Annotated in this window: 34 protein-coding genes (1 of these 34 running past the window's edge); 7 read left to right on the top strand and 27 right to left on the bottom strand. The window is 59.9% G+C overall.

Annotated elements, in window-relative coordinates:
- Positions 1-600 carry the 3' portion of an aldo/keto reductase gene (locus tag DM374_RS15090; protein WP_110970576.1) on the top strand. 408 nt of this gene lie to the left of the window's left edge, so only the last 600 of its 1,008 coding nucleotides appear in the window; its start codon lies off the left edge, out of view; its stop codon occupies positions 598-600.
- On the opposite strand, the gene nahK is transcribed toward DM374_RS15090, so the two are convergent.
- The 3 genes from nahK to DM374_RS15075 form a co-directional block, all read right to left on the bottom strand.
- Positions 578-3,223 (bottom strand): hybrid sensor histidine kinase/response regulator NahK/ErcS', encoded by a 2,646-nt coding sequence (gene nahK / locus DM374_RS15085; RefSeq protein WP_110970575.1) that lies wholly within the window; start codon positions 3,221-3,223, stop codon positions 578-580. The two genes, DM374_RS15090 and nahK, sit on opposite strands and share 23 nt — an antisense overlap.
- A complete protein-coding gene (nosP, locus tag DM374_RS15080) occupies positions 3,153-4,316 on the bottom strand; it encodes a nitric oxide-sensing protein NosP (protein ID WP_110970660.1) in 1,164 nt (387 codons plus the stop codon). Before nosP ends, nahK begins: the two co-directional genes overlap by 71 nt.
- A gap of 262 nt (positions 4,317-4,578) precedes the next feature.
- Complete coding sequence (locus DM374_RS15075; protein WP_110970574.1) at positions 4,579-5,760, bottom strand: porin; 1,182 nt, start codon at positions 5,758-5,760, stop codon at positions 4,579-4,581.
- Positions 5,761-6,100: 340 nt separating this feature from the next.
- Here DM374_RS15075 and DM374_RS15070 point away from each other — a divergent pair, with 340 nt between their 5' ends.
- Positions 6,101-7,186: an enoyl-CoA hydratase/isomerase family protein gene (locus DM374_RS15070; protein WP_110970573.1), complete on the top strand. Its 1,086-nt coding sequence runs from the start codon at positions 6,101-6,103 to the stop codon at positions 7,184-7,186.
- A gap of 16 nt (positions 7,187-7,202) precedes the next feature.
- Positions 7,203-8,354: an acyl-CoA dehydrogenase family protein gene (locus tag DM374_RS15065; protein WP_110970572.1), complete on the top strand. Its 1,152-nt coding sequence runs from the start codon at positions 7,203-7,205 to the stop codon at positions 8,352-8,354.
- Positions 8,355-8,591: 237 nt separating this feature from the next.
- On the opposite strand, the gene DM374_RS15060 is transcribed toward DM374_RS15065, so the two are convergent.
- The 15 genes from DM374_RS15060 to DM374_RS14990 all read right to left on the bottom strand — a co-directional run bounded on the left by DM374_RS15060 (position 8,592) and on the right by DM374_RS14990 (position 37,539).
- Entirely contained in the window at positions 8,592-9,470 is an 879-nt protein-coding gene (locus DM374_RS15060; RefSeq protein ID WP_110970571.1) for an SDR family oxidoreductase, read from the bottom strand.
- 16 nt (positions 9,471-9,486) lie between these two features.
- On the bottom strand, positions 9,487-10,638 hold the full coding sequence (locus DM374_RS15055) for an acetyl-CoA C-acetyltransferase (protein ID WP_110970570.1): 1,152 nt from the start codon (positions 10,636-10,638) through the stop codon (positions 9,487-9,489).
- Between the two features lie 3 nt (positions 10,639-10,641).
- Entirely contained in the window at positions 10,642-11,700 is a 1,059-nt protein-coding gene (locus DM374_RS15050; RefSeq protein WP_110970569.1) for an acyl-CoA dehydrogenase family protein, read from the bottom strand.
- Positions 11,701-11,709: 9 nt separating this feature from the next.
- Positions 11,710-12,873: an acyl-CoA dehydrogenase family protein gene (locus DM374_RS15045; RefSeq protein ID WP_110970568.1), complete on the bottom strand. Its 1,164-nt coding sequence runs from the start codon at positions 12,871-12,873 to the stop codon at positions 11,710-11,712.
- Positions 12,874-13,132: 259 nt separating this feature from the next.
- Positions 13,133-13,885 (bottom strand): enoyl-CoA hydratase family protein, encoded by a 753-nt coding sequence (locus tag DM374_RS15040; RefSeq protein WP_110970567.1) that lies wholly within the window; start codon positions 13,883-13,885, stop codon positions 13,133-13,135.
- Positions 13,882-14,997 (bottom strand): NAD(P)H-dependent flavin oxidoreductase, encoded by a 1,116-nt coding sequence (locus DM374_RS15035; RefSeq protein WP_110970566.1) that lies wholly within the window; start codon positions 14,995-14,997, stop codon positions 13,882-13,884. The genes DM374_RS15040 and DM374_RS15035 overlap by 4 nt, the downstream gene beginning before the upstream one ends.
- Complete coding sequence (locus DM374_RS15030) at positions 14,994-15,911, bottom strand: enoyl-CoA hydratase (protein WP_110970565.1); 918 nt, start codon at positions 15,909-15,911, stop codon at positions 14,994-14,996. The genes DM374_RS15035 and DM374_RS15030 overlap by 4 nt, the downstream gene beginning before the upstream one ends.
- Before the next feature lie 15 nt (positions 15,912-15,926).
- Positions 15,927-16,724, bottom strand: a complete 798-nt coding sequence (locus DM374_RS15025; RefSeq protein ID WP_110970564.1) for a CoA-transferase subunit beta — start codon at positions 16,722-16,724, stop codon at positions 15,927-15,929.
- Between the two features lie 12 nt (positions 16,725-16,736).
- Positions 16,737-17,612, bottom strand: coding sequence for a CoA transferase subunit A (locus DM374_RS15020; RefSeq protein ID WP_110970563.1), 876 nt, complete (start codon positions 17,610-17,612; stop codon positions 16,737-16,739).
- 1 nt (position 17,613) lies between these two features.
- Complete coding sequence (locus DM374_RS15015; protein WP_110970562.1) at positions 17,614-18,510, bottom strand: VOC family protein; 897 nt, start codon at positions 18,508-18,510, stop codon at positions 17,614-17,616.
- Positions 18,511-18,722: 212 nt separating this feature from the next.
- A complete protein-coding gene (locus tag DM374_RS15010) occupies positions 18,723-23,141 on the bottom strand; it encodes an RHS repeat domain-containing protein (protein WP_110970561.1) in 4,419 nt (1,472 codons plus the stop codon).
- Complete coding sequence (locus DM374_RS15005) at positions 23,138-27,295, bottom strand: hypothetical protein (RefSeq protein ID WP_110970560.1); 4,158 nt, start codon at positions 27,293-27,295, stop codon at positions 23,138-23,140. The genes DM374_RS15010 and DM374_RS15005 overlap by 4 nt, the downstream gene beginning before the upstream one ends.
- 242 nt (positions 27,296-27,537) lie before the next feature.
- Entirely contained in the window at positions 27,538-29,391 is a 1,854-nt protein-coding gene (locus tag DM374_RS15000) for a TubC N-terminal docking domain-related protein (protein ID WP_110970559.1), read from the bottom strand.
- A 4-nt stretch (positions 29,392-29,395) separates the two neighbouring features.
- Positions 29,396-31,441 (bottom strand): AMP-binding protein, encoded by a 2,046-nt coding sequence (locus DM374_RS14995; RefSeq protein ID WP_110970558.1) that lies wholly within the window; start codon positions 31,439-31,441, stop codon positions 29,396-29,398.
- A 176-nt stretch (positions 31,442-31,617) separates the two neighbouring features.
- A complete protein-coding gene (locus tag DM374_RS14990; protein WP_110970557.1) occupies positions 31,618-37,539 on the bottom strand; it encodes an RHS repeat domain-containing protein in 5,922 nt (1,973 codons plus the stop codon).
- A gap of 393 nt (positions 37,540-37,932) precedes the next feature.
- On the opposite strand from DM374_RS14990, the gene DM374_RS14985 reads away from it, so the two are divergent.
- On the top strand, positions 37,933-39,099 hold the full coding sequence (locus tag DM374_RS14985; RefSeq protein ID WP_110970556.1) for an acyl-CoA dehydrogenase family protein: 1,167 nt from the start codon (positions 37,933-37,935) through the stop codon (positions 39,097-39,099).
- Positions 39,096-40,283, top strand: coding sequence for an acyl-CoA dehydrogenase family protein (locus tag DM374_RS14980; RefSeq protein WP_110970555.1), 1,188 nt, complete (start codon positions 39,096-39,098; stop codon positions 40,281-40,283). The genes DM374_RS14985 and DM374_RS14980 overlap by 4 nt, the downstream gene beginning before the upstream one ends.
- Positions 40,284-40,645: 362 nt before the next feature.
- Here DM374_RS14980 and DM374_RS14975 read toward each other — a convergent pair whose 3' ends face one another.
- Genes DM374_RS14975 through DM374_RS14965 form a run of 3 tightly spaced genes read right to left on the bottom strand, consistent with a single transcriptional unit; the run spans position 40,646 to position 42,792 of the window.
- Positions 40,646-41,281: a nuclear transport factor 2 family protein gene (locus DM374_RS14975; RefSeq protein WP_110970554.1), complete on the bottom strand. Its 636-nt coding sequence runs from the start codon at positions 41,279-41,281 to the stop codon at positions 40,646-40,648.
- Positions 41,278-42,048: an SDR family NAD(P)-dependent oxidoreductase gene (locus DM374_RS14970; RefSeq protein ID WP_110970553.1), complete on the bottom strand. Its 771-nt coding sequence runs from the start codon at positions 42,046-42,048 to the stop codon at positions 41,278-41,280. Before DM374_RS14970 ends, DM374_RS14975 begins: the two co-directional genes overlap by 4 nt.
- 9 nt (positions 42,049-42,057) lie before the next feature.
- On the bottom strand, positions 42,058-42,792 hold the full coding sequence (locus DM374_RS14965; RefSeq protein WP_110970552.1) for an SDR family NAD(P)-dependent oxidoreductase: 735 nt from the start codon (positions 42,790-42,792) through the stop codon (positions 42,058-42,060).
- Between the two features lie 255 nt (positions 42,793-43,047).
- Between DM374_RS14965 and DM374_RS14960 the strand changes: the two genes are divergently transcribed.
- Together DM374_RS14960 and DM374_RS14955 are read left to right on the top strand one after the other, a co-directional pair.
- Positions 43,048-43,881: an alpha/beta fold hydrolase gene (locus DM374_RS14960; protein WP_110970551.1), complete on the top strand. Its 834-nt coding sequence runs from the start codon at positions 43,048-43,050 to the stop codon at positions 43,879-43,881.
- 141 nt (positions 43,882-44,022) lie between these two features.
- Positions 44,023-45,009, top strand: a complete 987-nt coding sequence (locus DM374_RS14955; RefSeq protein ID WP_110970550.1) for a ribonuclease T2 family protein — start codon at positions 44,023-44,025, stop codon at positions 45,007-45,009.
- Between the two features lie 170 nt (positions 45,010-45,179).
- Here the strand turns inward: DM374_RS14955 and DM374_RS14950 are convergent, their stop codons facing one another.
- The 6 genes from DM374_RS14950 to DM374_RS14925 all read right to left on the bottom strand — a co-directional run bounded on the left by DM374_RS14950 (position 45,180) and on the right by DM374_RS14925 (position 57,402).
- Positions 45,180-50,249 carry an RHS repeat domain-containing protein gene (locus DM374_RS14950; protein WP_110970549.1) on the bottom strand — a complete coding sequence of 1,690 codons (5,070 nt, stop codon included), beginning with the start codon at positions 50,247-50,249 and terminating at the stop codon, positions 45,180-45,182.
- A gap of 208 nt (positions 50,250-50,457) precedes the next feature.
- Entirely contained in the window at positions 50,458-51,687 is a 1,230-nt protein-coding gene (locus DM374_RS14945) for an NADH:flavin oxidoreductase (protein ID WP_110970548.1), read from the bottom strand.
- Between the two features lie 61 nt (positions 51,688-51,748).
- A complete protein-coding gene (locus tag DM374_RS14940) occupies positions 51,749-53,401 on the bottom strand; it encodes a DUF1302 domain-containing protein (protein WP_110970547.1) in 1,653 nt (550 codons plus the stop codon).
- A gap of 99 nt (positions 53,402-53,500) precedes the next feature.
- Positions 53,501-55,108 carry a FadD3 family acyl-CoA ligase gene (locus DM374_RS14935; RefSeq protein ID WP_110970659.1) on the bottom strand — a complete coding sequence of 536 codons (1,608 nt, stop codon included), beginning with the start codon at positions 55,106-55,108 and terminating at the stop codon, positions 53,501-53,503.
- Between the two features lie 17 nt (positions 55,109-55,125).
- On the bottom strand, positions 55,126-56,148 hold the full coding sequence (locus DM374_RS14930; protein WP_110970546.1) for a ferredoxin--NADP reductase: 1,023 nt from the start codon (positions 56,146-56,148) through the stop codon (positions 55,126-55,128).
- Positions 56,149-56,214: 66 nt separating this feature from the next.
- Positions 56,215-57,402 (bottom strand): acyl-CoA dehydrogenase family protein, encoded by a 1,188-nt coding sequence (locus tag DM374_RS14925; protein ID WP_110970545.1) that lies wholly within the window; start codon positions 57,400-57,402, stop codon positions 56,215-56,217.
- Positions 57,403-57,671 lie beyond the last annotated feature (269 nt).

The raw sequence follows: 57,671 nt of genomic DNA, 5'->3' as shown, positions 1-57,671 counted from the left end.
GATCTACTGCGCCAGGGCAAGATCCGTCATTGGGGCGTGTCCAATTTCCGTGGCTGGCGTATCGCTGAAATCTGCAACCTGGCCGAGCGTCTCGGCATACCGAAGCCGGTGGTCAGCCAGCCGCTGTACAACATCGTCAACCGTCAGGTCGAGACCGAGCAGCTTTCTGCGGCGGCGTTTCATGGCCTCGGTGTGGTGCCGTTCAGCCCGCTGGCCCGCGGCGTGCTCAGCGGCAAGTACGCGCCGAATGCCGAACCCGAGGCCGGCAGCCGCGCGGCGCGCCAGGACAAACGCATCCTGGAAGTGGAATGGCGCACCGAATCCCTGGCTATCGCCCAGAAAATCCAGGCCTACACCCAGGCCAAAGGCGTCGGCATCGTCGAGTTTGCCATCGCCTGGGTGCTGAACAACCAGTCGGTCAGTTCCGCGATCGTCGGCCCGCGCACCGAGGCCCAGTGGGACACCTACGGCGGCGCGCTGGAGGTGAAGATCAGCGCCGAAGACGAAGCCTTCATCGATTCGCTGGTCACCCCGGGCCACCCTTCGACCCACGGGTTCAACGACGTCGCCCACTTCGTCAGTGGGCGCCTGCCACGCTGAGCTCGTTGCCCAGCAGGTGACTGATCGCGGCCTTGAGCTTCATCGGCCGCACCGGTTTGTGCATCAGGGTGTGGCCCAGTTCACGCACCTGCTGTTTGAGTTCGTTGCTGTAGTTGGCGGTGATCATCAATGCCGGCAAGGGTGAAACCCGCCGCGCATTGATCGCCGCCACCGCTTCCAGACCGTTGCGGTCGTGGTCCAGGTGGTAATCCACGATCAGTAGCCCGGCTTCGGCCTCGTCCGCCGGCAATTGCCCGGCCAGATCCTCTTCGTTCAACGCCGTGCTGACCCGGCAACCCCACTGTTCCAACAGGGTGCGCATGCCGGCGCAGATAGCCGCGTCGTTATCCAGCACCCATATACGCGCACCTTCCAGACGCTCCAGCAGCGGCATCACCTCCGGCACCGGCTCCCGAGCCCGTGGCACCTGGCGGCTGAGCGGCACCTCGATGGAAAACACCGAGCCCTTGCCCGGCGTCGAACGTACCTGGATGCGGTGGCCGAGAATCCCGGCGATCTTCTCGACGATGGCCAGGCCCAGGCCGAGGCCACGGTCCTGATCCGGGCGCTGGGAATCGCCGCGCTTGAACTCCTGGAAAATCTCTTCGCGCTTGTCCAGCGGAATGCCGATGCCGGTGTCCCAGACCTCGATCAACAAACGCCGCCCGCGCCGCCGACAGCCCAGCAGCAGGCGACCTTGCGGGGTGTAGCGGATGGCGTTGCTGAGCAGGTTGCGCAGGATCCGTGCCAGTAACTGGATATCGCTGCGTACCCGCAGGCGAGTCGGCACATAGTGCAGGCGCAGGCCCTCGCTGGCGGCCGCGGCGGCGTATTCGGCGGCGAGGTTGTCGAGCAGGTCGCCGACGGCGAACGTAGCGACATCAGCCTTGATCACCCCGGCATCCAGCTTGGAAATATCCACCAGGGTGCCGAGCAGCGATTCCACGTCATCCAGTGCGTTGCTGACGTTACGCACCAGCGCCGGGCTGTGGCTCTGCTCCTGCAGCGCGCTGGTGAACAGGCGGGCTGCGTTGAGCGGTTGCAGCAGGTCGTGGCTGACTGCGGCGAGGAATTTGGTCTTCGACAGGTTGGCCTGATCGGCTTCCTGCTTGGCATCCCGCAGCCGCGCCTCGGCGCGCCGGCGCTCCTCGATTTCCCGCAGCAGTTGCTGGTTGAGCTGGGTCAGTTCAGTGGTGCGCTCGCGCACCCGCACTTCCAGGTGCTGGTACGCCTGGTGCAGCGCTTCAGCGGTACGGCGACGCTCGGTGATATCGCGGATCAGCACGAAAATCCCGACCACTTCGCCATTGGGCAGGCTGTTGGGCACGTAGGAACGCAGCATGTAGCGCTCTTGGCCGTGGGCGTTGGTCTCGGCGAACTCGAAGGTCACGCTCTCCCCGGCCAGGGCCTGGCCGATGTAGGTTTCCAGGCGCTGGTAGTGCTCGGCGCTGTGCACGTCGCGCAGGCGCTGGCCGAGCATTGCCGCGTGCGGCCAGCAGTACCACTGCTCGTAGACCTTGTTGGTGAATTCGTAGACCAGATCGGCGTTGAGGTAGGCGATCAGCGCCGGCACCTGGTCGGTGATCAGGCGGATCCAGCGCTCGCTTTCGCTCAGGGCCTCGGCGTGCTGGTAGCGCTCGGTGATGTCGGTGAAGGTGTTGACGAAGCCACCGGTGGGCAGCGGATGGGTGCGGATTTCCAGCATGCGCCCGTCATACAGGCGCTGTTCCAGTTCCCGGGTTGGCCGGCCGTTGACGTCGCGGGTGGCCGGGGTCAGCAAGGCCAGCTCGCTGTCGCCGATCACATCGGCGAACTGTCGGTGCGCGGCGATCGGCGCCAGCCCGCTGAGCTCCAGGAAACGCCGGTTCCACAGCTCCAGCACGCCGTCGGCATTGACCATCGCCACGCCCTGGGACAGGTTGTCCACGGCACGCTGCAACAGGTGGGATTTCTGCGCCACCGCCTGTTCGCGGCGCTGGGTTTCGCTGTGCTTGACCTCAGTGATATCAGTCAGCAGCACCACACGCCCGCCGCCCTGGGTCGGACGCTCGCTGACCTGCAGCCAGCGCCCGTCCTTGAGCCGGTACAGCAGGTTTTCGTCGTTGATATTGCGCGATTCTTCGGTGAACAGTCCGGTGCGCAGCATCAGCCGGCGCACCTCCGACAGGTGCATGCCGCTGATGATGCGGATCCGGCTATTGGCCCAGAGCGCCTTGAAGCGCTGGTTGAACAGGACGATGCGCAGATCCGTGTCGAACAGCACGAAGGCATCGGAAATACTCTCGATGGCGTCCACCAGGTACTGGTGCGCCGTCTCGGCGCGCATCCGCGCATCGCTGAGCAGGTGGTTGCTGGCCTTGAGTTCGGCCATCGCCTGGTTGAGGGCGTCGGTACGCTCGCGCACCTGCTCGGCCAGGGTCACCGAGTGCTGGAACGCCGCATAAGAGTCGTCCGGACGCGCCGCCCCCGACTCGAGGCGCTCGATCAGCGCTGCGTTGATGCGGCTGAGCTTGTGGTTTTCGTGGCGCAGTTGCTCGATCAGCAACCGCGCTTCAGTCAAATCGCCGGGCACGGGACCGTCCGATGGCAACGCCGGTGAAGGTCTGGTTGATGTGCATGCCATTGAACTGTTCTCCGTAGGAGTTGAAACCCACCACCGCGTGCTTGCGCAGGATCGCCTCGACGTTGTCGGTCTGCGGCGTGCCGTCCAGTTCCAGGCGGCGCAGGAAGCAATCGCAGCCGATGGTCAGCAACAGGTCGCCGAGCCGCTCGCAGAGGCCGTCGAACAAGTTATTCAGGTTCGGCACCAGCGGTCCTGGGCTCATGGCGGTGAGGACGATGCCGTTCTCCACGGCGCAGTAGAAGCTCAGGCTCAGGTCGTCATGCACGCGCTGGATGGCGCGTACGTAGTAGCGCTCGTTGATCCGCACCGCCAGCGGGTGGGCGGCGAAGGTGCGCAAATCGAGCTGGTCCACCGGCACGCCGATCAGTTGCGCGTACTCCAGGGCGGCGGGCTCGGCATTCAGTTCGTAGACCCGGCGCAAGGTGCGGTCGGCGCGGGTCACCACCAGTTTTTCGCCACGCGGCTGGATGTGGTGGGTGGTGAACACCTCGAAATCCAGCCAGGTGTTGACCAGCAGCACTACCGCAGCGCTGTTGTGGAAGACGCCGTCGTAGTAGACGTGGGTGCGGTTGAGGTAATTGTCATCGCCGGCCGATCCGCCAAAGTGCGGGATATCGCCAAGGGCGGCGTTGAGCGCGGCGAGGAGCATTTCCTCGCGGCTGGACAGGCCGTCGAGCAAGGTCAGGGCGAAGCTGTGGCCCTTGATCGGTGCCAGGGTGTTGCCGCGGCACTCGTTGACCAGGCGTTCAACGCAGCGCTGGGCGTCGATCAGGCTGAAATCGTGCATCGGCGCGATCAGCTCGGCGGCGATCGAGAACTGCCGGTGGTCGAAGCCGAGCGCGGTAATGCAGCCGCGACCATAGCCCTCCGGGGTGATTTCACCGGCGCTGGTGCAACCGGCCAGGCGGATCCCACCAAAACTCTCTTGCAGCGCCTGGGCCAGGGCCGGCAGGTCGTATTCGGCGGAACAGAAAAACAGCACGAAGCCCAGGTGCGGGTGCATCAATTGCCGGGCGAGGTCCTGGGCAGCCTCTTCGGCGTCAATGGCACGGGATACAGCACTGAGGACGCCTTCGGCGTTGGACTGCGACATAAGCAGCCTCCAGCGTATTGGGGATGGATGGCGGCAGTGTACGAAGCGCGGGGATGGGGCCGAATGCTACTTGGGTAGGGGGTGGTGGTGGCATTGGTTGTAGAGGGGTGGTGTCTTTCATGGCCTCATCGCCGGCAAGCCCGCTCCCACAGTGTGGGAGCCGGCTTGCCGGCGATGAGGCCCGAAAAGACACCACAGAGCAGAACTCCAGTCAGCAGGATGCGCCTTGCCGACCTGAAGCCCTGCCCCGCGGTGGTGGGGTTTACCAGGTCAGAACAGCACCGACCGCAAAGGTATCGGTGTCTTCGTTTTGCGCGTCGCCTTGATGGCCGTTGATTTCGAACTGGTTGTATTCGGCCACCAGCTTGAGGTTGTCGTTGATGGTGTGGAACAGCGCGATACCGCGGGTTTCGTAGTCGGCGCCGGTGTTCACCGCGCCGTTGCCGTCATCCTTGGTCTTGCCGTAGGACAGCGCCAGGCGGTTCTTGCCCAAGGTGTACGAGCCCTGCAGCAGGTAGCCCTTGCTGTCTACTTCGCGCAGCGTGGCTTCGCCGGCGTTGTTGGTGAAGAACGGGTTGATCCCCTTGGCAGTGAAGCCGGAGCCGGTCAGCGAGAAGTCACCCATCTTGGCCTGTACGCCATAACCGACGCCCTTGGAGGTCACGCTGTCGACGTTGTGGTCGGTGTTTTCCGAGGTCTGGTAGCTGCCGTTGAGCCAGCTGTAGATCTTCGCGCCGCCCAGGTCGAACTGGTAGGTGATTTCGCTCTCGGTGCGTGGGTTCTTCTGGTAGGCCTTGCCGACCGCGCTGTCGTCGTTGGTATCGACCGGGTCCATGATGCCCACGGCGATGCGGAACCCTTCCATCACGGGCGTGCGGTAGGTGATCTGCGAGGTCGGGAACGGGTACGGGTAGCCGCTGCCGATGTTGCCGAAGGACACACCGCCACCGTCCACCAAGCCGAGGGTGTCGCTGACCTGGCCATAACCGGCCAGCAATTCGTCGAGCAGGATGTTCGAGCGGGCGAACAGGCCGAAGTCTTTACCGATCAGCACTTCACCCCACTCAGGGTTGGCCACGGTGCCGTAGAACTGACGAACGTCGATGGCGGTGTCGGTGCCGTTCTGTTCACTGTCGTTGATGGTGACCCAGAACGAGGCGCGGCCACCGAGCTTCAGGTCGCCCATCTGCTTGGTCATGTTGAAGCCCAGATAGTTGGGCAGGAAGCCCATCTTTACCCGCGACTGGCGACGGTCGTACTGCTCGCCGGCGCGGTCGACGTCACTGTTGACGTAGAAGGCGTTGACGTAGCCGTCGGTGGAAAAGGTCGTCTCATCCTTGTCGTACAGCATGATTTCAGCCTGGACCAACGGGGTCAGGCCAAGGGTGGCGAGGCCAGCCAAAAGGGGCAGGAAACGGGCATTGGCATTCTTATTGTTGTGCATGACGCTCTCCGCGAACGTTGGGGACGGTTGTCGGGAGGGATTATCGAAAGCCGACAGCCGGTGCCCTACGCTGCATTGGAAGCAAGCGGGAGCTGCTTTGGCCGGTGCCGGGAGCGCGCCGGCCGAGGGAACTAATCCCCTGTGCTAGCGGGTCACAAGGCTAAAGTGTCGAGACCGCTGGCGAAGGTCGCGGTTGCACATGCAAAAATGCAGATTGCCCTTGCAGTTTTGCGGATTGAACTCGGCAAATTTGCACTGTTACGATCCGGGCGATCCTTGACCGCTCGTCCACATCGTGGCAAATCACGTGGAAAATCAATAACAAAGCAGGGAGACAGCGATGACCGCGCCAGCTTGTTCACCGGCCATTTCAGACACCGACAACGCTCAGGTACTGGCCGAAGTCCGTAACCATATCGGCCACCTGACCCTCAACCGCCCTAGCGGCCTCAACGCCCTGACGTTGCAGATGGTCCGCAGCCTGCGCCTGCAGCTGGAGGCCTGGGTCACCGACCCGCAGATTCACGCCGTGGTGCTGCGCGGTGCAGGCCCCAAGGGTTTCTGCGCCGGTGGCGACATCCGCTCGCTGTACGACAGCTACAAAAGCGGCGACACGCTGCACCGCGACTTCTTCATCGAGGAATACGACCTGGACCTGTTCATCCACCACTGTCGCAAGCCGATCGTGGCGTTGATGGATGGTTTCACCCTCGGCGGAGGCATGGGCCTGGCCCAGGGCGCCGAGCTGCGCGTGGTCACCGAACGCAGCCGCCTGGCGATGCCGGAAGTCGGTATCGGTTACTTCCCGGATGTCGGCGGCAGCTATTTCCTGTCGCGCATTCCCGGTGAACTCGGCACGTACCTGGGCGTCACCGGCGTGCAGGTCCAGGCTGCCGATGCGCTGTATTGCGGCCTGGCCGACTGGTACATCGACAGCGACCGGTTGGGCGCCCTCGACCAGGGTTTCGATGGCATCAAGTGGAGCGAATACCCGCTCAAAGACCTGCAAGGCGTGCTGGCTAGCCTTGGCACCCAGACCCTGGTCGATCCGCCGCTGGCCGAATTGCGCCCGGCCATCGACCATTTCTTCGCCCTGCCCGATGTCGCCAGCATGATCGAGCAACTGCGCAGCGTGACCGTCGGCGACAGCCATGAATGGGCGTTGAAGGCCGCCGACCTGATGGAGTCGCGCTCGCCGCTGGGTATGGCGGTGACCCTGGAGTTGCTTCGTCGGGGCCGGCACTTGAGCCTCGAAGACTGTTTCAGAATGGAGTTGCACCTGGACCAGCAATGGTTCGATCACGGCGACCTGATCGAAGGCGTGCGCGCCCTGCTTATCGACAAGGACAAACAGCCACGCTGGAACCCCGCCACTGTCGCCGGCCTGGAGCGGCAGCGGGTCGACCAATTCTTCGAAGGCCTGTGAGGGCTGGAGTACGCACATGCAAGACCTGGAACTGACTGAAGAACAGATCATGATCCGCGATATGGCCCGTGACTTCGCCCGTGGCGAGATCGCGCCCCATGCCCAGGCCTGGGAAAAGGCCGGCTGGATCGACGATGGCGTGGTCGCCAAGATGGGCGAACTGGGCTTGCTCGGCATGGTGGTGCCGGAAGACTGGGGCGGCAGCTACACCGACTACGTCGCCTACGCCCTGGCGGTGGAAGAAATCGCTGCGGGTGACGGCGCCACCGGCGCGCTGATGAGCATTCACAACTCGGTGGGCTGCGGCCCGCTGCTGGCCTATGGCAACGATGAACAGCAGCAGACCTGGCTGCCACGCCTGGCCAGCGGCGAAGTGATCGGCTGCTTCTGCCTGACCGAACCCCAGGCCGGTTCCGAAGCCCACAACCTGCGCACCCGTGCCGAACTGCAGGATGGCCATTGGGTCATCAATGGCGCCAAGCAATTCGTCAGCAATGCCCGCCGGGCCAAGCTGGCGATCGTCTTTGCGGTGACCGACCCGGACCTGGGCAAGAAAGGCATTTCGGCCTTCCTGGTGCCTACCGACAATGCCGGTTTCGTGGTGGATCGCAGTGAACACAAGATGGGCATCCGTGCCTCCGATACCTGCGCGGTGACGCTGAACAATTGCCGTATTCCCGAGGCCAACATGCTGGGTCAACGCGGCAAGGGTCTGGCGATTGCCTTGTCCAACCTCGAAGGCGGCCGCATCGGCATTGCTGCTCAGGCGCTGGGTATCGCCCGCGCGGCGTTCGAGGCGGCACTGGTGTATTCCCGCGAGCGCATCCAGTTCGGCAAGCCGATCAACGAACACCAGAGCATCGCCAACCTGCTGGCCGACATGCAGGTGCAGATCAACGCCACCCGCCTGTTGATCCTGCATGCCGCGCGCCTGCGCAGCGCCGGCAAGCCCTGCCTGAGCGAAGCCTCCCAGGCCAAGCTGTTCGCCTCGGAAATGGCCGAGCGGGTCTGCTCGAAGGCGATCCAGGTGCATGGTGGTTATGGGTATCTGGAGGATTACCCGGTGGAGCGCTACTACCGGGATGCGCGGATTACCCAGATCTATGAAGGGTCGAGCGAGATTCAGCGGATGTTGATTGCGCGGGAGTTAAAAAACTATCCGCTGTGATCTCGCTGGCAAGACGCAGAAAGTGTAGGAGCGGCCGTTAGCCGCGATGGGCCGCAAAGCGGCCCCAAAACCATCCAGCACGAGATGGCTGTCTAAGTCCGGCATGTCTTTCGACCTTGAGGATGCCTGAATGTGAGATCCCAACCCGCCAGGGACCAGGTGCTGGATGGATTCAGGGCCGCTCTGCGGCCCTTCGCGGCTGACACCGCTCCCACAGGTTCTACGGCGATCAGGGCTTCAGCTACCCCACACCTTCTGCGCCTTTGGCGCCTCAGCCAAAATGGCATCCACCGCCACTCCAACCTCCTCCACCCGCCACAACGCCCCCTTGTCCCGGGTCACACCGGTCCGCCAGCCATCCCCCAGCGAAATACGCCCACCCTGGCTTTCGAACACCTGGCCACTGACATGCGCCGACTGTTCACTGCCCAGCCATACCACCAGCGGCGCGACGTTTTCCGGGGCCCAGGCGTCGAAGCTGCCGTCATCGGGCTTGCGCACCACATCAGGCATCGCACTTTCAGTCATCGCCGTGCGCGCCGCCGGGGCCAGGGCGTTGGCGGTGACGCCGTAACGCGCCAGTTCCGCCGCCTGCACCAAGGTCAATGCGGCAATCCCGCCCTTGGCCGCCGAGTAGTTGGACTGGCCAATGGAACCCTGCAACCCCGCCCCAGAGCTGGTGTTGATGATCCGCGCCGCCACCGGCGCGCCCGCCTTGGCCTGGTCGCGCCAGCGCCGACCAAGGATGTTCGCCAGGCAGTAATGCCCTTTCAAATGCACGCGCATCACCAGGTCCCAGTCTTCTTCCGACAGGCTGACGAACATGCGATCGCGCAGCACGCCGGCGTTGTTGACCAGCACATGCACTTCGCCAAACGCCGCCAGCGCCGCATCGACGATGCGCTGGGCGCTGTCGAGGGTAGTGATGTCGTCGCTGTTGGCGATGGCACGACCACCGTTGCCGACGATTTCGCCGGCCACATCCTGCGCCGCTTCGGCACGAATATCGTTGATCACTACATTGGCACCCTCGGCCGCGAAGGCCAGAGCGTAGGCGCGGCCGAGGCCGCCGCCGGCACCGGTGATGATCACCGTCCGGCCGTTACAGATAGCCATGGTCTGACTCCTTGATTCAAAGACGTTCGATGATCGTGACGTTGGCCTGGCCACCGCCCTCGCACATGGTTTGCAGGCCGTATCGACCGCCACTGCATTCCAGTTCGTTGAGCAGCGTGGTCATCAGCCGCGCACCCGTGGCGCCCAGCGGATGACCGAGGGCGATGGCGCCGCCGTTGACGTTGGTCCGCGCCGGGTCGTAATCCAGCTCTTTGGCCCAGGCCATGACCACCGAGGCAAAGGCTTCATTGATCTCCACCCGGTCGATGTCGCTCATGCGCAGTCCGGTCTTTTCCAGGGCGCGGCGCGTGGCGGCGATCGGTGCGGTGAGGTGCCAGATCGGGTCGTCGCCCAGCACCGTCAGGTGATGGATGCGCGCACGCGGGGTCAGGTCGTAGCGTTTGAGCGCTGCTTCCGACACCACCAGCAGCGCCGCCGCGGCGTCGCAGGTCTGGCTCGATACCGCCGCGGTGATCGACGGGAAGCGCGGGTCAACCGGCTGCAGTTCAGCCATTTTCGTCAGGCTGGTCTGCCGCGGTGTTTCATCTTCGTTCAGCCCTTCATAGCTGACGATTTCCCGGGCAAAGCGCCCACTTTCCCGTGCAGCCAAGGCGCGCTGGTGGCTTTCCAGCGCGAAGGCTTCCATCTGCTCGCGGCTGATCCCCCAGTGATCGGCAATCCGCTGCGCGGCGTAGAACTGGTCCACCGGTTGGGTGCCGAAACGGGCGCGCCAGCCGTGGCTGCCGGAAAACGGATCAGGGAAACCCAACGGCTGGCCAGCCAGCATCGCCGAGGAAATCGGGATACGGGTCATGGTCTGCACGCCGCCGACGGCGACCACATCCTGGGTGCCGCTCATCACCGCCTGCGTGGCGAAATGCACGGCCTGCTGCGACGATCCGCACTGGCGATCCACGGTAGTGCCCGGCACCGAAAGCGGCAGGCCGGCGGCCAGCCAGCTGGTGCGGGCGATGTCGCCGGCCTGGGCACCGATGGTGTCGACGCAGCCGAAGATCACGTCGTCGTAGTCTTCTGCGGGGATCGCATTGCGCTGTACCAGTGCTTTCAGCACATGGGCGCCGAGGTCGATGGCATGCACCTCGGACAGTGCGCCCTTGCGCTTGCCGGTGGGGCTGCGCAACGCATCGACGATATAGGCTTCTGGCATCGCTCAGTCCTCGAAGGTATGGCCCGGACCCAGCCGGGCGGCATCGGCGAACAAGTAAGCGCCGACACGGGATTTATGGAACCCACGATCGCCCCAGGACGCATCCAGGGCCCAGGCGCGCTTCATGAACATCTGCAGGTCGACTTCCCAGGTGTACCCCATGGCGCCATGCACCTGAATGCCCTTGCGTGCGGCTACCCAACTGGCTTCGCAGCAGGCCAGGCGCGCCTGCGACACCCACAGCGAAGCCGAGACATCGCCGCGGGCGAGTCCGTGGGCGGCGCGGTAGAGCACCGGTTTGGCCTGTTCGATCTGCCGCGCGACGTCGGCCAGGTGGTGCTTGACCGCCTGGAAGCTGCCGATCGGCTTGCCGAACTGTTTGCGCTGGGCCACGTAATCCACCGACAGGTCGAGCATGCGCTGGGCCAGGCCGAGCAGTTGCCCGGCCACCGACAACGCGCCGCGGTCGAGCAGTTGTACCTGCACCGCCCTGCCTCGTTCGCCGCCGACCAGCAAGGTCGCCGGCGTCGGGTGCCAGGTGACCCGGCCGAGCCGCCGCGAGGCGTCGATGCTCGGGTTGGCTTCGACGTCCACCGCCGCTCGCGGCAGCAGGTGAATTTCGTCGCCGTGGGGCAGGATCAGCACCTCGGCCAACTGCGCGTCGCTGACCAGCGGGTTGACCGGATGCCCGATGGCCAGGCGCAGGCTGCCTTCGCCGATACGCGGCAACAGGCTGGTACGGGCCGGATGCGCCGGGTCGAGGGCGGCCAGCAGGCCGACGGCGACATAGGCGGTATCGGCCAGGGAATCGGGGATCGCGTAGTAGCCCAGTTCCTGGGTCATCAGGGCCCAGGCCACATCGTCCATGCCAAGGCCGCCATCCTCTTCGGGGATCGACAAGGCGGTCAGACCTTGAGCGGCGATCTTGTTGCGCAGGTCGGGCGAGCGCCCGGCGTCGGTTTCCCAGATCTCGCGAAGCATTTCCGGCGCGGCTTCGGTCATCAGAAAACGGCTGATGGCCTCGCGGAAGGCGAGCTGGTCATCGTTGAAAGTGAAGTCCATGGCCGCTCCTTACTTCGGCAGGCCGAGCATGCGCTCGGCGATGATGTTGCGCTGGATCTCGTTGGTGCCGGCGTAGATCGGCCCGGCCTGGGCGAACAGGAAGCCCTCCAGCCAGTGCGCCGCGTCGCCTGCGGCCGGTGCACCGGCAATCAGTTCGGCGCGGGCGCCAAGCAGGCGCATGGCGGTCTCGTGCATCTTCAAATCGAGTTCCGACCAGATGATTTTGTTGATGCTTGATTCGGCGCCGATCTGCTCGCCCCGGCCCAGCCGGCCCACGGTGTGGTAAGCCGACAGCGCGTAGGCTTCGGCGCCCATCCAGCATTCCAGTACCGCATCGCGCAGCCCCGGATCACGCTCGGCGGCGGCGGGTTCGGCCTTGAGCAACTCGACCAGCTTGCGCGCGGTGTACTGGAAGCGGGCGGGCGAGCGCAGCAGCAGGCCGCGCTCGAAACCGGCGGTGGCCATCGCCACATGCCAGCCCTGCCCTTCGGCGCCGATCAGATTGCTCACCGGCACCCGCACATCGTCGAAGAACACTTCGGCGAAGGCGTCCTTGCCGTTCAGCGCCTTGATCGGACGAATGCTCACGCCCTCGGCATTCAGCGGCACCATCAGGAATGACAGGCCGTGGTGACGGCTGGAGCCCGGCTCGCTGCGGAACAGACCGAACAGCCAGTCGGCGAAGGTGGCGCGGGTGGACCAGGTTTTCTGGCCGTTGATCACGTAGTGATCGCCGTCACGCACCGCCTTGCTGGTGATCGCCGCCATGTCCGAGCCGGCGTTGGGCTCGGACCAGCCCTGGGCCCACATGTCGACGCTGGCAGCCATGCGCGGCAGGAAGTGCTTTTTCTGCGCCTCGGTGCCGAACTCCATCAGGGTTGGGCCCAGCAGCAACTGGCCATTCTGGTTGACCCGCATCGGCGCGCCGGCGCCGTAATACTCTTCCTCGAAGATCAGCCACTCGATCAGGTCGCAGCCACGCCCACCGAGGTCGGCCGGCCACATCACCATCGACCAGCGGCTGTCGAACAGCTTGGCTTCCCAGGCCCGGTGCTGCTCGAAGCCTTCGCGGGTGTCGTAGCTGGCCAGCGGCTCGCGGGGCAGGTTTTGCGCCAGCCAGGCGCGCACTTCGGCGCGGAAGGCTTGCTGTTTGGGGGTATAGGTCAGTTCCATGGTGCCCTCATAGGCCAAAACATAACTAACTGGTTGTTGCGACGCTGCCCTGTGGGAGCTGGCTTGCCTGCGAAGGACCGCGTAGCGGTCCCAAAACCATCCAGCACGCGTTGCTGTCCTGCACGGTCCTGGATTCAGGGCCTGTTTAATCATCTTCATGCAGGAATTCGGCGTGGCAGGTCTGGGGACCGCTACGCGGTCCTTCGCAGTGGTTCGTCACACGACAAGCCAGCTCCCACAGGGATTGCGTTCTGCTCTATCAGAACTTCGCTTCACGTTTTTCGACGAAGGCGCGACGGGTTTCCGCCGAGTCCGGGCTGGTGTACGCCTGCAGGGTGAAGCCCTGCTCCCAGCGGTACTTGTCTTCCAGGTTGCCGTCCTCGATACCGTTTAGGGCCTCCTTGGCGATGCGGATCATGCCCGGGCTTTTCGCGGCGATGCGCGCGGCGATTTCCAGGGCGGTTTCGCGCAGTTGCTCCTTGCTGACCAGGCGCTCGATAAAGCCGTATTGCATGGCTTCGCGGGCGCCGATGGTGTCGCCGGTGAAGAACAGATAACGAACCTTTTGCAGCGGGAACAACCGCTGTAAATGGGCGCCGCCGCCCATGGCGCCGCGGTCAACCTCCGGCAAGGCGAAGGTGGCGCATTCGGCGGCGACGACGATATCCGCCGCGCCCGTGATGCCAATACCGCCACCGAGGACGAAGCCGTGCACCGCGACAATCACCGGCACCGGGCAACGGTGCACGGCCTTGAAGGTGGCGTAGTTGCCGGCGTTGACCTCGACGATGCGCTCGGGATGGGCATCCAGTTCCTTGATATCAACGCCGGCGCAGAAGCCGCGGCCTTCGGCACGGATGACGATGACCCGCACTTCGGGGTTGGCCCCGAGGCGGTCGATTTCACGGGCCAGGGCGTTCCATTCCTGGCTGTCGAGGGCGTTGACCGGGGGTTTGGCGATCACGAGTTCCGCGATCCCCTGTTGAAGCTGAGTGCTGAATGCCTGGTTCACAGGGGTTCTCCAATACTGATGGGCTGATTCGCTGGACGTTGGCTGCCTTGCCGGGCGAGCAAGCTGTCGAGGCACTGTTCGGCCTCGCGGGCGATGCCTTCGATCACCGCCTGGCAACTGAGCAGTTCCCCGATGGCCGCGGCCACCTGGCCGCTGGGCAGGATGCCGTCGTCGGGCTGGCCGTCGACCATCGAGCGCTGCAACAGCACCGGCTGGTTGGCGGCCATGACCACCTGCGACAGCGCCGACGGGTCTTCCCGCAGCGCGCGGAAAAACACTCCGGCCATATGGCCGAGGCTCATGCCGGTGTGCTGTTTCCACTGCCAGGCACTGCCCAGGGCAATGCGCAAGCGGCCAAACGGCCCGGCCTGTTCGAGGTGGTTGATAAAGCGATTTTCGATCATGCGGTGGCGCATGCCGTCTACCGCCGTGGTGACCCGCACCCGTTGCGGATCGTTGACCTTCAGGTAGCGTTCCAGCGTCGCTTTGGGCGTGGGTGATTCACGGGTCATCAGAAAGCGCGTGCCCATGGCGATCCCCGCCGCCCCGGCCGCCAGCGCCGACGCCAGGCCGCGGCCCGTGGCGAAGCCGCCGGCGGCGATCACCGGCACATTTACCGCGTCCAGCACCTGGGGCAACAGGATCGAGCTGGGCACGCCGCCGGTGTGGCCGCCGCCCTCACCGCCCTGGATGGTGATCAGGTCGGCGCCCAGTTCCTGTGCCTTGATCCCATGCTTGAGCGCGCCGACCGTGGGGATGCACAGCACATTGGCGGCCTTGAAGCGGGCGATGGTCTGCTTGTCCGGGCCGCGACCGTAGCTGACCGCGCGCAGGCGATAGGCAATGGCGAGGTCGACGCACTGCGCGGCGTTGTCCTGGAACATATGGAAATTCAGACCGAAATTGCTGCCGCCGGTGGCGTCGATCACTTTGCGGATTTCACCTTCCAGTTCATGGGCGGCAATGGTCGCCCCGGCGAGAAAGCCGAAGCCGCCCGCGCGGGTGGTGGCGATCACCAGATTGGCGTCAGCGACCCAGCCCATGGCGGTCTGCACGATGGGATAACGGCAGCCCAGCGCTTCGGTCAACGGAGTCTGCAACCAGCCGCTCATGCGCCGTCTCTCCCGGCGGCGGCCGCCTGCTTGTTGGCCTGGGCCATGCCCTTGGCATCGAAGCCGCCAAGCTTGTCGCCGGACAGCAATTCGTTATGGGCGTGCGCGAAGTGGTGCCAGGCGAATGCCGCGTCCATGGCCGAGCGCTTGCCTTGCAGGTCTTCGACGTGGTTGATCGCCTGCTTGGTCAGGGCCAGGCCCATGCGCGGCTGGCGGGCGATGGTCGCCGCCATGGCGTAGGTGGTGTTTTCCAGCTCTTCGCGGGGCACCACGCGGTTGAGCATGCCCATCTGGTAGGCGCGCTCGGCGCTCATGCGGTCGCCGCAGAAGAGGAATTCCTTGGCGATACGCGGGTTCAACTCGTAGGGATGGGCGAAATACTCCACCCCCGGAATGCCCATGCGCACCACCGGGTCCTGGAAGAACGCATCGTCGCTGGCGACGATCAGGTCGCAGACCCAGGCCAGCATCAGCCCGCCTGCGACGCAGGCGCCCTGGACCATGGCGATGGTCGGCTTGGGCAACTCGCGCCAGCGCCGGCACATACCCAGGTAGACCTCCTGCTCTCGGGCATACAACTGCTCGCCGCCGGGTTTGTTGGTGTGGTCCCACCAGAGGTGGGCGCGCTCGAACGGTTTGTCGATGTCGCGCCCTGGCGTGCCGATATCGTGGCCGGCGGAAAAATGCCGGCCAGCGCCGCGCAGCACAATCACCTTGACCCCGTCGTCGTCCACCGCCCGGCGCAGGGCGGCGTCAAGGGCGTAGGTCATCTGCGAGTTCTGCGCGTTGTTGAAGTTGGGCCGGTTCAGGGTGACGCTGGCGATGCCATCGGTCACCCCGTACAGCACCGGCTCGTCGGTCTCGTAGGCCGAACGGTCCTGGCGCACGACGAATTCGCTGTCGTTGCTGTGCATGTTCGCGCTCCTGTCTCAGGCGGTACGGATGCCGGGCGGATTGCCCTTGAGCGCACTGGCGCGCAGGTCGTGGGGATCGAGCCGGCGAATCAGCGCCAGTTGTTCGGCGCTCGGGTGCACGGTCTGTTTCAACTGCGGCGACTTGAGCAGCGGGAAGCCGGTGTTGTCCTGCACCTGTTCGAAGCTCACGCCCGGGTGCAGGCTGCGCACCTGCACGGCGCGCTCGGGGCCGTCGAAGTCGAGCACGCAGAGGTCGCTGACCACCACGCGGATGTCCATCAGGTCGCGGCGCGCACCTTCAGGCCAGCGCTCGGCCTTGAAGCCGACACCGGAGACCATGTCTACCTCGCCGCTGACGAATACGCGGGTGTTGTGGTTGGGCACGAAGAACGAGTTGAGGTGGTTGATGCTGTTACCCGGCAGGCCCCGCACGCCGAGGATCGCGGTCTTTGGCTTGTGGTAGTCGCCAACGCAGGACAGATTGGTCTGGCCCCAGCGGTCTATCTGGGTCGGGCCGATCATGGCGTGACGGCGACCGCCCCAGACGCATTCGAAGACCCGCTCGAAGGACATGTAGCCCGAGTAGCGCGGTTGATAATCGCCGCGCGGGCCCAGCGGTACCGGCTCTTCCACCAGGAAGGCTTCGCTGTCGGTCATCAGCAGCTCCGGGCTGTGACTGAGCTTGGCCAGGCTGGCCCCCAGGCGCGGGATCACGCCGAGGCCCGAGGCGATCAGTTCGCCGTTGCCGCGCCAGGCTTCGGCGGCAGCGACGATCAACAGTTCGGCGAGGGTGAAATCACAGTTGGCAGACATACTTGGCTCTCCTCAGAACACGGGAAGGGGCAACGCGCCCATGCGCTCGGCACCGCCGTTTTGCGCTTGATAGGCCTGCTCGCCGCCGGCCACATAGGTCTGCAGGTACCGGGCCCAGCCACCCTCCTCGCTGGCACTGGCGACGTACTGCTTGAGGTGCTGCAAATCCCAGCCGTAGTCGGATGGGCAAGAGGTCGGGTGCGCGCCCAGTGGCGCGTGGACCACGCCGGTCACCAGGTAGCGCTCGAAGGTGTTGAAACGGGCGCTGTCGGCGCTCAGTTGCAGGCGCTCTTCGAGTTTTTCGCAAGACACGAAGCACTGCTGCGCGGCGCGGGCGAACAGGTGGTCGAAGTACGGATCGGCACCGGTCACCAGGCAGTTGCCCAGGCGGTCGGCGACGTTGACGTGAAGGAAGGCAACGTCCAGGTTCAGCGCCGGCATCGCCAGCAACACCTCGCCATCGGCGTACGGTGAACGGATTTCCTTGATCTCGGGGTTGAGCCGCGTCACGTCGGTGGCCAGGCCGCAACGGGTCGGCAGAAACGGCAGGCGCATGCCGGCGGCGCGCAGGCCCCACTGGAACATGCCTTCGTCCAGTTCCATCAGCTCCAGTTCGCCGGCTTCGCGGGCCTTGCGGTAATAGGGCTCCAGCGGAATCGCGTCGAGGGTGGCGAAGCCGAACACCAGCTTGCGCACCTTGCCGGCGGCGCAGAGCATGCCGACTTCCGGGCCGCCGTAGGCGACCACGGTCAGGTCTTTCACCGGCGAACGGAGGATCTCGCGGACGATCGCCATCGGCTTGCGCCGCGGGCCCCAGCCACCGAAACCGATGGTCATGCCGTCGCGCAGTTGGGCGACCGCATCGGCCGCCGTCAGTTGTTTGTTCATGTCAGGCTCCTTGCTGGCCGACCGAGAAGTCGTGGCCCCAGATGCTCACGCGGGTGAACTCGAACGCCGAGTGCTGCGCCCAGTCCACTTGCAGGCCGCCGAAACCGTATTCGAGGTCAAAGCCGGACGGGGTCTTCATGTAGAAGCTGGTCATGCGGTCGTTGAGGTGCTGGCCGAGGGTGGCCGAGAGCTTCACGCCCTGGGCCAGATGGCGGTCATGGGCGCGGCCGACTTCGGTCATCGAATCGACCTCGACCATCACGTGCACGCAGCCGGACGGCACCGGGTACTCGGCCAGGGCCAGGCTGTGATGGCGGGCGTTGCCGCAGTGCAGGAAGTGGATACGGATCGGTGGTGCCGACGGGTCGGGGCGGAAATTGAAGATGTCCGACAGACTGAAACCGAGCACGTCCTTGGCGAACGCCAGGGTCGCGTCGAAATTCGGCGCCGGCAGCACGGTGTGCCCCAGGCCCATGTCGCCGGTGATGAAACGCGTCACACCCTGAGGCGAGACGAACGGCAGGCAGTCGGAACGATGGCCCCAGCTCAGCTCGTGGCGGTTACCCGATGGATCGACCACCGACACCAGCGCCTGCACGCCACGCTGCTCGAGCGCTTCGGCGCTGCCGGCCTGCCATTCCACGCCCTGCCCGTCCAGATGGCGCAAAGCGGCGTTGAACGCCTGCTCCGAGGCCAACTCCCAGCCCGAAGCGACATAGCGCGCCTCGCTGCCTTCGACGATCAGCATGCGAAACGGCCGCTCGTCCATCTTCACGTACAGCCCGCCCGCTGGGGCCGGCCGGACCTGCATGCCGAGCACATCCTCAGCGTAGCGCTGCCAATGGCTAAGGTTTTCGACCTGTGCGACGAAATAGCCCAAACCGCGAATCTCGATCATGCCCCTGTTCCTCGATGGCTGAATCCGGTATCGAGGTCATTGTGCGCAGCGGCCGGGGGAGCATCATCGTCCGTTGAGACTAAGCGGATTGGGGGTGTTTTTGCGGGCTGGGTGAAGGTGGCGGTTGTAGGGAGGCTCACTTGCCCAGAGGGTTTTCAGTCCGTCGCGAACCAAGCGATGTTGGTTCGCGACGGGTTAAGGCAACTAAAGGCTCAAGGTATCATCCGAATACCCTTAAATCGGTCAAAGCTTTTGAACACCTCATGCAAACCTGCCTTCGCAAAGCCTGGCATATCAAGTCGGCTAAAACTACCGCGACAGAACAATCCATCCACGACATCGTAGTGGTAACCATCACTCGCCAGCTTCGTCATGATTTGCTCCAGAGTCACGTGCTGCAACGGCTTTAGGAAATCCACACCCGCTGAGTTTGCAGCAAGTCCAAACGTTTTCCCGGCATCGAAATTCGGTATTTTCCCAAATTTATCCAGCTCCTTAATATGTTCCGCAGTCGTAAACTCTGAAAGCAAGTAATTTGGAACTTTTCCGCCTGGATAGTTGTTTTTTGGAGTAAATACCCCACGCATTACATCGTCGTAGTTGTGCCCTTGCATATCAATTTTGAACCCTTGATCTGCATAAAATCCAAATTTTTTCACGTTTGATGCAGAAAAATGCTCAGGGACGGCGCTTCCTTTGAAAGAAAGACCTTTCACGGGAAGCCCATGCGCATCAATAACAAGGCGATTGGCTCCCGGCGTTGCATACAGTTCAAACGCCGGGCCGTGGCCCAGGTCATACTGGGTCCACGCATTCCCTGTCAAGTTAGGATTCGCTCGTTCCATGACTCGGGTGACTTTCGTACTCATAGGGCGCGATGCGGAGAGCCCATTGCGAAGATTCACCGAAGGGCTCAAATAACGCTCCCCCCGCGACGCTTTAAACAGCCCACCAACTCCGTGCAATTTCACCACATTGCGCAAGTTGCTCAACCCTTGAAGACCAGCACGCAAACTCTTCGCCAGTATCCCCACGCCGACTTTCACCAGGCCACCTACGGCCTCACCGATACCTAGGCCGAACGCTGCCCATCCCAACTTATCAGACAGCAAAGGATTACTCTGCTTGAGTGCCAGCGCGGTTGCTCCCAATCCGAAGGCCGCCATTCCGACTGCCAGCATCAAGGCGCCCCCTACGCCGCCTGTCATTATGGCGAAGGCAATCGAAGCAGCAAAACCAACCACGAGCAACCACCATTCCCACCATGCCGCCGGCTCATGCTGAGGCGGCGCCGTGTCCCGGATCATGTCGTCCAGCGAGGCCAGGCTTTGGTACTCCTCCCGACGACTCAGCATGATGTGCCCGCTCGGGTCATGCCAGTTCACCGGGTTCCTGCCGGCGCAGTAGGCCCGGTCATTCAGTCCGCCTTCGCCGAACGGGCTCAGGCTGTCGCCCTGATAGAACGCCTGGTGCTGCGGGTCATACACCCGATAACCGTGCCCGGGATGGTAGCTTCCAGTCACCGGATCCACGCGCTGACCGTTATAACCCAGCCCGCTGTTCATGGCGTTCAGGCCTTCCAGGCAAGCTTCACCCCACGGGGTGAAGCCGATGGACCGGTTTGCCCATTCGCCCTTGTCGTCCAGCCAGAACTCCTCCCCTCCGCCGTTCTGTGGGTCGGGCAGGATGAAAAGGGTCTGCGCAGTTTCACTTGTCCCCTGACCTTTGCGCACCTGCACCACCAAGCCTGCCTCTTCATCCAGCACGCGCCGCTTCACGGCATTTCCCTTTTCATCCAGCCAGACTTCGCCGCACAACTGATGGTCGCTGTATTGCAACACGCGACGCTGCTTGTTCGCCTCATCCCACTGGGCCGCCAGGCGACCCTGCTCGTCATATTCATAGGTCGTGAGGGCGGCGGCGCTGCCAGTTGCCTTCACCGACTGCAACTGGCCCGTGTGGGTATAGGTCAGTGTCTGCTGGTGTTCGCTGGTCTTGAGGTTGCCGTTATCGTCATAGCTCAGCTGCAATTTGGTTGGCGTGCCGGCAGTGCCCCCTTTCGCAGTCCGCGTCACGCTGACACTGGTCCGCCGGGTCGGGTGTGCGGCGTCCTCGTAGCCGTAAGACCGCTTTTCCGTCTCTTCATTTGAGAACGTCGTAGTGCAGGTCAGGACATTCCCCAGTGCGTCGTAGGTATAGGTCTGCTTGTTGAGGGCATCACCTCTCGCATTGCGGATTTCATAGTCCTTGTCTGCCTTGACGGTCCAACCTATCAGCTCATCGCGCTTGCGGTAATACGTAAAATTTTCGGTTCTGGACGGATCGCTTGCGCCGTTTCGGTACCAGACCTTGCTGGAGAGCTGGCCGATAGCGGTCCAGGTCTGGACATAGCGGCTTTTGATGAGCCCATCCAGGTGGTAAGTACGTTCTACTTCCCGGCCGGATTCGTCGTAACGGTATGCAACCGTTTGCTTGTGCCCGGTGCGCATGTCCTCTACGGCGATGGACTCGCACTCGCCTTGCGCGCCATAACGATAGCGGTACTCGAAGTGGCCGCGCCGCACTCGGTTGCGCCGATTTTGGCTATCACCCCAGGCCCGACTGAAAACAGCATTGGGATGCAAGCCGCCCGCAGTCTCCCCTCGCAGCGAATGCAGGCTGCGCCGCTCCTGTTTGACGCCACGCACCACGCGGTCAATAAGGTACAAGCCCAGAAGCTGCGGCGACGAATGTGTGCTGCTGATGACGCTTTGCAGATTGTCCTCGGTGGCACTTCGCTCAGTCCTGATCGCCTGCGTTACGGCGTTGTATTCGAACTTGACCAACTGTGCTTTGGGTTCAGGTTTTTTCTCGGCATACCAGGACACGGTATTGCCGTCGACACTGCGCTCGCGATAGAGGCGTGTGTTGTCCGGACGGACATGCCCGTCGTCGTCAAACTTGAAGGTCAGCGATGAGCCCGATGCGCCCACCGTGCGGGTCTCCACCTTATCCCCCGAGTTACCAGCACTGCGCAGGGTCTGTTTACCCACCACCGTTTCCTTGCCGTCTTTGCCTTTCACGCTGATTTGCGTAGGTGTGGTACTAAGCCCTTGGTATGCCCATTGCACCACCCGTCCGTCAGGCGCATTGATTTGCGTACGCCGACCAAGTTCGTCATAGACGGTTTCCCACTTAAGCTCAAATACACCCTTTCTTTCGGGCAGCGTTTCCGTGAGGAGTATTCGTTGCCCCTTGGCATTGATGCGCTCTTCGACCGACACCCCGCTGTCCTTCAACTTACCGCTGCCAGCATCCCAGCGTTTGTGGGTCTGCTTAAGCGTCACCTGCCCGTCCCCGTGATTACGCTGCATCGTCTCCACTGCGTGCTGCGGGCCTTTGAGCAACGTGCCAGTCATGGTTTCGGTTATTAGGCTATCGCCTTGCTCCGCATCGGTTTTATGGGTGGCGTTTTCTGCATGCCAGAACCAGTCACGCAGGTTGTCCGGCAGGGCGATGCCGTCGTTGCGCAGGCATAATCCACCAGGGAAATAGTCATACACGCACTGCTGCGTGACTTCACCGTCGGCACCGTAGCTCATCTCCTGGAGGCAGACATAATTGCTGTCCGCGTCGTCAGTGCCGGGCGTGCGCTGCAACTCCCAGCGTACCGGGCGCTGCAGGCCATCGAGCAACACTCGCCCCCAACGCCCATCCGGACCGGTGGTGCTGACCCAGGTGCCGTTGTGGGTATCCCGCCACTTGACAGTTTCCTCAACCTGCCCTTCCTCTGGCGTCGAGCCACTTGAAAAGTGTGTTTCGTCATAGGGGTAACTTGTGCTGCCGAGCCGCCGGTCACGGGCATCGTAGGTGTGGTACAGCATCGTTTCCGGGCGCCCCAGGCCATCCTGCTGTGTCTCACGGACTATCCGCCCGCTGCGCGCAGACCGGATGTGCTGTGACAGGACGGGTGTCAGTTCATTCTTTTCAAGCTTCACAGTGGTTTCACTTTTCGCCCGCAACATCCGTGTAGCTTCATCTGAAGTCAAGGTCTCCTCCAACTTGCGGGTCTGGCGAGCACCGTTGTCCTTGTACCAGACCGTAGCCGTGGTCACGGTTGTGAGCACGCCTGGAGCTTTTTTACGTTCGATCTGCTGCAGGTCCACCGACAGGCCTTTGCGTTTCGTACCTTTTGTCACCGTCCAGGGCACGGTGGTGGTGTCCACTACCACGCCTTCCAGGGTCAGGACCGTATCCGGCGTCAGTATGCCCGCCTGGTCTTTTGTTGCTGTTGCATAACCGTAGAGGGTTAACGTCGCCTCAGAGACACTGCCATCCGAAAATGCCAGAAACTGATACTGGGCCATCAGGGGCGGTAGCGTTGTGTCATGTATCACCGGGCACGTCAGCGCCATGGCGTCTGACAACGGCGTGGCAGCAGTGTTTTCCAGCGTGAGGCCCGTTATCAGCTCCTTCACGGCAGGGACATGATCGCTGCGATCGGCATGACCCGCCGTGGGGCTCGCAGGGTAATAGCAAAGGTGAACGGTCTGGCCGTCTCCTGCCTCTATCTTCACCGGAAGTCCCTGCTCGGGATCACAGGTCACGAGAGTGGTTTCTGTCACAGAAGTGTTTACTGTTGCCTGGCTCATGACACTTTCTCCTGCGCGGCGGGGGTGGCGGGCGTTGGCCGCAAGTCTTCGGTGGTCACCGTGGTTTTGATCGGCTGGGTTGCCCAGCGGTATTGGGCCGTGAGGGTGCTGCCGCTGACGGTGTTCGGGTATTCCATCCGGGTAGTCCGGCGGGAAGCTCCCGGAACTCCCTCAACGATCTCGGTTTGCACGCTATAGCCGTTCTTGAGTGTCCAGGTGCGTCGGGTGTACGAACCGCCTACGCCATCGCCCAGATCCAGGGTTTGCGTGGAGGAAAATGAATCGCCTTCTTTTTCCAGAGCGTTATTAACACCACTCCACTGCCAGGTGTGACTGATGACGGATTGGCCGGCGCCCGGAACCAAGGTATGGCGCTCTACCCGTGGCAGTGGCATAGGACTGACGCGGGGGTTCCAGGTTTTCCAGTTCGTTAAATAGCTCACCGCTTCCAGCGAACCGTCCTCTTCAGCCACCGAGTTCAGCACCCGGTCCAGCACCGGGTCATCGCAGTAGCCGAACACCACCGTCTGCGTTGGCAAGTCGTCACTTTTACCTTGGCGCTTCAGTGTGGTCAGCAGACAATCGGTGATCTCCAGCTTGACGCTGTACTCTTCTACGGTGCCCGGCCAGACCGTGAATTTGCTGGCGTATTTTCCGCTGGCGACAGGGAGCGAGTGTTTTGCAGTCAACAAATCCACCTTGCCGTCACAGATGCTCCTCAGCAGCACATGGCCCTTTTTCCCCTCCCACTTCAGTGTCAGTGACCCACCCTGTGGGGAACTGATGGAGCCCGGCACCAGGATCAACGCCTTGCGGCTGGCTTCCTCTTTTTGCTTTTTGATTGAGTCAAGATTCGTCGTGAGTTTTTTTCTGTCTTCGCTCGTTAGCCCACTCTCTCTGAGCCACTGTTCCAGGTTGCTTTGGACCGTCTCGAGCTTTTTCACATAGGCCGTCTTGTAGTGCTCGCTGGCCTCTTCGCCGTCGTGCTTACTGGGTTTGCCAAGCACTTCCTTTCGCCCGGAGGGGAATATCACCGACAGGCTGGTCAGTTCGTCGAACGAGCCTTCCGCTGCCGTCAGCGTGACGCCATTGATAGGCAAGTAATTTTCACCTAGCGCGCCCTGTATATGCTCAGAGGTCAATGTCAGTGTCTGACCGGTGCTCAACATGAGCCGGTGCAGGCGATTGTCATAAGATGAAAAGCGAAACGCCCAGCCATCACCAAGAGCACTTTCATTGGCCCGGGTAGCCGAATAGTGCAGGGTGAGATCAACTTCAGGGCCTTCACCATTGAGCCCGCGAATGGTGCCCACTGGATAATGCGCGTGAAAAAGGCCGGTTCGGGGGTCTACGCCGTTCTCGGTGGCACCACTGATGTCATAAACTTCCGATCCCAGTGTGTTGGCGTAATCGGCACAGAGCGAATCCCGGGGAACAAAGACCCAGCCGGTGATTGGCGGATTGATAGTGAGTGCTGACGCCGCAGCGCTGGTAATACCAGACTCGCTGACATAGCTGGCGCGAGCGAGCGGAAAGTTTGGCGTGATATTCATCCCGTTCGGAATATGGAGGTGAATGCCACCATGTTGCTGATAGCGCCCACTAAATGGAGAAAAATATATGTGTTCTTTTCTCGTCATTGGGACTGATACCACGCGCTGCGCAGCGTATTGCTCTGAAGTATTGGAGATAAACCGAACGCCCGACTCAGTAATGCCAGAAAGTAATTGTACATTCAGAGTAAAGGTGGGCAGACTCGAAACAGAAAGAATATTAGCTAGCACACTGCCTGAGCAAACCGATTCAAACACCTCAAACGGCTTGAGCATTCCAAAAACCTTGAGGCTTTCAGGCGTAGCTTTGGTTTCGAGCAGTCCAAGCATTTCAGTTACGCTTGGCCATTTTCCATTGCCTAGTGCCCCTCCGAGTTCCTGCTTCAGTTTACTCTTAAGGTCGTCCGTTAGCGGAGTCTCATTGGAAAGCCATTCGTCGATGAGCGTAACTAAATACTCACGCGTTAGTATTTCAGCTCCTGCCGCATTATTGAACGCCTCAAACAACTTCAGAGCACCCGGAACCCCGTCTACGATCAGTTTCTCCAGCGCCCTCATTATTACCAATACGGAACTTTTTTTCCTCGCAAAGTCATACCCTCCGCACTCAAGCATGAGCATGTAGAGTGAGTGAAGGATTTCCAACAACTTACTGCTCACGCCACCGCAATCAGTAACGCTTAAGATTACATTGCTTTCAGTGCAAGCCAGGCATTCATTAATCCGGCAGGTAGAGGGCAGCCGTAACTGCCACAGTTTTTCTTCAGCGTAAAAACCATCTTTCCGCGCAACGCGAGAGGCTGCCAGGGCGGAAGCACCGGCCTTACCTACTGCAGTCCTGATAACGTCTTTGGCATAAATATCATCGGGAAGAGCGTTTAGCTCTATTAGCCCAAATAGTTCACTCCTCTTGGTATCACTACCCATCCAGTCCGACACTTCCTTGATCGGCCTGAATCTAATGAAAACAAATTCATTATTTGTGCGCCACATCAGGAACTTTGAAAAATAATCTTCATCATCATAATATATCTTTTCGTGGTTACCCATAAGACCTTTCGTCGCCGTAATGCTCAGTAACTCTTCAATTGCCAATCTGTCTCTCAGAAAGTTCAGTTCGGTGCCCACTGGAGAGAATTTTTCCTCCTTTTTCTTTACCTTCGAAGTCCACGATTCGACATGCACTACCATTTCTGCCTCAGGGGGCAGCCACAGTGTCCACACTTCAACATGTTTATCCGTAACAGCGGGCGCAACAAACTGAGCCGATTTTTCACCAAACCCCACAAAAGGCGCATCAGTAGCGAACTTCGAGCCGAGAGACGCACAAAGCGATCTTACCCAGACATCACGTGCAGCCTTGTCGGCATCGCTCGGCTCAAATGTCCAGGCATGTACAACCCGACCACTCCACCGATCACACAGCGTGATGCGTATGCCGTTTTTATAGGTGTCAAACAACTCACCCAGGGTCAGTGGCACGCCTTCAAGGGTTTCCAGCGCTTTTTCATGGACAGCGTCCACGCCGGGCAGCCCCAGTGTCACCACTCTGACGGGGAGCCCCATGATCCACAGGTTCTGGCTGTCTGATGGCTTGGCATCAACAGTAGCGCCAGCGAGCCGCACGTAAGAACTCAATGGCGAATCCTTCAGCTCGTCTGCAAGCGAAGCCATGCATGTGGCGAAATCATCATTGTTGACCGTGTAACTGAACGGCGAGCCTGGCAGTTGGGCTCCCGAGTAACGGTCGTAGACAACACACTGAATGACTGCCTCAACAGTGGGTTTGAACTTCGTCACGGTTCTGTATTTCTGCCAGGTGACAGGTTCAACTTCCACCGACAGGTTTGAAAACTGGGGTATCCAGAGTGCATTGTCCGCCTTGGCGGTAGCGACGGACACCTTGTCCTCATCCAGTTTGCCCGCACGCAACATTCCATACGTACTGGTGGGTTCCTTGTTTATCTCAGCAATCTGTTTGCAAAGCGCCTCATGCCAGATGATCGCCTTGCGGCTATTTTCGTTTTCCGGCGTAAAAACAAAGCTTTCATACAATGTAAGGCTGGTTCTGTCGCGCACCTGGACGGCGATACTTTCATCCGCTGTCAAGTCATGCTTCGGCATAGGGGCTGCGATCACTTGGTTGGCAATGAACGGCGCAGAGGTAAAGAGTCGATAGCCACCCTCGTAGTACCAGAGACGGTTGACCGCGGTTTTCTCCGCGGCTGACATCTTGGAAAATGTTTCTGACGAAGGGCTGCCATCAGCGGACACCTCAAGCCCACCGTTGTCACTAAGTTTGCCTGCACTTAAATACCGCGGTTCGTCGCTGGCCACCGGCGCGGCGTTAATGGCGGCGAGAAAGGCCGCCGGCCATTTGGAAAGCGCCGCGTTATCTTTGCTCGCAGTAAAGGTAACGGTTTTCATGATGCGCCCGTCACTCTCCCTGATGATCCAGGCATGAATACGCTCTCCTGCGCCCAGGTCTCGATCCGCCAAAAGGAAACCCGGACTACGCCAGCAGTGTTCGCCGGCCCCCACACTATCCCCTTCAAAACCGACCATGGAAGGCAGGATGTCATTAGCTTCATGATTCAGCATTTATTGAACTCCGCACGTGGGTATCGGGTATTTCACACCCGTTATTAACGAAGAGCGCCTCACAACAATTGCCGCCTTTACCAACTAGTGTAATTGTCTTTTTTCTGTGATTCAGAGCGTTTGGAGATAAAAAACCAGGCGAGCGAACTGACATTTTTGTCAGTTACCGGGTAACTAATTAACTGTCATCATGATGGATTAGTCGTCCTCGACAGCGCTTCGCCACGCCGGCCATTGAACACTCACACATTCTCCGCCTGCGCTCGCAACGCAGGATAAAACTTGCCGCCCAGTTCTATTTGCTGGCGCGCAAGTCCCTCTTCCAGACGCCGGATCAAATAGTCCGGTTCGGTAGCAAAGATATTGACGCCGTGATCAGGCTCGGCAATGGCGATGAGCTTGCTGGATTCATGCCGTTGCACTATGTCGGCCATGGCCAGAAAGTTGAACACACCCGACTCCAGTGTTCCGCACGGCATCGAAGGGTTGAGGGTTCCCGCGCAGAACTCTCCTTGTTCAAACCAGTCCGGGGCCGGATAGCCATGGAAATGGATCAAGGGGCCGCCGCGCTCCAGCAGCGCCGGTGCATGGAGGGCCGCCGCCATTGCAACGGCGAACATGACGTACAAGTCATACGAAGGGCGCAACGGAGCGCCCGATGGATGGTGGTCAGCCTGTTGCAGGTGGAATCGTCCTTTCGACAGCCCGACGCGCACGACATCGGCAGGCGTCAACGCGGTTTTGTCCGCGCCGGACCTGGAACTCAGCAGCCATAGGTCAGGCACTTGCACGCAGGCGCGTTCGCCCTTGATCTCCAACTTGACGTACCAATGCCCGGAAGCCGCCTGCCTTATGTGCGTTGATGGCAGATGCTCGATCGGGGCGAGGGTTTCCCAGGCCTGTGTGTCTATCACGCGGTCGCCTTCGGCAAAGCGCGGTGGCTCCAGCCACGCCACGAAGCCATAGGACACACCCGCTCGTCCATCGGCCATCTGGTCGAAGATATCCCGTCGCGATCGCCGTCGAATGATCGAACTGAACGCCGAGCCCGTCGGGAACAGTCCACCGGGTGCCAGGCGCTGGCTCAGTTCAATGAGACGTGCGGCATATGGTGAAGCGTCGGGACTGAACGCCCCCCATTCGAATCGACTTATCGGGATAGGGCGGATGGGTACGTACAACTTGGGGATCAATGAATTGAGCACCATCGCCGGTAGCTCGGACCTTGGGTATACGGTGTCGCACAGGTTCAGGTTCAAAAGGGAAACATGTTGCGCAGCGACGTTCAGGGCGATCTGGGCAAATGAGCGAAACAAGACGTCTAGGCCGATGCGGATTTTTTCCCGGTACGACGTAGCCGGGGCTGTCAGCCTGGGATCGAGCGGGCGGATGATCACGATCTGGGTTTTGAAGGGGTCCTCCAGCCGATTCAGCAAATCATCATCCAGCCAGGCAAGGCTATGCAGGATCCGGGTAATCGATGAGGTCACGCGCCCCGCAGTCAATCGATACACCCACTCCGCCATCGCCACGCGCAGATGTGAAGCAAGGGCGCGGGAGCCTTCGACATTGAACACGGCGTCCACGCTGCTGGAGAGTAACGTGCGGGGTTTGCCAAAGCGGCTCGAACGCTCCGTGGTGTTTCGTCGTACCTGTGCCTGGTCCCAGCTCAGCACATTGACGCCCTGCTCCTTCAAAAGCTCCGCCAATCCGTCGACGAAGACTGTTATCTGCGGATCGCAGTTTGCGGGCAAAGGATGAAAAGTGACGGTCAGTCCGCGCGCCATTGCCTCGGGGGAGAGTAAAGGCGTCGCGTTGCCAGGCCCGCCAATCAGGACGCTGATTGACTGTGGCGTAAGTGGAGTGTCCTGATTCCCGTCGGCGCTTTCACATTGCTCATGGCGTTCGAGCAGGTCCAGCACCTCTGCCTTAAGGCGCAGGATCTGCGCCAGCAAGGCAGGCTCCAGCGCTCCCTTTGGCGCTCGCAGGCGCAAACGCCTCTCCTCGCGCCACAGATAAACCTGGCGTGCTTTCAAGGTATCGAGCAAGGCTTCGACTGGCGGCGAAGCGTATTCGGAAAATGCTGTGGATGGCATGGTTTCAAACCTCCATGAACTCGAGATCGGCCTGGTCGATGGCCGCTGCGATGACACGGACCACTTCATCTATCGTGGCGGCGAGTTGCAGGTCTTTCGCGGAAACCGGCAACCCCGCCACCTCTTCCAGCGCGAGTGCAATGTGGTGCATCGCCATGGAATCGAGGCCGTAATGCAGCATGGGCCGGGACATATCGATCTGATCGAGGGGCGTGTTCGAGAACAGCCTGATGCTCTCGAGCAACTGCCCTTGCAGCACCGTTTGCGCAGAAAGACAGCGCAAGCCCTGCGCCGTGGCTGGCCCCATGTTCAATGGAAAATCCTGCCCGTTGGCACTCCACTGCCCCACACACTCCAGGGCGCCGTTGCATGCTGCCTGACGGCACGCGGCGCGCTGGACCTTGCCGCTCGAGGTGCGCAGCACCTGGTTCGGCTTGACGAAGAGGATGTATTCGATTGGGGCCTCTACCTCGCTCAGCACCGCACGGCGAATGGCATTGGCCGTGAGGACGGAGTCAAACGAGCGTAGCGCCGTGCGCTTGATCTCCTGAACCAGCACCAGGCTCTCACGCTGATCGCAGTCGATGGCAAAGGCGGCGTTACTTACACCCCGGCAGGCGTCGTGCGCCGATGCCGCCGCTGACTCGACATCCTGGGGATAGATGTTTCTACCGCTCAGGATAAGCATGTCTTTGCGGCGCCCGGTGATCAGCAGTTGCCCCTCCACCAGCCCGCCGAGGTCGCCAGTGCGCAGGTACGGATGGCGCCCGCCGGCGGGGACGGCCTTGAAGGTCTCCTCGGTGGCCTGGGCTTTTCGCCAATAACCCTGTGCAACACCGGGGCCCCTCACCCAGATTTCTCCCACCTGGCCAGGCTGGCAGGGCACATGGGTTTCAGGGTCGACGATCGACACCTCGACCGCTTTTATCGGGCAGCCACACAGCACACGACGACGGCTGTCCAGGCCGGAAGGCGCCAGGACGATGCGGCCCTGTTCAAGTCCCGCAGCCGATACCTCGCGCCAACACGTGCCTTGGCCGCCAGCCGTGACCACCAGTGTGGCTTCGGCCAATCCATAGGAAGGTGCGAAAGCGTTTTCGTGGAAACCGGCGATCGCAAACTTTTCGACGAATCCTTGCAGCGTTTCGTAACGTACCGGTTCCGCGCCATTCAGCGCGCAACGCCATCGTCCCAAGGTAAGTGCGGCGCATTGCTCCTGGGTCATCTCGGTTATGCAGCGCTCGTAGCCAATGTCAGGCGAAGCCGCGTGGGTGCCGCCGTATCGCGACAGAGCTTCGAGCCAACGGGCGGGCCGCTGGAAAAATGCCGCAGGCTCCATGAAGTAACAGGCGCAGCCGGCATACAGTGGCAACAACAACCCGTAGATCAGGCCCAAGTCATGAAAGCTGGGCAGCCAGGACACCATTACGCTCTCGGGGGTCACCGCGTAGGTGTCCTGCAACGCACTGAGATGACTGATCAGATTGCCGTGGCTGACCATTACGCCTTTCGGGCTTCCCGTCGACCCAGAGGTGTACTGGAGAAAAGCCAGATCCGCCGGCCCGGTGTCGGGGTGAACCCACACGGCATCAGCCGGCGGAGCCTCATCGCTATCGACTGCAACACATCGAATCACGGACGGTAGCTGGCGTTCACACTCACCGAGCAGAGACGCGGTGGTGAGTACCAACCCCGGTTGGGCGTCGTCGATGATGGCTTGCAAGCGCGTTTGTTTCTGGTTGCGCTTGGGCGGATACGCGGGCACCGCAACGACACCCGCGTAGAGGCAACCAAAGAAGGCAACCAGAAAAGCGTAGCCCTGCGGAAAAAGCAGCAATGCGCGGTTGCCGGGAGACGTTATCTGACAGAGCCGGATAGCCACAGTCCGTGCCGCCGCATCGAGTTGCTGCCAGGTCATCCGTTCCAGTTCGTGCTCGCCGCCCTGGAGGTAGGTCAAACCGGTCGAAGCTGGCACCCGGGCGCGGGCCCGCAGCACGTCAACCAATGAACGGTATGGGGTATCGGTTTCAGAGCTCTGCGGTTGGGTCATCACTACCTCCTTAGCCTATGTACGGCATCCATCCGCACGCGACCATTCGCAGGTGAAAACAGGCCGGGAGCTCATTCACGATCCCCGAATATCGAGCCTATCCCGATCTTTCTGGCCTGTTTCCACCCTGACTGATACGCGTGCGACGGCTTTCAGTGCATATTTCAAGAACTGAGTCAGGAAGAAGGTTTGATTCCTGCATGCCCGTCGGCTACGAAAATCGAGTTGCCGTGGCAGAACATTCCGTCCGGCTGGTTGTAATGTGCGCCATACAAGGTCATGCCATTGAATAGCCTGTTTCCAGCCGGCAATGCACTAAAATCCTGCATGTTTGCCGTGCCCACTGCGCTCACATACTGTTTGATGAGTGCGTTAACATCGATTTTTTCCTGATTCGGCCAGGCCTTTGCAATAGCAGCCTGAAACAGCGGGCAACCGATCAGAAACTGATCGACCGGGATCGCGGGAAGAGCATCTAGCAACCGGGGAGTATATCGGTCGCCCGTCGCGGTTTGAGTAAGAAACGATGAAGAGTACTCAACAGGAAAATTGCTTTCGTTCCATGAGCTCTCACTGAGCATCCAATCGTTCACGTTATTAGTCAGTAGGACTCCTTGCATAACGTCAACGGCGTCGTCGATGCGATTCAGACCCTTCAAATTACGCGAACGCGATGTTGCTGTGTCTATCAATCCCTTGCTCGCCGCTAGTCGAGAACTACGCGCGGCACGTGCAAAGAGACCGCCCGCCGCTCGCCCGCCAATAAGCGCAAAGGCATCCAGTGCGATCGCTAGCCTTGGGGAACTGGGTGCAATGGCCATGGATACTGTAGACACACCAGCGAATGCAGTAGCGATCGCAGTGGCCGCAATCCGCAATCCAAGACTTCCGCCACCGGTGAAAGGGGCCAGAGCGATACTGGCAATGTTGAGTGTCATCGCCACTATATTCACCGGACCATTCAAAATGGGCTCGTCCAGGCGGCGCTTTTCGCTCCACACTTCAATCATGTGTCCGTTGTGATCGTGATAATTGACCGGATCGCCGCAGCAATAGGAGTAACGATTGGCACCGGCCGGCCCGAACGGGCTCCAGGAGTCCGGCGAAGTAAAGCGATGTAACAGGGGATCATACAGGCGATAACCATTACCTAGAAGATACCCCCCCGACTCGGTCATCGGTTCACCCTTGAAACCCAGCCAGCTCTTGTTAGCTGGAGTAGCACCAACACCGTAGGGTGTATAACTGGTGTATCGAACCTTTTTGGTAGCAAGGTCATAACTGGCAAAAATGCTTCCTGCCGCATCGCGTAATTCAAACGTCGTGGAAATCACCGCGTCACTGTCAGCTTTTGCCTTGGTGTGAACCTGCTGTAACAGGCAACTGGAGCTATCGTTCAGGAGGAGGATAGTACGATCTTGATAATTCGAACCTTGCCCGCCCACCACATGTTCGGCATAAATCTTCTCTCCCCGATAGTGATAGGTTTTATTTATTAGGTTATTCAGCACTACACGAACACATCCGGAACTATCGTACTTCAACTCCCATGAATGATCGGAATTGCCATTACTAATCGTCTTTACCTGTCCATTAGGATAGTAACTGACTGCATTATCGCCGGTCTCGGAGTGCCACTTGATGAGACGCCCTTGCTTGTCATTGACTGCCGCAGAGTTATCACACTCCGTCAACGCTCCTGGCATCTTATCGGAAAACACGTAGTGTTTGATTTTAACGGCGTCATGTCCTGTTATATCCCCCTCCCATTTGACGACATCGCCCAACGCGTCATAAGTAAACGCTTGGCGGGTACAATAACCGCTCGACGGCATGCTCGGTGCCATTTGGCCTGTACAGTACCAACTGCCTAGCCGACCGCAACTCTGATACTCGTAATTGTCACTTCTATACTCTTCACCTTTGACCTTGAGCGTGCTTTTTTTCAGTCGACCATCGCTCAATAGTGTGCGTTCAATAGACAGGGTGTCAAAACCATTACAGGTGAATGTGCGATTGGTTTCGTGGCCCATCACATCATAAGCAAACGTGATCACCATGTCCTTTTTGGTCGACAGATCCCTGACCGTCTCTTTCAGCAGCTTTCCAGCGGAATCGTACTCGAACATCGTTTCCGCCTTGTTCACCGTCGTCATCTTTTTGACCCTGCCGTGAAGGTCATAGGTGAACTCGGTCATGTTTCCCGCGATGTCTTTAAACTGGGCCAGACTTCCTTGCAGGCTATAGATCGACTCGGAGGTCCGGCTATTGTGCGTTTCACTGTAGGTGAACTTGGAAAGGTCCAGCACGCTGGAAAATCCGTCAAGGGTGTGCAACAGACTTTCGGGATTGGTAACACTGCTGTCTTTGCCCCAGTTCATGTCGCTATCGCCATAAGAGAATCGAGTTACCGCATGTCCTTTGGGCTGCTCGGCCGACACTCTGCCAACGCCGTCGTGCTGCTGCGTCCCCAACTCGACCATCGATTCCTCTGTAGACAAGGTGGCTGTGGTAGCGACAGCAACAGGGGAGTTGTCAGGATAAGTATTCGTGACAGTCGTATCCCCCGCCACCATCTGTGTCATTCGATCGAACTCGTCATATTCATAGTGTTTATCTTGACTGCCGGTTTGAGCGACCTTGATACAGCGGCCGCTGTCATCATGTTCGATAGTCCGGTGTGCGAGTAAATGTTTCTTGTCGCTTGCCGTCACGCTGAAGTATTCGACCTTTTCCACCAAGCCTTCGGTGCTGTAGGTGGTCTGGGTTTGCAAATAAGGAAACCCCTTTTCCTCCCACTCGGTCATCGTTCGTGTGGCGGGATCGTATTCACGTTTGAATACGGCGTCCCCGCGCTTCAGCGTGGAAAGGCCGGCCGAGGTGGTGGAATAAACATCCGTCATGGTGTCGATTAGCTGACCACTGCCATCGTGAAGTGTACGGACCTCTGTGCGCCCCCCCCTGGCGTCGTAGGATGAGGTGACAGCGTGCTCCGTCTTTTTTTTACCATTGGGCAGGTAGTCGAACGTTATTTGTTCCGCTATTCGACCATACTCATCATATTTCGTTTTTGACAGTATATGGACCCTGCTCTCCCCGTCCTCTCTCTCCGTGACCATCCGCTCTTCGATTTGCCGCCCGAAGGTGTCGGACAGAACGATTCGATTCGATGCCTTCTCTCGACCTTTTAAATAAGGGCTGATTTCATGTCTCGGCCAATAATCGTCTGCCCAGCCTTCACGCTTGATTTCACTTGCAATATCAGAAATCGCGTGAGCTAGCCACATGCTAGAGCCCCCTAAAACACCTATAAAGCCGCTTTGAGCCACCACACCAGGATCCATCCTTCTAACAAGCTCCGTAAATTTGGTGCGACCAACATGCCTGATCAGGTCAATATTTTCAGCAAGGCCTTGGGTATCTACCAAAGTAGCAATGGAACTAATACCTTCTAGAGATGCTTTATCAGGCCGGAGCTCATTGTCATTATGTAAGCTTTCCACCCCCTGCATAACAGCAGCAATGTAAAAAAGGTCCATAATAATTTCTTTCGAAGCTTTCAGGCCAACCTTTTGGACCTGAGGCATTTGTAGAATTTCTACAACCCTCTCATTTGACCAGCCATAATCTAAACGACACATTTTTTCAATAAACGGTCCAAAATGTGATGACGCAGATAATTTGTTATTTGAAAATATGACTCCCTTCACTGCTGGCGCAACATGCTGTTGTTTTTTTTCAGTTAACGCCTGCCCGGTGAAGGATGAGAACTGTTTTTCTGTCGTCTGCTGAGAGCCGTCCTCAAACTTGACAAGATTTGACACCTTAAAAGAGCTACCGGTAAATTCGCGCGTGGTCGTGATGCCAACCTTCGAACTTTTCACCAAGGCTCCATACATATCAAGCGACTTCACTTTAACGTTAGAAGGCAAACCGTAATCCGCTTCCTGAGTACTGTATTCAATGGTTTCTACAGTCATCGCCCTCGCATGGCTTTTCAGCTTCCAGCGCCACGGGCTTTTACTTGCCTGCTGGTCCAGTGCCCTGGAATTGTTTTCGAGTTTTTGTATCATTACCTCGACGAGTTTAGGTAAACCGACTTCGCCTGCCTTTTCGTCTTTGCCTACTTTGTCGGAATCCAAAAGCCCGATAAATGTTTGCTTTAGCTCCTTGGCATCAAGTGAACTTAGATAGTCTTTCACGGCCAGCGAGTCAATATCGCCAGCGCCTACTTGCCCAAGTAAAAGCTGCTCGTACTCTCGCTTGAATAGCGGATTGCTGGCTTCAATAAGCGCGGCGTAACGCTCTTGGTAGATGTAGATCTTTTCGAGCTGCGGCCCAAGCACGGTCAGCACTTTATCAATGACTGGAACTTCTCCGCTCGTTAAGCTTTCCGAGTACACATTTTTCTTCGGCTTCATGGCCTTGTATGAATAAAACTTTGCATGGATGGCTGAAATATATTTCGCTTTTTTTCTATTTTTTCTATAAGTGACTTCCGACTCTACAAATCGGTCAAAGCCATATGGCTCTCCAGGATAGGTCAGCGCGATGGGAAGATTGTACGTCTCCTTGCGAGGGTTGAAACCCGTAGCTTCTTTGAACAGTAACAATTCTTTTTCTTTTGCCCACGTCAACCCGCGGTCGGCTCCTCCTGCCCACAGCAACTCATCCACGGGGTAGAACATGTAGCTCCAGAAGTCATCATTACTGATTTTCGAAATTTTTGACTCTTGCTTGAGGTGGTGAAGGGTCGTGCAGTAGGTGTACTCAGTTACCAAGTTGTCCTTTTCCAGCTTCAGCAGATTTCCATCGCTGTCCATCTCCCAAAGAACGGTCACCTTCGACAAAGGTTGCTCTTTCAGGAACTCGACGGTTTTGCCCTCCGCGTGTCCGTTTTTATCGTTTAATTTCAAGTGCTGTTCAACTATCCGGGTTACACCGAGCACGGTGGTTTCCTCTTTCGTTTGCCGCCCCGAAGCATCGAAATACTTGACCACCCTGGTCTCACCCGCATCATCTGTCGAAGCGGTAAACACCGACTCCTCTGCTTTCTCATAAGAATACCGAGTCGTCAACTCTTTCAGCCCGGCACCTTTTGACCTTTTGCACGAAACGACTTTTCCGTCACTGCGGGAAAGAACTTCGGAGCTTGACTCATTTATTGAAAACTGCACTTTAATAGATTTTAGAGCACCATCTTTCTCATACTCGATGGTCTGTGCAAGAGGCTCCAGCGCAGGATCAAATCTGGTTGAAAAACTCTTAAGTCGACCGGAAAAATCATAGGGCTTTAGCAGCGTCTTTGTAATACTGCCAAAATCGCACTGGTAGAAATCTTTAAACTCCTTATCTTCATCAGGTACTCTTGTAGCTTTTTCGTAAGAGAGGAAACACTTCAAATTTTCCACTCCGTCGCCGGGAAACAGTTCAAAATAGTCAGGCTGATGCAGCTTGTTTTCCTGAAACATCAGCAAGGTGCGATGATCATCTTTGATCGAGTGCAGGCGATAATAGCTTTGAAGTGCTCTATCAGCATACGTGGCCCGGCGATCTTCATGCCAGACTTTCCACTCGAACCTCAATTGATGTCCTAGCGGGGTCGCGATTGATTCCAGCACGAAGTACAAATCGCTCATCATACCAGGCTGGCTTTTAACCGCTGAATCGTACGCCTCCTTATATTTTTCTGGCAGAAACTTGTAGTCGATGTAGTCGGCGTCAAAGCTTGGGCTTGGACCAACTTCCCTGAACGTCTCCACCGTGCCATCGCGGTAGTAGATTACCGCCGATAAGGTACTGATCTTGATGACAAACGATGGAGTAGCCAAGTAATTTCCATGCATCTTAAATGCCATTCCATTGGCAAGCGTTACCTCGTAATCCGCAGAAGCTGTATGCACATGTCGAATAGTGGATAGCGACAGACGCCACCCCTCTTCTGCGCGGTGATGAATGAACTCCACATTAAATTCTGGCCCGACCTGATTGTTGGCCACTAGCTTAGCAATAAAAATTCGACCAGAAGCCTGTCCGCTTAGAGGGTCCACCTGGATATGCTCAATACTCCGAAGATCCATCGAGTTTTCATCTCTCATGACACTGCGCTCCTCTTGCAGATTCGACGTACGGGAACCGGTGTTCCGCTTGACTATTTCTTCGCTATCCGATTTCGGCTCTATGAGTAATTTAATCCCCCATAACACACCACGTCATCGGGACACTTTTGAGAACAGTGGAATAGCTACTACCGTCACCCTAGGCGGCCTGGATAACCCGTACAACTGACAAAAATATCAGTAACCAAGACCGATTCATCATAATAAACGGCACCTTGATAACACCCTGCAAAGGCTGAGATCTCTACCCCCTTAATCACAGCTACGGCTATTAACGTGCTTCACACAACGCCTAGTCCGTTTCAATGATTCGCCCCGGAAATCCCCCCCTCTAGACTGCGGCATCCTTTCATCCCGCAGAGACCCATCGTTATGGAGTTCGCCTTTACCGAAGAGCAATTGATGATCCGCGACAGCGCCGAGCGTTTTCTGGCACAGGCCAGCGACTCCTCCGCTGTACGCGCGGCGATGTGCAATTGCGCAGGCTATGACCAGGCGCTGTGGCAACGGATTGGCAAAGAGTTGTACTGGGCGGCGCTGATGGTTCCCGAAGAGCATGGCGGCATGGGCCTGGGCTTTGTCGAGCTGGCACTGCTGCAGGAGCAATGCGGACGCTTTCTGCTTGGATCGCCGCTGTTCACCACCGCCTGTCTCGCCACCCCGGCGCTGTTGCTGGCGGACAACCCGTCACTGCAAAGCACATGGCTGAAAACCATCGCTGCCGGAGCAACCCGCGCCACTCTGGCGTGGGGCAGCGGTATGGATGCCGAAGCCGTTCAGGTCACCGCCGAAACCGACGCCGGTGATTACCTGTTGAACGGTACCTACGCCCAGGTTGTGGACGGCGCCGAGGCCGATCTGCTGATCATCGCTGCCCGTGTACCTGGCAGCCAGGGCGAACACGGCATCAGTCTGTTCGCCTTGCCCGCCGACACCGACGGGATCGTTCGCAGCGCCCTGCCCACCCTCGACCAGACTCGCCGGCTGGCGCGGCTCGAATTGCACGGGGTGCGTGCCGCCGACGCACAACTGCTGTGCAGCGCCGGCGCAGGCTGGCCGTTGCTACGCGACGTACTTGCCATCGCGGCCATTGCCTTGGCTGCCGAGCAAACCGGGGGTGCCCAGCAAGTGCTGGACCTGACCCTGACCTACGTCGCCGAGCGCAAGCAATTCAATCGACCCATAGCCAGCTTCCAAGCCATCAAACATCGCTGCGCCGACATGATGCTGCAGGTCGAATGCGCTCGCTCGGCGTTCTGGTACGCCGCCTGTGTCGCTGGCCAACGCCTTGCCGTCGATGGCGACACCGCGTTGGCCAGTGAGTTATTCGCCGCCGCCGCTACCGCAAAGATCCACGCCAGCGAGACCTTCTTCCATTGCGCGGCCGAGTCGATCCAGTTGCACGGCGGGGTCGGTTTCACCTGGGAATACGACCCGCACCTGTACTTCAAACGCGCCCGCGCCGGCGAACAGTGGCTCGGTACGCCGGCCTGGCACGCCGAGCGCCTGGCCGCGCAACTTCTGGAGCAACGCCCATGAAAATCGGATTCAACAACGCGGACGAAGCCTTCCGCGACGATATCGCCCAGTGGATGGCCGAGCACCTGCGCGGGGAATTCGAACCCCTGCGTTTTCGCGGTGGGCCGGGCGACGAGCACAGCTTTCCGGAACAGCGCAAAGCCTGGGAACGGGAGTTGGCCGTCGGCGGCTGGATCGGTGTTGGCTGGGCCACGGAGCACGGCGGCCGCGGCCTGAGCATCAGCCAGCAAGTGATCTTCCATGAGGAATATGCCCGTGCGGGCGGTCCCGGACGCATGGGGCATATCGGCGAAGGGCTGGTCGGCCCGACTCTCGCCGCCTTCGGTAATACCGACCAGAAACGTCGGCTGCTGCCCGGCATCCTCAGTGGCCGCGAGTTCTGGTGCCAGGGCTACTCCGAGCCCGGCGCCGGCTCGGACCTCGCCAATGTGCAGACCCGCGCGCGGCTGGACGACAGCGGCGAGTACTGGCTGATCAGCGGGCAGAAAGTCTGGACTTCGCTGGCCCATGAAGCCGACTGGTGCTTCGTGCTGGCCCGTACCGCGCCGGGCAGCAGCGGTCATCACGGGCTGTCGTTTCTGCTGGTGCCGATGGCCCAGGAACAGATTCGTGTGCAGCCGATCCAGCAACTTACCGGTACCAGCGAGTTCAACGAAGTGTTCTTCGATCAGGCGCGCACCTCGATCGCCAACCTGGTCGGCGAGCCCGGCGACGGCTGGAAGATCGCCATGGCGCTGCTCGGTTTCGAGCGCGGGGTTTCCACGCTTGGCCAGCAGATGCAGTTCCAGAACGAGCTGGACGAGGTTATCCGCGTCGCCCGCGACAACGGCGCCAGCCGCGACCCGCTGCTGCGTCAGCGTATCGCCCGCGCCTGGGCCGGCCTCAAGGTCTTGCGCTACAACTCGTTGCGCATGCTTTCCGGCGCGCAAGACGGCAGCCTGGCGCGCGAAGCGATGATCTACAAATTGGCGTGGTCGACCTGGCATGCCGAGCTGGGCAAGCTGGCGATGGACGTGCTGGGGCCGCAGGCGGAGATTCTCGACGGCGCGCCTTATGAACTGAGCCGGTTGCAGTCACTGTTTCTGTTTACCCGGTCGGACACCATCTACGGTGGTAGCAATGAGATCCAGCGCAATGTGATTGCCGAGCGGGCGCTGGGGATGCCGCGGGAGGTGCGCAGGTAATAAGGGCCTCCGCTGCATGGGTAGCTACACATCTCGCAGGCAAGACGCGGAACGTGTAGGAGCGGCCGTTAGCCGCGATGGGCCGCAAGCGGCCCCAAAACCATCCAGCACGAGGTGGCTGTCTGCTCCGGTATTTCTTTCGACCTTGAAGATGCCTGAATGTGAGATCCCAATCCGCCAGAAACAATGTGCGGGATGAATTTAGGGCCGCTTTGCGGCCCATCGCGGCTAACGGCCGCTCCCACAGGATCGCATGTGGCTGACGGTTTGCGATCGCCTGCAAGATATGTAGATACCCATGCTCATCGCTGTCTTGTCGATAACAGAAAAGGCCGTCAATCGACGGCCTTTCTGCCCTTCCCTCACCGCACCCGAATCTTCGGATCCCCCACCCCTCGGCGCATTGTCTGCAAGAACCCCTCCAGCGGTGCCGGCTCGGCAATCTGCGGCAGTACGTCCTTGTCCGGCCGGTTGGCCCAGAACCCATCCCACGACGGGAACAGTTCATGGAAGGTACCGGCATAGGGCTCACGCCCAGGCCAGCGCATTTTCAGACCACCGATCGGCGGTTTGTTGAGGTCGGTCGCGTACCAGTAGCACGGCAGCCGACGGCGGAAACACCAGCGTCCATCGATGCGCTCGTAGTCGTCCCAGTAGAGCATCTGCATGATCACCCACTCAGGCCCGGTCTCGTGCTCGTTCTTCGAATAGACCACGCCAGTGGCATGGTCCGGGTCGCTGAATTCGATGATGTGCTGACCCAGGTGGTGCGAGGTGCCGTGGAACTGCTTGCGCATGGTTTCGTCCAGCCACGCCTTGAGGTGCGCGCGGCCGCTCTTGTCGCGGCCCACCCGTACGTCTGCGGCGAAGCAGTTGGCCATGGCATCCATATCGCGCATATCCAGCGCCAGGGCGTACTTGCCGGCCAGTTGGCGGATGGCGTCGAGCGACTCCAGGCGGTCGATGCGCTGCAACAGCGAGGCGTCATTCGGGTTCATTCCAGCACCGTGTACAGGTCGGAACTGCGTCCGCCGTCCACGCTCAAGCTCGCACCGGTGACATAGGAGGCTTCGTCACTGGCGAGGAACAGGATGGCGTTGGCCAGTTCCACCGGCAGGCCAACCCGTTTCATCGGGATGACCTTCTCGGTATTGGCGCGGGTTCGGGCGTCGCTGAGCATGCCGGCCGTAGCCGGGGTATCCACCACGCCGGGGATGACCACGTTGCAGCGCACCTTGTGTGGCGCACCTTCGCTGGCAGCCGCACGGCTGAAGTTGATCACCGCAGCCTTGGCCGCCGAGTAGCCGGCCATCCAGGCGGTGCCGAACAGGCCGCAGATCGAGGCGATGTTGACGATGGCGCCGCCGTTGGCCTGCATCAGGCGCATGGCAGTGCGGGTGCCCCAGAAGGTGCCGTCCACCGTGGTGCTGAAGTTGGCGTGCCAGTCGGCGGTGGTCATGCTGTCGATGCCGCCCCAGGTGTACGCCATGGCGTTGTTGACCAGAATGTCGAGGCGGCCGTGGCGCTTGGCCGTGGCTTCCAGCGCGGCGACATAACCGTGTTCGTCGCTGACATCGGCCACGGCGACTTCGGCCTGTCCGCCCAGCGCCTGGATACGTTCCAGGACATCCTGCAGCGGTTCGGGACGCCGCCCGCAAAGCACCACGGTGGCGCCTTCCTCGGCGAAACGCAGGGCGGTGGCTTCACCGATGCCGGAGCCGGCACCGGTAACGAAGGCGATTTTTCCTTGCAGACGCTTGCTCATGGAAACTCCTCAGATAAAGGCCATGCCGCCGTTGACGGCGACGTTCTGACCGGTCATGAAACTGGCGTCTTCGCTGGCCAGGAACACCGCCACCCGGGCGATTTCGTCGGTTTCACACATGCGCCCCAGCGGCACGTTTTTCAGCAGCGCCTGCAGGTGTTCGTCGGGGATGCCGGCCATCATCGGCGTGTTGGTCGGGCCCGGCACCAGGGTGTTGACGCGGATGCCGCTGGCCGCCAGTTCGCGGGCGATGGAACGGGTCAGACCCATGACCGCAGCCTTCGACGCACAGTAATGGCTGGGGCCTTCGCCGGTCAGCGCAGCGGTGCTGGAGAGGTTGATGATCGCGCCCTGGCGTTGGCCCTTGAGCATCAGCCGCGCGCCTTCGCGGGCACACAGGAAAGTGCCGCCGAGGTTGACGTTGATAACCCGCGCCCAGCTCTCGTCGGGGGTATCGAGAAAGCTGTCGAGGGCGCCGACGCCGGCGTTGTTGACCACGATGTCGAGGCCGCCGAAACGTGCTTCGACCTGGCCCATGGCATCGGCCACCGACGCGCTGTCGGCGACATTGCAGGACAGCGCCAGGACGTTCTCGCCCAGGTCTGCCAGGCTGGCAGCCAGGGCCTGTTGATCGAGGTCAACGGCTACCACTTTCGCCCCTTCGGCAACGAACCGACGCACGATGGCCTGGCCCATGCCCTGCCCGGCGCCGGTGACGAAGGCCACCTTGTTCTGCAGCTTCATAGCATTCTCCTTGGAGTGTTGGATGCGGCCCGCGAACAGCGGGCCCTCCCCGGCATGATTGGGGCGGCGGCCGGGACCAACATCGTCCAACAGGACTAGCGGCCCAACCGGGCCATGTGGTCTGAACGGACGATGTGGCGAGGCCGTGCAGGGCCGAGCATCCCCTGGCGCACACTGGCCGGGTGCGGCTTACCCCTTCGCTCATCCACCACGCCCGGCCGGTCTGCGCGTCCATCCGCAGACCTGGAGAACCTCATGAACCAATCCGTAGACCTGCCCTTGCCCATCGGCCATTACCAGACCCTGCCCGGCGGTCTGCGCCTGCACTACCTCGACCAGGGCGAAGGCCCCGTGGTGCTCTGGCTGCATGGCAGCGGCCCGGGTGCCAGCGGTCACAGCAACTTCAAGGGCAACGCCCCGGATTTCGTCGCCGCCGGCTATCGCAACATCCTGCTCGACCTGCCCGGTTTCGGCCGCTCCGACAAGCCCGATGACGTGCAGTACAACCTGGACTTCTTCGTTGAGTGCGTGGGGGCTTTCCTGCAGCAGATCGGCGTCACGCGCTGCACCCTGCTCGGCAACTCACTGGGCGGCGCCATCGCCCTGGGCCTGGCGCTGCGTCACCCGGAGCTGGTGGAAAAGCTGATTCTGTTGGCGCCAGGCGGCGTCGAAGAGCGCGAGACCTACTTCCAGATGCCGGGCATCCTGCGCATGGTCGGCCTGTTCAATGCCGGCCCGATCGGCATGGAAGAAATGCGCAGCATGATGAGCCTGCAACTGTTCGACCCGTCGATCCTGCCGGAAGACTTGCTGCAAGAACGAGTAGCAGTGGCAGTCACCCAACCGAAGAACCTGTTCAGCACCATGATGGTGCCGAACATGGAAAGCCGGCTGGGCGAGATCAAGTGTCCGATCCTCGGCTTCTGGGGCAGCAACGACAACTTCAACCCGGTCAGCGGCGCGCAGCGGATCATCGATGGCGCGGCCAAGGCGCGCTTTATCGTGCTGAACCAATGCGGGCACTGGGTGCAGGTCGAGCACCGGGCGTTGTTCAACCGCAGTTGCCTGGAATTCCTGCAGTTCGGTTGAACCAAGGCACCGCCCGGAGCAGGAAAACTGCTCCCGGGCGCACCTGTTTCCCCTTGGTTTCTGCGCGCCATCAGCTCACGACTACGGTAATCTCCCGCAGCAACGAACACAGGTACCCGCTTGCAGACAAAGGACATAGCCATGGATCGTCTGGCTCTACTCTCCCTCGCAACCCTGCTCACCTTCCTGAACGTCGATTACGCACTGGCCGTGGAAACCAGCGCGGGCACGTTTTCGGTATCGCAACGCTGCGAGGCTTTTCAATCGTTCAAGAACAGGACTAACCCTGGCAAAGTCGCCGTTGAACCGGGTCAGACCTACCAGATTGCCGAGGTCAACCGCGAGCAGTACCAGTGGGTCAGGATCAAGGTTGACACTGGAAAGAACGACCTGCGCTGGGTCTCTGCCGACTGCGGCCAGGTCGACGGGCTGGTGATGTCCGAAGCGGGATCACAGTCCTGCCGGATCCCCGACCAATACGACAGCTATGTGCTGGCGATGACCTGGCAGCCCGGCTTTTGCGAGCATGACCAGGGCGGTCCGGCAAAGCCGGAGTGCCAGGCCATGAAAGACGGCGCACTGACAGTCAACCACTTCACCTTGCACGGCCTGTGGCCGAACAAGCACGCATGCGGGATCGATTATGGCAAGTGCGACGGCGCCGACCTGGATTTGACCGCCGATACCGTGGATTACATCAAGCCATGGATGCCGAACTTTCACTACGGTACGCAGTTCGGCAACTACGAATGGAAGAAACATGGGGTGTGCCAGACGGCCATGACCGATGACACGTACTTCCGGTTCGCGGTGGACCTGCTGAAGTCCTTCAACGACTCCCAGGCCGGTGAATACATCCGCAGCAACGTCGGTGGCGAAGTGTCCAGGGAGCAGTTCTATTCGAAGCTGAGCGGTGAGTTTGGCAGCAAGGATGCACGCAATAACTTCCTGCTGATCTGCAGCGGCGACTATCTGGAAGAGATTCGGGTGTCGTTGCCGAAAGACTTCAAGGAGGAGCGGACCTTGAAAGGCGTGATCGGTCAAGCGTTCCTGCCCCGTCAGGCAACTGATCGGAGTGAATGCCGGGCAGACCGGATCCGTATCGAGGCGAGTGGCGCGGGAGCCTGACGTGCCGCAATCCTGGTCACCTTGTGAATGGGTATCTACACGTCTCACAGCCATACGCAAACCGTCTGTCACTTGCGATCCGGTGGGAGCGGATGAATCTCCCCCTGCGCCGCAGTTCGGCTCGCTCGCTGAAGGCAAGCGGGCCGATAGCGGCCGTTGATATTGAAATGTCAACGCAGACGTAAACGGCTTAGTGTTTTAAGATACTTCGCTGGTAAAGAGCTCCAGTTGCTCGCGAACTCAGTGCGCTTAGCGTCAGTCGAGTTTTCTTCAAAGGCTTCAGTATTATGCAGTATTCCAGTGACCATGTAAGTGATGGTATGGACATGGGACATACTGAACATTTCCCAGGCTTTTTTCACAATCGAACTGGTTATCGCTCCATACGTGCGGTGAGATTGACCCGCAATGATCGTACCATAGGGATTATTCATGGCCGTCTGCCAATATTTATATTCGTTTACGCTACGAATCGATGAGTTCAATCCAAGATTTCTGTTTCTGAGCAGCAACTTTACTTGCTTGCTAAAAGCCCTGGCAAGTTTCATACCGGACTGCCCAAGCTTAGCAAGCCATTTCACGCCCGTCCGAACCAGATCCTTCACGCCTCCAGCTACAGTGCTAAGAAATGATACCCACGCCCAGATGCTAGCCTCTTTTTCATTGCCTTTTCCTTTATGGACGGCAGACATTACCCCTGCGAAGCATGCGACGGCCGCCAGCGCAATCATCGCTGTTCCACCTGTTACCGCTGCAAGCAGTACCCCGATGCCTGACCAGATAAACGCGTCGATAACGACCTTGGCATTGCTCCGGTTTATTATCAATCCTGGCCCTTTATTCCAGTTACGTATAATCGTCCTGGGCAAATTAATAAAGTGCCCCGTTGGATCACTTGCCATCACCGGGTTACTGCCGCAGCAGTAGCCATAGGCTTGGGGTCCTCCTTGGTCAAATGGGCTCAGAGAGTCCTGGACATGGAACTGCTTGCTGTCAGGTGCATACCAGCGGTAACCCTGGCCCAGCGGTGACTGATCGTTATCGACGTCACGGTATTCGCCTTTGTAACCCAACAGCGAGTCCGGTTCGTCGGACGTATGTTCACCGAAGGGACCATACACATGATGCTCCATCTTTTTGGCCGTGGCGTCATAACTGACTCGCACCGTTCCGTCGAGATCACAGAGTTCGAACAGGGTCCGCTCCACACCCGACCGCTTGACGCGTTGCACAATGCACGCCCCACTGCCTGCCATCAGGTGCCGAGCCATATGCTTGTCTTTGGTGCTGTATTCACCCCGGACGTGCAGACCGTCATAGATCAATTGATGTTGTTCTGTCTTCGCATCGGTGCTGCGCAGCATCAACCGATCCATCGCATCGTACTCATACCTGACAGAGCCTGCTTTTATAAGTCGCCCCAGCCAGTCATACTTGTAAGTTTTGCCGTAATGATCCTTTATTACTCTACCGGCTTTATCGTATTCAAGTGCTGGCTTGTTGAGGCCTTTGACGGCAACCATCTCCAAACGACTACCTGTCAGGCTGTCATATTGATAGTCGATCGTATCAGTTGCTTTTGGCGACGGCGTCGAGCGTACGTCATCACAACTAATATGACCAACCAATACAACATTACCCAAACAATCATATTTTAAATCCGCATAGCCATTACGCCCCGCACGCGCCCACACCCCCGAGCAGAAATACCTATCAAGTTGCCCAATAAAATTATATATAAATTTCTGCCGCCCCTGCTCGTCTGGGCTGTCAATGCGCTCGGGATCGAGCTTCAAATCATCATATATCTCAAGTGCATTTGAAGTTAGGCGACTACTGGAATCATACTCTTTTTTCAAGAGCAACTGATGCTTACTGGGCAGTTTGAACCTGCGGGCAACCTCAAGACCCTGATCGTTGTAGGTATACTCCACCTCCACCTCGTTCTGAGCGTCATCGCCCACACTAATCAACTCTTTTTCCAGCCATCCTTGAGGGTTGTAGAAATGAGTAGTAGTCACGTCGCCACTGATTGTCTTGTCGCGTTGCCCGTAGGCGTTGTAGCTATAAATCGTTTCGTGGCCCAGTGCATCTTTCTCACTTAGCAAACGCCCCCCAGGTGAATAATGGCAGCGCGTTCTTTTTGCGGTGTCTCGCGCGCTTTTCTTGCTCAGCGCACATTGGGACGTGACCAGGCCGGTCAAGCCATGGCTCATTTCAATACGGCGCTGACCTTCTGTAGCTGTCGATTTTTCAGCGGTATAAGTTGCATACGTGAAGGTCTTTTTACCAGGACCATCCTGCTCACTTACTTCACTGATCAGACCGCCCAGTTCTGTGATGTACTTATAGTTCAGTGTCTTGCCATCCGCCGTATTTTTCGTTGCCGGTACGGGGCTCGCTCCGTTATATGTAAAAGTTTCGGTGCATACTCCACGCGTCAATGATGCTACCCGACCCCATGCGTCAAAGGTACGTTTACCTAAAGTCTTACGACTCTCCGGAGAAATTGATTTCCTGCTCTTCTTATCGAAAAACTCATCTTCTTCAGCGAGGAAATCACTGACCAAAGGATTAGGATCTCTGAGCGTATCAACACTGATTTCCAGTGCATCACTGATCAGCCAATCTTTGGAATAGGTGTAGTTATACACAGGCGACTCGCAATTCTCATCCAGATGTTCCTCTCTTACGACTCGACCTGCTGCGTCATAATCATAGGTAATGGCAACTTGATATTTATAGCCACGCACTGGCGGCTTGATACTTTCGATACCGAACGGATCTTGCTTTGCACTTTTTTTCTTGCCGCCATAATAGATGGCATCTTTATCCCCCTCGCACTTCTTGATCGTTTTCAACTGGCGGGCAGGCGTATACTCCATGACATGCATCCGGAAAACTTCTGCCTGCGCATCTGTCCATTCAATTTTCTCGGCCTGACCATCTTTAGCGTAATACGTTGTCTGGCGCTGCTTGTCATTCTTCGCGCCTGCCCACTCGGTCCGCGTCCGGCTCACGGGATCGTAGTAATCGAACTGCCCCTGGCCATTGAAGAACACCTGGCCGCATACTGAATTCCAGTCGTCATATTGACTGTCGCTACGCTCTGCGATCGATGTGCCATCGGCCAGATAATCATATTGGATTGTGCATGCCTTGCGCCCCATTTCGTCATATTCGATTTTGAGCATTTGCTGCCACTCTTCCGTGGCAGACGCCCTGATAAATTCACTCAGAAGATTATCCTGGCCATCATCTTCAGTGGCTTTTTGTCGACCCTCAGGGTCGGTGATCTCCAGCCGCCCTGCAAAAGGATAGGCATAGTGGGTCGTTTGTTTATACGTTTCACTTTGAGCACACAAGGTTCGCTCGATCAATCGATGAAACTTGTCATACACGTAGTCGGCCCGGTTGCCATCTTGATCAAGCTGGCTGAAAAGCCGGCCACTCAGAATACAACGGGTTTCACGCTCGACGCGGGTATTACCAACATCGTCTTTCCACGTCGTCGTCGTCGTGAGAGACGTATCTTCAAGGGTGTATTCAAAACACTGCTCCAGGCCACTGACAACAAACTTGTTATCGTCGTCAATGTAGCCTTGCACAATGGACGACTGACGCCCTTTCCGGAAATCGTCATCCCTGTAATAACGAATCAATTTTACCGTGCGCGCCGCGTCTTTCATCGAGGAGGCGCAGTTCAGCGCCTGGACAACACAATGCACCTTCGCTTCGGTCATGCCAGGGATACTCACATAGGAATACGCCCTGACCAGATGAGCCTGCTCAACATGTTTCGACGATTCCCCATCGCCCATGAACCCCGCTGAGCCGGCGAGTTCCATCAGTAGATATTTTGAAGAAAAATCCGGATCCTTTGGTTTGTTCTTCAGAAAATCAGTAGCTTTATGGCCTTCCTCTTTAAGGTTGTCATTACTGAACGCATCAAACACCGTATCTAGCGTGTCCTTGTTACCGAACAAACTGTTCAGACCGCATTTGAGATGCGCAGTGACGCTGGCCGAGTCATCGCCATCATAGATATAGTGCGTATGCAGCCCCGCTTTTTCACTGTCACTGATAACGCCAAAACGGCTGATTTGATTGACTACTTTTTCTTCGAATTCCTGTTCTTTTTTCTTATATGTAGTAGCGACAGTGAGCGTGCTCCGCTCCGTACCGTCCACAGCCCTCAGTATGTCTCGTTTAGTGACCTTGCATTCGCCTTGCTCTTCTACCTGCTCAAGCAACTCAAATTTTTTGTCGTATTTAAAATGCGTCTTCCGCTCAGTGCCGTCCGCTTTCTCGATCAGGGTGGTCCTATAGCCATCGGGTATGTCGCTGTAGGAGTACACCCTCTCCGATACGTTGCCGCCACGCGGTGTCAATCGATGTCTGGTCACCACAGGAAGTGCCGCGAGTTTTGCATCGTCGAACTTGAGTGCCACCTTTTCGTAAACGACAGTCTCTTTGACACCTTCGGCGGTCTCGAGAGACGACAATAACCAACCACAGGTGTCGTGGTCGTCGTAGCCGAAGGTACTGAGCGTGCCTTCAGGCCTTTCAACGGAGCGCAACGCATAATCTTCGAGTGTCAGGCGGAAAGTAAGTGGCGCCTCGTCATCCGGCCAGAACGTTATCGCCACTGATGCCGACGGCTCGCTGTAATCAACGTTTACCAACCTACGGTCCTTGTCGCTGATCTTCGCCAACCGCACCTGGTGATGTTTCTTCTTTTCCAGGGTGTGCTCTGTTGCTGTCCACTCCAGGTACAACTCATTGGCGCCATCGGTAGTCAAGGTGTGCGGCACATAGATCTTGCTGCTGCCAACTTTCTTGAGGGTCTCCAACCGCCCGGCACGGCTTTTAATCTTGAGTATCGAATCGTCACTTTCCCATCGGGCAATGAACTGGGGAGAATCCAATTTCTGCCCTTTGGATATTTCCAATACCTCTCCCGAATGCAGTGTTAAATGCTTGGTTGTTTCGTGCCAGGTGGTGAAACCGAATGACCAACCGTCGCCCAACGCAGCAAAATTATTGACGACAGGCGTATAGAACAGGCTCATGTCCACTTCCGGGCCATTGCCCGAATTACCGACGATGGTGGGCAAAGGAACGCAGACCTCGAATAACCCCGTACGCGGATCGACCACATTACGCTTCTGTGTCGACGCATTGAAAATTGCGTGATTCTGGGAGTCACAGGGGTCAATGCCCATTACGTTGTGAGCCATGAGAGATCTCCTCAAATTGAAGACGTTCCACCCGGTTATCTGGATGGCAGTGACCTGATCATGGACAACAACCCAATCGGCAACACCTGACAAAAATGTCAGTTCGCAAGGCTCAATAGCAATAAAAAGAGCGTTATTAATAGCAACGGGTACTTACACCATCGCTGGCAACCACAGCACAACCCTGTGTGCCAGCAATGACGACGCCTCACCCCGCTGCGGGAATCCGATTCAAATCGGCATCTCCCGCCTGACCAAGCACGCACGAAGTGCCGCCCGGCGTATACATCATCGCCACGCAGCGATTGCACGCCGTACACATGTTGCTGCGCCCTTCACCGTTGGCCAGCTTGTTCACATACCCCGGCTCGGCGATCAGCGCCCGGCCCATGGCAACCAGGTCGAAGCCTTCGCTCATCAGTTGCTCAATGCCGCCCAGGCTCTTGGCGCCGCCCAGGTAGGCCAGCGGCATTTTCACCGCAGCGCGAACCTTGCGTGCGTGGTCCAGCAGGTACAGCTCGCGGAATTCCACCACCGGGTCGGTCATGCGCTGGATGGCCATGGCCAGGGCGATCACCGGGTTCTTCTGTTGCACGCGGTTTTCCTTGGGGAAGGACGAACCGAACATGGTGGTGATGGATTCGGCGTTCATCCCGGCGCTGAGCACCAACAGGTGCGCGCCCTCTTCTTCCAGCATGCGCGCGATGCGGGCGCCGTCTTCGGCACTGTTACCGGCACGCACGCCTTCGGTGATGCTGTATTTGCAGATGACCGCCATTTCCTGGCCCACCGCGTCGAGCACCGCCCGCAGTACCCGGCGCGGGAAACGCAGGCGGTTCTCCAGGCTGCCGCCGTATTGATCGCGGCGCTTGTTGTACAACGGCGAAATGAACTGGCTAAGCAGGTAGCCGTGGCCCATATGGATTTCCACCGCATCGAAGCCGGCCTCGCGGGCCAATCGCGCGCCTTTGGCAAAGTCCTCAACCACTTGCTGCATGTCGCGCTCGTTCATGGCCTGCTTGAGGAACATGCCGCTCATCATGCCGATCTTGTTGAAGCCGCCGCTGGCCGACAGCGGCCGTTTGGTCGAGCGTTCGCGGATGAAGGTGAAGCAACCACCGTGGGTAATCTGTGCGCTGGCCTGGCCGCCCTTGGCATGCACGGCGTCGGTCAGGGCCTTGAAGTGCGGCAGGCTGGCGGGTTCGAGGATCAACTGGTTGGGCAAGGTGCGGCCATCCTTGCTGACCGCGCAATAGGCGACCGTGGTCAGGGCCACGCCGCCGCCGGCGAGGTTGCCGTGCAACGCCGCCAGTTGCCGGGACGGGACGCCATTGGCACTCATGCCTTCGTTGGTAGCGGCCTTGATAAAGCGGTTTTTCAGGGTCAGCGGGCCGATGGTGACCGGGCTGAACGGTGATGGAGCGGAACGGGTTTGCATGACAGGCCTCGACGTTTGGACGAACAAAGCCGGCCACGCCGCCAGGGCGTGGCCGATTGCCTCAGAAGGTGTATTTGGCGTTGAACGACAGGTAATCGCGGTCGGCCATCAGGCGGCCTTGGGCGATATCCGGCGAACTGAGGTAGGCCACGTAGGTCAGGCCGACCTGGAAGTTGCCCAGGTACTTGAAGTCGCCGCCCACGGTCAGTCGCTTCTCGTCGCGGCCCAGGCCCTGGTAGGCGCTGCCGTCGACGTTCTGCGTCCACACCACTTTGGTGGTCAGGTCCAGGCCGTTGGCGATGGACGGGTAGTCCATGTAGGCGCCGATCCCCAGCAGGGTCGAGCCGCGGGTCTGGGTTGCCGATTCGAAGTTGTCGTACACGCCGTCGACGCCCGGCCCACCGCCGGTGACGGTCAGCTTGTCGACGCCCTGAATGCGCTGGTGCACCACTTCCCCCATGAAGGTGGTCTGCTGGGCGATGAAGCTCGGGCCGAGGATGTACGAGGCATTGAGGTTGCCCTGCCAGATCTGCCCGGTGGTCGGCGCGCCGTTGTCCAGATACACCGAGGCGCCGTCGCGGTAGCTGAGGTCGCCGGCGTACTGCACCGAGTCGCCGACCTTCGAGCTGAAGCTGATGCCGGTCAGCTCGACGTCCTCGAAATAACCCAGGCGATAGGCCGGCGCCGATTCCACGCCGCTGTGCCGTGCCAGGCGCTTGAGCGAGGAGTACTCGGTGGCGCCGCTGAAGTCGAAGAACATCGAGCCGATCCGCTCGTGGTAGCGGTAGTGGAACAGCCCGACTTCGGTGTTCTCGGTGATCCGGTAGCGCACGCCCAGGCCCCACTGGCCGCTGTCACGCGGCTTGAGCTCGCCGGCGTAATTGACCCCGGTGAACGTCTGGTCCGGCAGGTTGGCGATCACCCCGGGGGCGAGGCGGAAGAACTCGGCGCCAGGGCCGAAGGTGTCGCTGCCGAAATAGTCGCCCACCGGATTGAGCTGGGTCTTTTCCCACTCGTACTGGTAGAAGCCCACCAGCGCCAGGTCTTCATTGAGCGACCAGGACGCCGAAACCTGGCCCACCGGCAGGTAGGAATCCTTGGCCTCGGTGCCCGGCACGTTGAACTTGGTGGCATCGACCGGCGCCTGGCCCTGGCTGATGTTGGCCCAGAACAGGCTCTCGCCCCAGGCCACCAGATGGCGGCCGGCTTTGACCGACAGGTACTGGGTGTCGCCGATGTCGAAGTTGCCATAGACGTAGGCATCCAGCAGCCGCGCCTTGCTGCCGCTGAGGCGGCGGGTGTCGTCGTTGAAACCGTCGGCGCGACCGATCTTGTTCACCGTGCCGGGGGAGTCGTTGTCGTTGCGATTGTGGTAGACGTCGTCGTAGAAGTGGCTGCCGCGCAGCACCGCGCCAAGATTGTCATGCTTGAGCATCAGCTCGCCGAACAGGCTGACGCGGTTGTTGATCAGCGCGCCGCGCTTGAAGTTGCGCGTGCCGTCATCGTTATTGAGGTCGTTGAGGTACTCATGGGCCGCCTTGCCGGTGCGCATCGAGGCGGTGTAGTTGACCGTCAGCGAGGTGTCGAGGGTGGTGTTGTCCCCCAATTCGAAGCTCGGGCCGGCGCTGGCCGCGCCACTGGCCAGGCCGACCGCCAGTGCCAGCAGGCTGCGACGGCGCAAATCACGGGGGGCGATCAGGTTGTGCGAAGACATGCTCCTCTCCTTTCTTGTTGTTTTAGGCATACAAACCCTGGGCTTGCCGGCGCAGCCTGAAACAGGGCCGGCGCCGGCACATCGTCCGTTTGGTAAAAATCAGCCGTTGCCCACCAGCGCGCGCAGTTCGTTCTTCGCCACCTTGGCCGAGGCGTTGAGTGGCAGCGCCGGGAACAGCCGCACACTGCGCGGCACCTTGTAGTTGGCCATGCGCTCGCGGCTCCAGGCGATCAACTCGCCCTCCTCCAGGTGCCGGCCTTCGCGCAGCACCACACAGGCGCAGCCGACCTCACCCATGCGCGCATCGGGAATGCCGATGACCGCGACCTGGGCGATGGCAGGGTGAGCGATCAGCGCCGCTTCGATTTCCGCCGGATAGCAGTTGAAGCCACCGACGATGTACATGTCCTTGAGGCGGTCGGTAATCACCAGGTTGCCCCGGGAATCGAGCCGGCCGACGTCTCCCGTGTGCAACCAACCCTCGGCATCGATCGCCTCGCGGGTGGCCTCGGGGTTCTCGAAATAGCCCTGCATCACGTGGAAACCGCGCAGGCAGATCTCTCCGGTGTCGCCTTGGGGTAGCGCCTGGTTCTGCGGGTCGCGGATGCTCACTTCGGTACCGGACAACGGTCGGCCACTGGTGCCAGCGATGGTTTCGGCGCTGTCCCCGGGGTCGCACAGGGTCGCCAGCCCACCGCATTCGGTCAGGCCGTAGGCGGTGGTCACCACGCTGAAGCCCAGCTCGTTGCGCATCCGTTCGATCAGACTCGGCGGAATGCTCGCCGAGCCGGTCACGGCGATGCGCAGGCTCGACAGATCAGTCTCGGCCAGGCGCGGGTGAGCCAGCAGCGACAGGTACAGGGTCGGCGCGCCGGGCAGCACGCTGATGCGCTCGTTGGCGATGCGCTGGAACACCGCATCGGCGTCGAACACCGCATGGGGCAGGATGGTTGCCCCGGCTATCAGGCATGTCAGCCAGCCGGCTTTGTAGCCGAAGGCGTGGAAGAACGGATTGACGATGAGGTAGCGATCCCCCGGCACCAGACCAAGGACCTGCACATATTCGCCGAACGCCCGCAGGTTCTGACCGTGGGCACTCATCACGCCCTTGGGCTTGCCGGTGGTGCCGGAGGTGAACAGCAGGTCGCACATGGCTTGCGGCCCGATCGACAGGGCGCGGCGTTCGGCGGTGAGTTTTTCGATGGTCAGGGCGCCAGTCAGGAACTGGCTGAAACCAAGGTCACGAGCGTCTGTGGCGCGCTCGGCATCGAAGATGACCTGATGCTCCAGGCTGGCCGGACGATGGGGCGCCAGCAACGCGGTGTAATCGACGTCGAGAAACTGCCGTTGCACGAACAGCACACGGCAGCCGCTGCGTTCGAGAATGTCGGCGGCCTCGACGCCCTTCATGCGGGTATTGACCGGCACCAGCACCGCGCCGGCGCAATGAATGCCCAGCGCCGCGAGGATCCACTGGCGGCTGTTCGGCGCCCACAGACCGATGCGGTCGCCGGCCTGGATGCCCAGAGCCATCAAGCCACGGGTGATGGTCAGGACCTTCTCGGGCAGGTCGGCATAGTCCAGGCACTGACCGTCTTCTTCGATGGCGCTGTGCCCGGTGAAGCGGCGCGCACTGTCGAACAGCATCCGGGCGATGCTGGTGGGCGCCGCCAGCGCGGGCGCGGGGCAATTCTGGCTCGGGTTCATCATCGACTCGCTCATCATCATTCGGGGAAGCGGATACGCAATTGCGCGGTGGTGGGCACGGCCTGGCAGGCTAGAATCCAGCCTTCGGCCAGCTCGTCCTGGTCCAGCGCATCGTTGTGCAGCAGGTCGACCGCGCCGCTTTCCAGGGTGCACATGCACGAGGCGCAACCGCCGACGCGGCAGGCGCTGGGCGGGTTGAGGCCGGCACGCTGCATGGCGTCGAGCACGGTTTCGCCGCTGCCGCAGGGCACGGTGTAGTCCTCGCCATCGAGGCGCACCGCCACTTGCGCGGCCACTGCCGCCTCGCTCACCACCACGGGCAACGCTTCGCCCTCGCCAGGCAGCGAGACAAAGCGCTCGACATGTACCCGGCCATTGGGCATGCCGAGGCTTTTCAGCGCGGCGACTGCGGCATCCATAAAGGGCGCCGGGCCGCAGATAAAGGCTTGGGCATCGATAAACGGACGGGCCAGCTCGGCCAGTTGCGCCGTGGCCGGCACGCCCTGTATCGAGTCCAGCCAATGGACGATTTGCAGGCGTTGCGGATGGGCGTTGGCGAGGAAGCGCAGCTCATCGCGGAAGATCACCGACTGCTCGTCGCGGTTGGCGTAGATCAGCAGGATCCTGCCAGTGCCGGCGAGCAAGGCCGAACGCAGGATCGACAGCACCGGCGTCACCCCGCTGCCACCGCCGAACAGCAGCAGGTCGGTATCCAGCGAGCGCGGCACGAACACCCCGGCCGGGGGCAACACGTCCAGGGTCTGGCCTTCCTGCAGTTCCTCGCACAGCCAGTTGGAAGCGCGGCCCTCGCGCACGCGCTTGACCGTCACCCGCAGCGGCTCGTCCAGCAACGGCGTGCTCGACAGCGAATAGCAGCGCGGTAGCCAGCCGCCTTCGAACGGCACCCGCAGGGTCAGAAACTGCCCCGGTTGATAACGAAAACGCTCGGCCAGGTGCTCGGGGATATCGAACACCAGCGAGCGGGCGTCGACCGTTTCCTCGATCACCCGCGCCACGCGCAAGGTCAGATAGTCATTCATGGTTCAGGTACTCCGTGCGACCTGCCTGTGCGGCACAGGCAGGCGGGCGCGCGATGGGAGGGAGCCTCAGACGAACGGGTCCGGGTTGGGCAGACCCAGTTGCACCGCGCCGAAGCTGCGCCCGTAGGCCATGAAGTTGTTGGCGATGTGGCCGCGGGCCTGGTGCAGGTCACGGAACAGCCGCGCCACCGGGTTGCTGTTGTACAGCCCGGACGCCGCCATGCTGCGCAGCAAGTCGTTGGCCCGGTCGGCGCAGACGTTGGTCACGTAGGACGACTGATAGCGGTACAGCAAGCGGGTTTCGGTGTCCGGGTACTCACCGGCGCAGGCCAGGCTCATCAGGTGGTCGTAGTTGCGTTCCAGCACCAGCTTGAGCGCGTCGACGGTGATGACCGCCTCGGCCACCGCGATTTGCGCTACCGGATCGTCCGCAGTGCGCGCACCGTGCTTGCCGGTGTGTGCGGCGGCGTTGGCACGGAACTCGTTGATCGCGCCTTGCAGCGCACCGATGGCCGAGGTCGACACGGCGCGGGAGAACACCTGGGCGAAGGGAATGGCGTAGATCGGGTTGGTGTTGACCAGCCGGCCCGGCGTGGCCTCGATACGCCAGTTGTTGGTGCGCTGCACGCGGTGCGCGGGGACGAACACGTCTTCGACGACGATGTCGTGGCTGCCAGTGCCGCGCAGGCCCAGCACGTCCCAGTTGCGTTCGATCAGGTAGTCCTCACGCGGCAGCAGGAAGGTGCCGTGCTCGCTGGCGAAATCGCCGTCGGCGGGGAGAATGCCGCCGAGGAATACCCACTGGCAGTGCTCGCTGCCGCTGGAGAAGCCCCAACGCCCGCTGATGCGGTAGCCGCCCTCCACCGCCGTGACCTTGGCGGCCGGCATGTAGGTGGAAGAGATCAACGCGCCGTGGTCATTGGCCCAGACCTCGCGCTGCGCCTCGACCGGGTAGCGCGCCAGTTGCCAGGGGTGTACGCCCATCACGCCATAGATCCAGGCGGTGGACATGCAGCCTTCGGCGAGGATCATCTGGATTTCGAAAAAGGTCCGCGGGTCGACTTCATAGCCCCCGAACGCACGGGGTTGCAGCGCCCGCAACAGACCTGCGGCTTGCAGCTCGATGATGCTCTCGTCCGGCACCCGCAGATCGCGCTCGGCTTGCGCGGCGCGCTCCTTGAGCAACGGCACCAGGCGTCGTGCCCGCTCGATCAGCTCGATTTCTTCTTCATTCTTGTCACGCATGCTGTACATCGCTCGACTCTCCCGATCTGGTTGCGCCCTTGCGCAAGCTGATGGGGATGATCGGATTCGCGGGCGGGGTCGTTCATCGTCAAAGCGGACTAGGGCTTTTTGGTATCGAGCGCATGTCGACGGATTTCAGTGCTCTTGAGATCGAGCGCCGCCTGCGCGGCGCATCGCGAGCAAGCTCGCTCCTACCCCAACCCCAACCCCAACTCCTACCCCTATCTGTAGGAGCGAGCTTGCTCGCGATGGCCCCACAACCACACCGCATCCCAATG

It is taken from the genome of Pseudomonas huaxiensis, assembly GCF_003231275.1.
Taxonomy (GTDB): domain Bacteria; phylum Pseudomonadota; class Gammaproteobacteria; order Pseudomonadales; family Pseudomonadaceae; genus Aquipseudomonas; species Aquipseudomonas huaxiensis.
Note: the sequence above shows the minus strand (reverse complement) of the source record. Positions and strands in the feature narration are given on the sequence as shown.

Bases quoted from the DNA above. Each gene is read 5' to 3' on its own strand.
- DM374_RS15035 (WP_110970566.1), bottom strand. From the start codon at position 14,997: ATGAGCGGCTGGTTGCAGACTCCGTTGACCGAAGCGCTGGGCTGCCGT.
- DM374_RS14935 (WP_110970659.1), bottom strand. From the start codon at position 55,108: ATGAACCCGAGCCAGAATTGCCCCGCGCCCGCGCTGGCGGCGCCCACC.
- DM374_RS15025 (WP_110970564.1), bottom strand. From the start codon at position 16,724: ATGTCTGCCAACTGTGATTTCACCCTCGCCGAACTGTTGATCGTCGCT.
- DM374_RS15030 (WP_110970565.1), bottom strand. From the start codon at position 15,911: ATGCACAGCAACGACAGCGAATTCGTCGTGCGCCAGGACCGTTCGGCC.
- DM374_RS15060 (WP_110970571.1), bottom strand. From the start codon at position 9,470: ATGGCTATCTGTAACGGCCGGACGGTGATCATCACCGGTGCCGGCGGC.
- DM374_RS14980 (WP_110970555.1), top strand. From the start codon at position 39,096: ATGAAAATCGGATTCAACAACGCGGACGAAGCCTTCCGCGACGATATC.
- DM374_RS14990 (WP_110970557.1), bottom strand. From the start codon at position 37,539: ATGAGAGATGAAAACTCGATGGATCTTCGGAGTATTGAGCATATCCAG.
- DM374_RS15010 (WP_110970561.1), bottom strand. From the start codon at position 23,141: ATGAGCCAGGCAACAGTAAACACTTCTGTGACAGAAACCACTCTCGTG.
- DM374_RS14985 (WP_110970556.1), top strand. From the start codon at position 37,933: ATGGAGTTCGCCTTTACCGAAGAGCAATTGATGATCCGCGACAGCGCC.
- DM374_RS14925 (WP_110970545.1), bottom strand. From the start codon at position 57,402: ATGTACAGCATGCGTGACAAGAATGAAGAAGAAATCGAGCTGATCGAG.
- DM374_RS15065 (WP_110970572.1), top strand. From the start codon at position 7,203: ATGCAAGACCTGGAACTGACTGAAGAACAGATCATGATCCGCGATATG.
- DM374_RS15050 (WP_110970569.1), bottom strand. From the start codon at position 11,700: ATGGACTTCACTTTCAACGATGACCAGCTCGCCTTCCGCGAGGCCATC.
- DM374_RS15075 (WP_110970574.1), bottom strand. From the start codon at position 5,760: ATGCACAACAATAAGAATGCCAATGCCCGTTTCCTGCCCCTTTTGGCT.
- DM374_RS15070 (WP_110970573.1), top strand. From the start codon at position 6,101: ATGACCGCGCCAGCTTGTTCACCGGCCATTTCAGACACCGACAACGCT.
- DM374_RS14995 (WP_110970558.1), bottom strand. From the start codon at position 31,441: ATGACCCAACCGCAGAGCTCTGAAACCGATACCCCATACCGTTCATTG.
- DM374_RS14945 (WP_110970548.1), bottom strand. From the start codon at position 51,687: ATGCAAACCCGTTCCGCTCCATCACCGTTCAGCCCGGTCACCATCGGC.
- DM374_RS14955 (WP_110970550.1), top strand. From the start codon at position 44,023: ATGGATCGTCTGGCTCTACTCTCCCTCGCAACCCTGCTCACCTTCCTG.
- DM374_RS15000 (WP_110970559.1), bottom strand. From the start codon at position 29,391: ATGCCATCCACAGCATTTTCCGAATACGCTTCGCCGCCAGTCGAAGCC.
- DM374_RS14930 (WP_110970546.1), bottom strand. From the start codon at position 56,148: ATGAATGACTATCTGACCTTGCGCGTGGCGCGGGTGATCGAGGAAACG.
- DM374_RS14970 (WP_110970553.1), bottom strand. From the start codon at position 42,048: ATGAGCAAGCGTCTGCAAGGAAAAATCGCCTTCGTTACCGGTGCCGGC.
- nosP (WP_110970660.1), bottom strand. From the start codon at position 4,316: ATGTCGCAGTCCAACGCCGAAGGCGTCCTCAGTGCTGTATCCCGTGCC.
- DM374_RS14940 (WP_110970547.1), bottom strand. From the start codon at position 53,401: ATGTCTTCGCACAACCTGATCGCCCCCCGTGATTTGCGCCGTCGCAGC.
- DM374_RS14975 (WP_110970554.1), bottom strand. From the start codon at position 41,281: ATGAACCCGAATGACGCCTCGCTGTTGCAGCGCATCGACCGCCTGGAG.
- DM374_RS15055 (WP_110970570.1), bottom strand. From the start codon at position 10,638: ATGCCAGAAGCCTATATCGTCGATGCGTTGCGCAGCCCCACCGGCAAG.
- DM374_RS14950 (WP_110970549.1), bottom strand. From the start codon at position 50,249: ATGGCTCACAACGTAATGGGCATTGACCCCTGTGACTCCCAGAATCAC.
- nahK (WP_110970575.1), bottom strand. From the start codon at position 3,223: ATGGCATGCACATCAACCAGACCTTCACCGGCGTTGCCATCGGACGGT.
- DM374_RS14960 (WP_110970551.1), top strand. From the start codon at position 43,048: ATGAACCAATCCGTAGACCTGCCCTTGCCCATCGGCCATTACCAGACC.
- DM374_RS15045 (WP_110970568.1), bottom strand. From the start codon at position 12,873: ATGGAACTGACCTATACCCCCAAACAGCAAGCCTTCCGCGCCGAAGTG.
- DM374_RS15015 (WP_110970562.1), bottom strand. From the start codon at position 18,510: ATGATCGAGATTCGCGGTTTGGGCTATTTCGTCGCACAGGTCGAAAAC.
- DM374_RS15005 (WP_110970560.1), bottom strand. From the start codon at position 27,295: ATGCTGAATCATGAAGCTAATGACATCCTGCCTTCCATGGTCGGTTTT.
- DM374_RS14965 (WP_110970552.1), bottom strand. From the start codon at position 42,792: ATGAAGCTGCAGAACAAGGTGGCCTTCGTCACCGGCGCCGGGCAGGGC.
- DM374_RS15020 (WP_110970563.1), bottom strand. From the start codon at position 17,612: ATGAACAAACAACTGACGGCGGCCGATGCGGTCGCCCAACTGCGCGAC.